Genomic DNA, 57,671 nt, shown 5'->3' with positions numbered 1-57,671 from the left:
CAGCTAATATGAGAATGAATTCATTCCCTTTATCCTCCATATGTTTCACAAGCGTATCGATGGCTTCTTTTCCGAAATCCTTTTCCCCTCCTCTGCCAAGGGAATAAGCTTCGTCAATAAATAAAATACCTCCTAACGCTTTTTTGACAAGGTCCCGCGTTTTTTGAGCAGTATGCCCAATATATTCCCCGACCAAATCTGCACGCTCCGCCTCAATTAGATGTCCTTTCGAAAGAACATTCATATCATAAAATAATTTTCCGAGCAGCCTTGCCACGGTCGTTTTTCCAGTGCCAGGATTCCCTTTGAACATCATATGAAGTACTTGTTTTCCAGCTTTGAGTCCTTCTTCTTCTCTTTTTTTATTTACATACAGCCAGGCATAAATCTCCCGTACTGTCTTTTTCATTTCTTCAAGTCCGACAAGTACGCTTAGCTCTCGTTCAATTTCTTTTAAAGCCGCATGCCGGATTGGCTCTTCTTTTTTTGGCGGGGGTGACACAATAGTGGTGGATAGTTTTTTCTCTTTTTTCGTTTCATTGTTAAGAACGATGTTAATCTGTCCATTATTTTTCAACGTAATAGGCCGTTCCAAAAGCATTCACCTCTCATTCTCCCACTACCTTTTTATGCATCAGGTGAAAGTCGCCGCGGATGCTCTCTAACCGGCTCACTGCATGAAGTGAACAATCAATCAGAGATTATCCTTACATTGTATGACGAAGGTCATGATGGTTATGTATAGGAATGTGCAAAACAGAAGAGACCCCGTCATGAATGTGAACCAATTCCGTGACGGGGTCTGTATGTTTGTGGCCTATGTAAGATTGATAAGCCTGATTTTCATCTACTCTAATTCAACAGTAATGTTTTTTGTTGGCACAAATGTCGAAATCGCATGTTTATAAATTAACTGCTGCTTTCCTTCAGATTCTAACAGCACGGTAAAGTTATCAAATCCTTTAATTAATCCTCTTAACTGAAAACCGTTAAGTAAGAATACTGTTACGTATACATTATCTCTGCGCAGTTGATTTAAAAATTGATCTTGAATGTTAATTGATTGTTTCATTGTTCGGTCGGCCTCCTCTTTTTCTCTATCGTCTACTAATTCGCTCCAAAGCGAATCTTTCCTGCAATATATGTAAAAATTTCATCGAACTTCCCATCTGATAATCCATCGCTCATATCAAACCATTCGACAGGCATTTTGTTGCGAAACCACGTTAATTGACGTTTCGCATACCGCCTTGAGTTTTGCTTTAATTGTTCTACTGCTTCTTCTAATGTTAAACGATTCTCTAAATACTGATAAAGCTCTTTGTAACCAATTGCCTGGATAGATTGCGTATCACGAATTCCCTTTTCGTACAATCCCTTTACTTCTTTCACGAGTCCTTGTTCCATCATGATATCTACCCGCTCATTAATACGGGCATATAGTTGTTCCCGATCCATCGTTAAGCCTACAAGCGCCACATCATATAAAAGGGTATGTTCTTGTTCGGCAATATGCTCACTAAAAGGCTTACCAGTTGTTTCATATACCTCGAGTGCTCGAATCACACGACGCTTGTTATTCATATGAATTTTTTCGGCACCTGCAGGGTCGATTTGCTTTAAACGTTCATATAAAGCGTCTATTCCGCTTTCCTCAGCCTCTTGCTCCAAACGGTCACGAACGGACGAATCGCTTTCTTTCTCACCGAACTCATAGTCGTAAATGACAGACTGAATATAAAGCCCCGTTCCCCCTACAATCATCGGCAGACGCCCTCTCGCTGCAATTTCGTCTATTTTGGCGCGAACAAGCCGCTGAAACTCTGCTGTTGAGAAGGACTCGTCCGGATCTTTAATGTCAATTAAATGATGCGGCACACCCTCCATTTCTTCTTGCATAATTTTAGCTGTACCGATATCCATTTCTCGATAAATTTGCATTGAATCACCGGAAATAATTTCGGCATTCAACGCTTTTGCCAACTGAATGCTAAGCTTTGTTTTTCCGACGGCTGTTGGACCAATTAATACCACCAGCTTTTGTTTCTCTCCCAACATGCAACACTACTTTCTTTTTTTCTTTCCATCATCTCATCATGCCCAGATTTTATTAAACTATTCACTTCACCTCGTAAAAAGGTTCGAATATCACCCGCTATCATAGAAGAAACAACGATTTCTGCTTATGAAAAGCGCTTATATGAGCATCGTATGAGGATGCAATTTCTTCTTTATTATCGCATATTTTAAGACAGAAAAAAGATACCCTTTTCCTTTTTGTACAAAACATTTTTCTAAAGCGCCACTTTCCACAACTGATGTTGTGAAACCATCATCTAGATTTTAACTCACTGAATCAAAATGCTTGTCTTACATGAAGTACCTCTTCCATCATGCATTTTAAATGTATGGGCTGTTATCACAGAGAGAATTTACTAAATATTTTTATTTTCCGCTATATTATTTGTTTAATATAATGACTGTCAATTTCTTTTTATGCATCTATCACAAAAGTAGCTCTCCTCAATACATGCCCTTTACTGACAGCATTCAAAGATGAATGAACAAAAAGTGTTCAACAGAGGCTCTTTATCCCCTCTAAACTTCCCTTTTTTTCACACCGGATACAGCTGCTTCAGTCTAAAACACTGCAAAAGTGCGATGTACCAATTTTTATATTAATATTTTACTCAATTTTTTGAAATTATTTTATTTTTTCTTATTATATTTTCATTAAATGAACATTGTGATACTATCGTTTAGATTTTGACATTTTTCGAAATAAATGACATCATTTTAAATGAATTAATTGAGGTGAAAAATGAACGTAGAGTTTCAATCGTCACAAGAACACATTCGGCAATTAAGGCTACAAATTTTCAATTTACGAATAGATATAAGCAAAACATTTAGTGAAAAAGGACCAAACAGCCCAGAATATAGAGAGCTATCTAGTAAACTGGAATCCCTTTTAAGTGCATACTATGAAGAACAACTCCTAGCATGAATTCACTTCCTCAAAGAGGAATTGATTAAAGTTTGAATTAAAAAGGGCTTTCAAGCTACCGAAACCATCGAAACAAGCAAAAAACTTAATCAAATGATTACACAATACCAAAGACTGAAAAACATCAGCTAATCCAAATAATATCGTAAACCACAAACATCCTCCATGACCTGTATTGACTACCATCCATTACTTAACCATCCTAACAGACGATCTAGTTTATTTCAGCATTTTAATAACCAATGCAGAAAATGGGTTTAGGAGACTTGCGAAATATAACACTTTATTAAACAACATGCACACTTTTCGCTCCCTTTCTTTTATCTATTCACATCTTCATGCCCATCATGAGGAAAAATGAACAAACACCATCGATTAACGAGCGTACAATTCTGAATACATTAAAACAGAAAAAAGCTGGCGCTCAAGAGCACTAGCCTTTTCTGTTTACATGACCCGTTTGAACATCTTTTCCATTTCATACGTAGAATAGTGCACAATAATTGGTCTTCCATGCGGGCAGGTGAATGGGTCACTTGATTGGCGTAACGTTTCTAATAACGCGAAAATTTCATCCTCGCGTAAATGGTGGTTAGCCTTAATGGATCCTTTGCAGCTCATCATAATTGCTGCCTCTTCCCGCAATTTTAATATGTTTACCTTTTTCATCGTTAACACTTGCTGAATCATCTCTTCAATGATTTCCTGTTCTTCCCCCTTCGGAAACCATTGTGGATGAGAGCGAACAATGTAACTGCTTTGCCCGAACGTTTCTAAAAACACACCGACTTTTGCCAATTCCTCTTGATGTTCTTCAATAATCATTGCCTCATTCAATGAGTACTCCAATGTAATCGGCATCAGCAGTTCCTGAACTTCTGTCGCAACGTGAGCTAGTTTATCACGGAAATATTCATATTTAATGCGTTCTTGAGCCGCATGCTGGTCAATAATGTAAAGGCCGTTTTCATTTTGGGCCAATATATACGTACCATGCATTTGGCCAATCGGATATAAAGGAGGAACGCGACTTTCCTGCTTTTGGTCGTCCGCTACAGGCACCGTTCGTTCTTCCTGCTTTTGATCAAAAGAAAACGACTCTTCTTCTCCAACATTGATGTCTTCATCTTTCTCTAGTTCTTCTACTGGTTCTTTTACATACGAAGGAGAAGTAGCTGCAAACGGGCTTCTTGGAGAAAGGGGCTCTTCTTCCTTCTCGTTTACTGGACGTTGGAAAAAACTCATCGCAGGGAAAGATTCATTCACTCGCTCTTCTTTCTTTTCTGCCTGATGATTGAACGTAAACCGCTGCTGTTCTTCTTGGATTGGTACTGTTTTTTTCTTTGGAGTCACTTCTGGAATTAACTGTTGCTGCTTGAAGACATCACGGATGCTTTCTTCAATTAAAGAAAACAGTTCCGCTTCCTTGCTCAAACGAACTTCAAGCTTGGATGGATGCACATTCACATCGACTAACAGCGGGTCCATCTTAATCGTCAAAAAGACAATTGGATAGCGACCAATCGGGAGAAGTGTATGATAGCCTTGCTGAACAGCTTTCAGCAACGGGTAGTTTTTAACATAGCGGCCGTTAATGACTGTAGACATATAGTTTCTCGATGCTCGCGTAATCTCAGGAAGTGCCACATAGCCTTCAATTTCGTAATCGAGAGAATCAATAACAAGCGGCTTCATTTTTTTAGCGATAGACATACCATAAATAGCGGCAATTACTTGACGCACATCCCCGCTTCCATTTGTGTAAAGCAGTTGTCTGCCTTGATGGGTCAATTTAATGGATACTTCCGGATGTGCCATGGCAATGCGATTGACAACATCGGTAACATTCCCAAGCTCTGTATTGACGGTTTTCATGTATTTCAGCCGTGCTGGTGTGTTGAAAAACAAGTCACTCACTGTAATATCTGTTCCTTTTCGGCTCGATGTCGGCTCATGAACAACCACTTCTCCGCCTTTTAGCTTCAAATATGTTCCTGCTCCCTCGCCAGTACTTGTTTTCAATTCCAATACGGAAACCGAGGCGATACTCGGAAGCGCCTCGCCTCGGAAACCGAGGGTTCGAATGCGGAACAGATCATTTTCGGTTTTAATTTTACTTGTTGCATGACGCTGAAAAGCGGTTAAGCAATCCTCATTCTCAATTCCATCACCGTTATCGACAATGCGAATTTTTGAAAGACCTGCTTCTTCTAATTCAATCTCTACAACAGTGCTGTTTGCATCAATGGCATTTTCCAACAACTCTTTCACCACCGAAGCAGGACGCTCGACCACCTCACCCGCCGCAATCTTATTTGATAAATCGTCCGACAGCTGTATAATCTTCCCCATCATTCCACCTCCGTCACTTCGTTTAGTCATCCGGAATGGATCGCTGCCACATTTAACAGATGCTACTAGGTCCATTCCGCCAGAGGAGCGGAAAAGGGGTCCCCTTCCCGCTCCTCTGTTTATTTTTTCTTAAGCAATTTTTGCAACTCATACATTTTATTTAACGCATCAAGCGGCGTCATTTCTAAAATGTCACACTCTTTCAACTGCTGAAGTACTTGTTTGTCTTTTTTCGATAAAGGTTGTTCAGCCGTTTGCACTTGCTTGTCCACAGCTTGCTCAAAGAAAGAAAGCTGGTTTTCTTCCACAATTTGCGGCTCCACCTGAACCGGTTCTGCTTCTTTTTCAACTTTCGGTGCTTCCGATTCTACTTGAGAAAGCGGCATATTCTCGTCCTGTTTCTCAAGCTTGTCCAAGATGACACGGGCCCGTTTAATGAGCGGTGCCGGCAATTCGGCTAATTCTGCCACATGAATACCGTAACTCTTATCGGCCGCTCCTTCTTTAATTTTATGAAGGAACACAACTTTTCCGTTTTTCTCTACTGCGCTGACGTGAACATTTTTTACACCAGCCAGTTCTTCTTCCATTACCGTTAACTCATGGTAGTGCGTAGAAAACAATGTTTTACATCCAATATGTTCATGAACATATTCGATGATGGCTTGCGCAAGTGCCATTCCATCATACGTAGAGGTTCCGCGTCCAATTTCATCAAGCAAAATTAAACTTGACTGAGTTGCGTTTGTTACCGCATTTTTCGTCTCAATCATCTCGACCATGAACGTACTTTGACCAGACACTAAATCATCGGCCGCTCCAATGCGAGTAAAAATTTGATCAAAAATCGGCAATACCGCTTCATCAGCCGGTACGAAACAGCCAATTTGAGCTAACACGGCGGTTAATGCTACTTGACGCATATATGTGCTTTTCCCAGACATATTCGGTCCAGTAATAAGTAAAATGGAGCGTTCCTCATCCATTTCACAATCATTGGGAACATACTCTTGGGAGTTCATCACTTTTTCTACAACAGGGTGGCGCCCATTTCGAATGACAATGTCTCCATCTGTTGAAAATGATGGCTTTCGATAATGGCGTTCTTCACTAATTTTCGCGAAACATTGCAGAACATCCAATTCGCTCACGATTTTCGCCAATGCTTGCAAACGCGGAATATAAGCTTTTACCTCTTCTCGAATAAGGGAAAATAAATCGTACTCAAGCTGAACAATTTTCTCTTCCGCTTCCAATATTAGAGCTTCCTTTTCCTTTAGCTCTGGAGTAATAAAGCGTTCAGCATTCGCCAATGTTTGCTTCCGCTCATACATACCTTCGGGCAGTAAGGAAAGATTAGACTTTGTGACTTCAATGTAATACCCAAATACGCGATTATAGCCGATTTTTAAAGATTTGATACCCGTCTTTTCTCGTTCGCGCTGTTCAAGGGAAGCAATCCATGACTTTCCATTTTTACTTGCATCACGGTATTGATCAAGCTGCTCATGATATCCGTCTTTAATGATGTCCCCTTCTTTTACAGAAAGCGGCGGATTATCTTTCAGCCCTTTTTCTAGCAAATCAGCTAGTTCCTCACAGCGATCGATGCTTTCAGCTAGCTCTAAAGCATATGGATGTTCAAGACGAGAGACTGTTTCTTGAATGGCCGGAATGGTTTGAAGCGATTTTTTCAATTGAATTAAATCACGGGCATTCACATTTCCAAACGCAACACGGCCTGCTAGTCGCTCTAAATCGTATACTTCTTTTAGTAATTCCCGTAGCTCTTCTCGTTCAAAAAATTGATTCATTAAGGTTTCCACCATATTTAAACGGTTTTGAATATGCTGTTGATTTAATAATGGACGATCAATCCATTGCTTCAGCAATCGTCCACCCATCGCTGTGACGGTTTGATCAAGCAGCCATAATAACGACCCTTTTTTTCCTTTTGTACGAATGGTTTCGGTCAACTCTAAATTTCGCTTTGAAAATAAATCAATTTTCATGAACTCATTAATTTGATAAATCTGGACAGGCTGCAAATGGTCAAGCGAGCGCTTTTGCGTCCGGATTAAATAATGAACAAGGCGGGAAAAGGTTTGAATAAGTTTTTCCTGCTGAAGGTTCTCAATTAATGATTGAAAGTTTTCGAGATTGGAAGTTTGTTGCTCAAATGAAACTGTAATCGTTTGCCGCTCACGTAGTTTCTGAAGCTTTTCTTCAGAGAAATCTGCCGCAACGACAATTTCCTTTGCTTCTTTTGCATAAATTTCAGCAATTGCTTCTTCCCAGTTTCCACCAATCAACGTCACGCTATTTTCTCCTGTAGATAAATCAGAAAACGCGAGACCATATGTGTCATCTTCAAACTGCGTGACGGAACAAAGGTAATTGTTTTCTTTTTCTTCCAATCCTCTTTGGTCCATGAGCGTTCCAGGGGAAATGACTTGGACGACTTCACGCTTTACTACACCTTTAGCACTTTTCGGGTCTTCCACTTGTTCGCAAATGGCCACTTTATAACCTTTTTCAACTAAACGGTCGATATAGGTCGGGGCGGAATGATAAGGTACTCCGCACATCGGGATGCGCCCGCTGTCACGGCTTGTTAATGTAATTTCCAGTTCATGTGCCGCTTTAACAGCATCCTCAAAAAACATCTCATAAAAATCGCCAAGGCGAAAAAATAAAAAGGCATCTTCATAGTCTGCCTTTATCGTCAAATATTGTTGTATCATCGGCGTATATTCTGCCATGTGAATCCTCCATACTATCTATGTTGTGTCTTATTACACAATGAAATAATAACCGTATTATAACATAATTTTGTCCACAAATTCATTGTAGCAACATTGCCATTTGGAGAAGTTCTTTGCTGTTTATGAAACGATATACAAAACAAAAAAAGCTGACAGGAAAGCACATTTCATGCTTGCCCGACAGCCTCTTTCTACCTATTCTTCATCACCGAGAATGAAATCAGGATTTAAATCTTCAAACTCATCATCGTCTACACCGTACTCTTCATATTCGTCATCATCGCAGCCTTCTGGATTCACCGCTACGCACACTTTCGTTTCCCCTATTACTTCTGCTAACAGCTCTCTTTCTACTTGTACCATCACTTTATTGCCGTTTGGCGAAATGGTACACTCTAAGCAATTCGGCTGTTGCAGTACGCGCACAATGACTTCGCAATCATCCCCAATGGCATCTTCATCTTTGTAGCGGAGCTTAATGACGTCTTTATAAGATACCGTCTCCGTACACACTTCTGTTTTCGTGTTATCTTTGTGGGAGTACCATATATTAATATCGTATGTCCCTTCGACTTCCACTGCATTTCCATGTTTTTTTGCATGATACCGATGGTTGATGACCCAGCAGCCAAGAATGCTTGTAGGCCGATTGGGCGGTGTGATGGTATGGGATGATTGCGTGAATTTCCGTCCTTTGCCAATGACCGCTTTCGTTATGATTTCTCTATAATGTGACATGCGAACATACCCTCCTCAAACAATCTTCATTTCATTGTATGCATGTTTTATAGCCAGTTTGCCGGTTGTTTAGTAAAACTTAAAAAAGCATAAAAACCGCTATACTTGATTGTATGCTCGCATGTGCCAAGAATGACCACTTTTCCAAAAGCGGTATGAGAAAGCATTCTCTTCTATATAGGTTCGCTTTAATGATTCGATGCATCTTCCTCTCATCGAGAAACATCACAATCGCTAACCGAGACAACCTGAGTTTCTCCTCAAAATTCTAGAACATTTGGCCTGACCGCTCTTTGTCGCATTACTTTTCTAAATCCATTTATATCAAAACAAATAAAGGTGCAACAACGGACCGTATCGTCCAGTGTTGCACCTTTATTTAATGAATAGATATTTTTTAGTGACATCCCATTCCGTTTGTTGAGCGTACTTTTGAACCCGTTTCACCGCGAAGAACATCTCCGCCTGTCGATTCAATAATATGATCTGTCACTTGCTTAGAAATTGTACTAGCAACAAGCTGAAGCAAGTCGTTTACAACCATTTGTGATTCCTGGAACTCTTGAATAATTGGAAGCTCATTTAATTCTCCCTGAATAGCATCAATTTTGGCTTCCACTTGCTTCAACGCTTCCACTTTCCCATAATGTTGGAAGTTTACCGCTTGTTTTTGCAAGCTTTTAATGCTCGCAATCATTTCACGCACTTTTTGATTTTCATTCAATTGTGCTTCTGCACGTTTAAAAAATTCTACTTCTTCTGTTTGTGCGATCATTTCAGCTAATTCTCTAGCACGTTGAACGATTTCATCTTTACTATATGCTGTCATCTTATCTCACCTCTGCGACTTCTTCTATCATTTCCCCATTTAAAGACCAAGTTTTCGCTTCAGTAATTTTCACTTGAACAAGTTTACCAATAGCTGATTTTGGTGCTCTAAAGTTGACAAGCTTGCTTTTGCGAGTGTAGCCGGCTAGTACATCCGGATTGTTTTTACTTTCACCCTCTACTAATACTTCGACAACTTGCCCTTCATATTCCTTCAATTTTTGAGCAGAAATTTCATTTACGACGGCATTTAAACGCTGCAGGCGTTCTTTTTTCACTTCCATCGGAACATTATCTTGCATTTTGGCTGCCGGTGTCCCTTCACGAGGTGAATAGATGAACGTGTAAGCACTGTCGAAACCAACTTCACGATAAAGAGATAAAGTTTCTTCAAACTGCTCTTCTGTCTCGTTCGGGTAGCCGACAATAATATCCGTTGTTAATGAAACGTTTGGAATTGCTTCTTTAATTTTACGTACAAGCTCTAAATATTGCTCACGTGTATATTTACGAGCCATGATTTTCAAAATTTCTGTACTTCCTGATTGAACTGGCAAGTGAATATGATCTACTAAGTTTCCACCTTTTGCCAACACCTCAATTAAGTGGTCATCAAAATCACGCGGATGGCTTGTTGTAAAACGAATACGAGCAACATCAATTTTACGGATTTCATCCATTAAATCTCCTAATCCGTATTCGATATCTTCAAGGTCTTTTCCATATGCGTTCACATTTTGTCCTAATAACGTAATCTCTTTATAGCCTTGTGCTGCTAAATGGCGTACTTCTTGTATGATGTCTTCCGGACGACGGCTACGCTCTTTACCGCGTGTATATGGAACGATACAGTACGTACAAAACTTGTCACAGCCGTACATAATGTTTACCCATGCTTTAATGTTTCCTTTACGCACTTTCGGCAAGTTTTCGATGATGTCCCCTTCTTTAGACCACACTTCTACAACCATTGCCTTAGATAAGTACGCTTCTTGTAAAATGTGTGGAAGGCGGTGAATGTTATGTGTACCGAAAATCATATCCACATGCTGATGCTTACTTAAAATTTTGTTAACAACAGACTCTTCTTGGGACATACAGCCGCACACACCAATTAGAAGGTCTGGTCTTTCTCTTTTTAATGCTTTTAAGTGACCAATTTCCCCAAACACTTTGTTTTCTGCATTCTCACGAATTGCACATGTGTTTAACAAAATCACATTCGCATCTTCCACGCTGTCTGTCGCCTCATAGCCAAGCGCCATAAAAATTCCGGACATGACTTCTGTATCATGCTCGTTCATTTGACAGCCGTATGTGCGAATATAAAACTTGCGGCCGTCTCCCATGCCTCTAAACTGCTCATCAATTTTAAAATCCTTATGATACGTTACTTCTTCTTTTCCACGCTTCTTTGCATCCTTCAAAGATGGCGGCATATAAACCGTTTCAAAATATTTGCTGTAATCCTTCTCGGATTTTTTGTCCGCAGAATTAACTTGTGTATTTTCCAAACGTTGTTTTTCGTTCATGTTTCTTCTCCTTTCAATTGCAAAAAAACTTATCACATCTATCTAGTATATATGTTCTGAGCGCAACAAACAATAATCGGATATCTCGCTGAAAATAATAATTCTAGCATATTATTGAAGTAGCCAACTCAAGAAAATAAGATCACTTTACACGGAAGAGAGTGTCTAATACATCCTAAAATTTTTCTTTTTATACAAAATGGACCGTTTATCCAAACCCTTAATATTAGTGGTTTTTCGTAACGGTCCATTTTAAAGGGTTGTCTGAAAACTAGTCATTATCATAGCATATTTCTAAACTCATTCCTAGTCGCTTCCCATTTCTGAATTAACAGTGACCTTGCCGATTTTATTTCAAAACAGACTTTCTGAAAGCAATTTAAAAACCCGGTTTACATCTTGACTAAACCGGGTTTTCGCTTTACATGAATTCAGCTACTAATTTGTTGAACTGTTCTTCAGGTAATTCTAAATCAGCATGTACAAGGGGGGTTTCACTATAGCCTGCAACAAGCTCTTGATATGACTTTTGTTCTTTATTTTGGTAAATAAGACCTGTTACCAAGCCTTTTTTCTCCATTAACGTCTGCATAGCCGTCATACGATTACCTGCATCATAGCCTTCAATTGTGCTTAAGCTCGTTAAATTCTCTTTAAACCAGTCATACGTATTTACCTTGTTATACGTTACACATGGGCTAAATACGTTAATTAAAGAAAATCCTTTATGTTGGATCCCTTGCTCAATTAAAGAAGTTAACTCTTTCAAGTCACTTGAGAAACTTTGGGCAACAAATGTTGCACCTGCTGTCAGTGCCAGCTCCATAATGGAAAGAGCTGATTCAACTGAACCTTGTGGTGTACTTTTCGTCTTGAAGCCAACATCACTTCGTGGCGATGTTTGCCCTTTTGTTAATCCGTAAATTTGGTTATCCATAACAATGTAAGTAATGTCGATATTACGGCGAATTGCATGCACTGTATGCCCCATACCAATTGCGAATCCATCTCCGTCACCGCCGGATGCAATAACCGTTAAATCACGATTCGCCATTTTAACACCTTGGGCGATTGGAAGTGAACGACCATGAATCCCATGGAATCCATATGAATTGATGTAACCAGAAATACGACCGGAACAACCAATCCCCGAAACAACCGCTAAATCTTTTGGCTGCAAGCCTACATTAGCAGCCGCACGCTGGATTGCTGCTTGTACAGAAAAGTCCCCGCAACCTGGACACCAGTTTGGTTTTACACTATTGCGAAAATCTTTAAATGTTGCCATGTTAGAACAACTCCTTGCATTTTGAATAAACTTCATGTGGTAAGAATGGATTTCCGTCGTATTTGACGACTTTTGAAATCTTTTCAGCGTGACCGACATTCATCTTCATAATATTTGCAAGCTGTCCAGTTGCATTATTTTCTACCACAGCCACTTTTTTAGCCGATTGAACAAGTGGTAACAGTTCATTTGTCGGGAACGGATGGATTAGACGAACATGGGCATGATTCACTTTCAGTCCATCGTTTTCCAAACGAATCATCGCTTCTTCAATGGCACCACGAGTAGAGTTGAAACCAACAATAAGCAAGTCTGCTTCTTCATGTTTGGCATCTTTATGTACAGGTGTTTTGAAGTTAATGTTATCCGTTTTTCGCAGTCGCTTGTCCATTTGCGCCTTACGGTTTGTCGTTGCTTCAGACGGTTTACCTGTTTCATCATGTTCTACACCTGTAACATGGTGAATACCGTTTGCCATACCAGGAACGACACGTGGTGATACACCATCCTCCGTCACTTCATAGCGCTTGAAATAACCTTTATTCTCAATTTCAGGAAGCTCTGCATTTAAATCCAGCTTTCCTCTGCGAATTTCGATTTTATCATATTCTAACGGCTCAACCGTTTGTTTCCCTAGAGAAAGCTGCAAATCGGTTAAAAGGATAACTGGACATTGATATTCTTCAGCAAGGTTAAATGCTTCTACTGTATCGTAAAAAGCTTCTTGTACGGTACTTGGCGCCATGACAATTTTCGGAATCTCACCGTGAGTGCCATAGATCATCGCCATCAAGTCCGATTGTTCTTGCTTAGTAGGAAGACCTGTACTTGGGCCGCCCCTTTGTGTATCAATAATGACGACAGGTGTTTCTGTAATCCCCGCTAAGCCAATTGCTTCCATCATTAATGAAAGACCCGGACCTGCAGAAGCCGTTAGCGCACGGACACCCGCATAGTTAGCACCAATTGCCATCGTACATGCAGCAATTTCGTCTTCTGTTTGAATGACGGTACCGCCAAGAGTCGGAAGCTTTTTAATTAAGTATTCCATAATTTCAGATGCCGGAGTAATCGGATATGCCGGCATAAAACGGGATCCTGCCGCTACCGCACCAAGGGCAATCGCATCATTACCAATTAGGAACATGCGCTTCTTTCCATCTGCCTTTTCAAGCTTCATCGTCTGAACGTTATCTCCAAGCTGCTGCTGGATAAATTCCGCACCACGGCGAATGGCTTCAAGGTTTTTGTCTACAACTTGCTGACCTTTACGGCCAAAAATCTCTTGAACCATTTCCTGGAATACTTCCACATCAAGGTCAAGAACCGCACTTGATGCTCCAACGGCTACCATGTTTTTCATTAAAGAAGTCCCAAGCTCTGTCGCAATTTCTGTAAATGGAACAGAGTAGAGCGTAATTGTATTGCTCTCAGGAATGGTTGGGTTAAATTTGGCGTCCGCAATGACAATCCCGCCATCTCGAAGCTCATGAAAATTCACATCAATTGTTTCTTGATCAAAAGCTACTAATATATCAAGATCGTCGGAAATAGAACGAACTTGTGTCGTGCTTACACGAATTTTATTGTTAGTATGACCACCTTTAATCCGAGATGAAAAGTGGCGATAACCGTATAAGTAGTACCCTAAACGATTTAAGGCGATGGAGAAAATCTCTCCAGTACTTTCAATACCTTCCCCTTGCTGTCCGCCAACTTTCCATGAAAGTTGTTTTACCATGTCTTACACCCCTTTAAATGCGATGATCGTTACAAGTATTAGTGTAGCACTTCTCCAAGCAAATCACTAGAACGAAAACATCTAGTCTATTAAATTCACCTTTTGTTTGGAGCGGTACTAATCGCTTACCATTCTAGACCTATCGATATGAAATTGCAACACTTTCCAATCATTTGTTAGAAAAAATTTGAATATTTATATTATTCAGGTATATTGCGGTAGAAATTTTGAAAAAGAAGGTTATCCACTTGCTCCGCAGAATAATACTGCAACAGTTTATTTACAAGCAAATCGTATCCTTTATATGTACGTAAACCGATTGGTGTCTCATCAATTCCATCAAAATCAGACCCCAATCCAACATGCCGTTCTCCTCCTAGTGCACATACATGCTCAATGTGGCGCACTACATCCTCCACGACCGCTTCGTCCCGCTCTGTTAAAAAGTGTGGTACAAAAGTGATGCCCATCACGCCGTTTCGATTTATTAGTGCTTTAATTTGCTCATCTTTTAAATTTCGCGGATGTGGGCATAAGGTATAGGCATTTGAATGTGATGCAATAGGGTATTGGGCTTTCTCCATCACATCCCAAAAACCTTTAACAGACAAATGAGATACATCTGTCCATACTTTTTTTTCATTGTTTAGCTCCACTAGTCGCTTTCCAAAAGAAGAAAGTCCTGCTCCCCTTTCTTCTAAAATCCCATCCGCTACCGCATTAGCATAATTCCATGTTAAACCGACAGAAGACACCCCAAGGTGAAATAATGTTTGCAATCGGGCCACATTCAGCCCAATAGCATCACACCCTTCCAGTGTCAGCATCGCACCGATTTCTCCTTCTTTAAGCTGGTCGATATCGCCTTTTGTTCGAACATGCTTCATGTCCGGAAGTGCGATGATGCGGCTGTAAAACAATTGAACCATCTCAAGTACAACATCAAAACGCTGCTCATACGGTACGCTTTCTGGAACGTAAAGAGCAAACAGCTGAACTTTTCCCTTCGTGTTCTTTAGCGCTTCTGCTGTCACATGTAAGCGGTCATCTTGTTCAAAACGAAGAGTGGGGTTCATCCATAATTTCATTAAGACATCGCAATGCGCATCAAAAATTTTCATGTACCTCTCTCCTTTCTCATAAGCGCTATCTAGTTGTTCCCTCACTTTCGTTCAAAGTTAAAAACCGAGGGAAACGTACATAAAACGGCATGAGGCTGTTTGAAAAAGGAACATTTCCCTTTTTCAAACAGCCTCAGCCAAATGGAACATTCCAAAAACAGGAATACTTTGTTTTTATAAAAGAACCATTTCATATGAAACAGACAAACAACCATTTTCGTAATGGATTCGACAGATACAGATACAATAGCAACTATAATACTTCACTAGATTACGGCCACAAAACATTTATCTCGGCCCGACTTACCACTTTTCGGTTATCGCGGTTCTACAATAAGCTTAATGGCTGTTCTTTCTTCCCCATCTATTTGAATATCCGTAAATGCCGGAATACAGATTAAATCAACACCGCTCGGCGCTACAAACCCTCTGGCGATGGCGACAGCTTTTACCGCTTGATTTAATGCCCCTGCTCCAATTGCTTGAATTTCTGCTGCCCCTCTTTCACGTAATACCCCTGCAAGTGCACCAGCCACAGAATTTGGGTTAGATTTTGCTGAAACTTTTAATATTTCCATTCTGAGCTCCTCCTTCATCTTTACAATGTATGCTGAGTGTTCATTAGAACAATGGGATAACTGATTTCACTGATACTATATTCACGATATTCTAAACGTATTCCTGCTTGACCTTCCTTTTTTTTCAAAAATTCAGCAAAATCACCTTTTTACAACGTATAATCTGATCAATTGGACAAAATAGTTCTATCCTTCTGAGAAATAACCTCTATTTCTCGCACTGATCATCCCGTCAACAGCTCTCCAACAAAAAAAGAAGTCTAGCAAAAGCAGAAAAATACTTTTACTAGACTTCTTTCATATTAAAAAGTTTCACACTCTATTGCTTATTCAAAAAAAGGAACATCGTCATTAATTAAAATGCGATCAATTTTTTTAGCTTTTCCGGTCTTTTTGTCAATATCTACAACGACCGCACTAAGCTGGGTACGCCCTTCCGTCACTTCAAATCGAACGGGAAGGCTTGTTAAAAAGCGTTTAATAACGGCATCACGATCTACTCCTAAAATTCCATCATACGGACCCGTCATTCCCACATCTGTAATATAAGCCGTTCCATTTGGCAAAATTCGATTATCAGCCGTTTGGACATGTGTGTGTGTTCCAACTACAGCTGTTACTCTTCCGTCTAAATACCATCCGAGCGCTTGCTTTTCGCTTGTAGCTTCTGCATGAAAATCGACAAAAATGATGGACGCACGCTTTTTCGCTTCCTTTATTAATTCGTCTGCTTTCGTAAACGGGCAATCAAGAGGTGGCATAAAGGTACGGCCTTGAAGATTAATGACAGCTACCTCTTGTTTATCACACGTAAAATAAACGATTCCAGTCCCAGGTGTTCCCTCCGGAAAATTGGCAGGACGAACGAGCTGTTTAGCATCATCAATAAATTCAAAAATATCTTTCTTATCCCATGCATGATTACCGAGCGTTACAACATTAGCGCCTAACTCAAGAAAACGGCGGTAAATCTTTTCCGTAATTCCTTTTCCGCTCGCCGCATTTTCACCATTTACAATCGTCATCGACGGTAAATATTTTTGTTTTAGCTTCGGTAAATATGTTTCAATCATTTCTCGACCTGGAGAACCTACTACATCTCCAACAAAAAGAATTCTCATTATAAAGCCCCTTTATGTAATCTAATTCACTGTGTGCTCTTAGTGTACCACATCGCACTCATCCACAGTCGAAAAGAAAGAGAGATTGGGGACACGTGATGACGGCGCTCCCAACCTCTCTTCGTTCTCATTTTGCCAAACAGGAATACTGAGAAAGCAAAACGGCATTATTTAGCATATTCAACGGCTCTCGTCTCCCGAATCACAGTGACTTTAATGTGACCAGGATAGTCAAGCTCTTCTTCAATGCGCTTGCGGATGTCCCGTGCTAATCGATGTGCTTGTAAGTCATCAATTGAATCCGGTTTTACCATAATGCGCACTTCTCGTCCTGCTTGAATCGCAAATGATTTCTCAACACCTTCGTATGATTCTGAAATTTCTTCCAGCTTTTCAAGACGACGAATGTAGTTTTCGAGCGTTTCACTGCGAGCACCAGGACGCGCTGCTGATAAAGCATCTGCAGCCGCTACAAGAACAGCAATAATCGATGTCGGCTCTGTATCGCCATGATGTGAAGCAATCGAATTAATGACTACTGGATGTTCCTTATACTTCGTAGCTAATTCTACACCAATCTCTACATGGCTTCCTTCTACTTCATGATCGATTGCTTTTCCGATATCATGCAGCAAACCTGCACGTCTTGCAAGCACTTCGTCTTCTCCTAGCTCGGCTGCCATTAGGCCTGCCAAGAAAGAAACTTCCATTGAGTGCTTCAATACATTTTGACCGTAGCTTGTTCTGAACTTCAAGCGGCCCAAAATTTTAATTAAATCCGGATGGAGACCGTGAACACCAACTTCAAATGTTGTTTGTTCACCCACTTCACGGATATACTCGTCCACTTCACGACGTGATTTCTCCACCATTTCCTCAATGCGGGCAGGGTGAATACGTCCATCTTGAACAAGTTTATCTAGAGCGATTCTTGCTGTCTCACGACGAATAGGATCAAATCCGGAAAGAATAACTGCTTCCGGTGTATCGTCAATAATTAAATCAATACCTGTCAATGTTTCAAGTGTACGGATATTTCGTCCTTCACGACCGATAATCCGGCCTTTCATTTCATCATTTGGTAAGTTAACAACCGATACTGTCGTTTCGGCAACATGATCTGCTGCACAGCGCTGAATAGCAAGAGAAAGAATCTCTTTCGCCTTCTTATCCGCTTCTTCTTTTGCACGGTTTTCTGTTTCTTTTACCATTAGAGCAAGCTCATGTGAAAGTTCATTTTCGACACGCTCAATAATTATTTGACGTGCATCCTCTCGTGTTAAACTTGAAATACGCTCCAACTCCGTTTGTTGGTTACGCACCATCTCTTCCACTTTGCTTTCCATCTCTTCAATCTGCTGTTGTCTACTAGCGAGAGAATCGTCTTTCTTCTCTAACATCGCTTCTCGCTTATCTAAAGATTCATCCTTACGGTCAAGATTCTCTTCTTTTTGCATTAATCGATTTTCTTGTTTTTGAAGTTCAATTCTGCGATCACGAATATCTTGTTCCGCCTCTGTACGAATAGTATGAATTTCATCTTTCGCTTCAAGCAGGGCTTCTTTCTTTAGGGCGTCTGCCTCACGGTTCGCTTCATCAATGATTTGCTCAGCAACGGACTTAGCACCCGCTATTTTCGCTTCAGCAATCGACTTGCGAACAAAAAAGCCAACAACTGCACCGACGATCATGGCAAGCAAAATGAAGATGATAGTTGTAGGTTCCATCATATCACCTCCTCTTGCTATGAACTAGTTAGTAACTTTCAAAATTGTCGGCATGTATATTGTTTCATGTTTCAACATACACACAAAGGCTTTTTACAGTGTTCAATACTTGAAAAATGGAAAATATACAATTTAATTGTAAAGGCGGCGAATTTTATTGTCAAGCCTGTCGTACCGTGTATGCCTTGAAAAATGCGGATTTCACCGACTTTATACTAAAATCCCCTATGAAATTAATGGGAATTTATACAAAAAAAGACACACGAACTGTGTGCCTTCTCCTTCTTTTTAAATATCAAATCCATCTTGATCATCCGCATCTGCTGACACAGGAACTTCTGATGCTTCATCAAGACCATAGTGTTCACGGATTTGCAGAGCAATTTCAAGGCGAACATCAGGGTTTTCCTTCAAGAATTGCTTTGCATTTTCACGCCCTTGGCCTAAACGTTCCTCATTATATGAGTACCAAGAACCGCTCTTTTGTACAATATCCAATTCAGACGCCATGTCCAAAATTTCGCCCTCTTTAGAAACACCTTCACCATACATAATATCAACTTCTGCTGTACGAAATGGAGGAGCTACTTTATTTTTCACGACTTTTACTTTCGTTTTGTTTCCGACAATGTCATTACCTTGCTTCAATTGCTCAGCACGACGCACTTCTAAACGGACCGTTGAATAGAACTTCAACGCACGTCCACCTGGAGTTGTTTCTGGCACTATCTATAGATTTACCATTTCTATAGCACGGACTATCTCTTCATCTCTAAAATAGAGAGCCTTGCACTTCCAGCAGCAGCCTATCTTCTGCCGTACCCTACTCAGTTAGCTTTCTAAGCTCTTTTCGGTAGTCTCTACACCTTCCCTATATTTATATAAGGCTTGGCACGGTATTACCCATTGATGGAGGGCTTCACCGTTAGCAGCTTTGCAGCCACACCCCTAGGCACTAGGGTTCACAAGGTTTTTTTAACTTACTATCACTAGCAAGGGAAACCCAGTGTAAACTCCTTAATCATCTTGATTAAGCAACTACGAGTTGATTTCCAAACATAACTCCTACTTTTTCACGAATTTGGTTGATGAATACAGCAATCGTTTTCGACTTGTTGATGGCACCTGATAGTTTACGAAGAGCCTGTGACATGAGACGCGCTTGTAAACCAACGTGAGCATCCCCCATCTCTCCTTCAATCTCCGCTTTCGGGACAAGAGCCGCAACAGAGTCAATAACAATAATATCAACGGCACCGCTTCGTACAAGAGCTTCGGCAATCTCTAATGCCTGCTCTCCCGTATCCGGCTGTGAAAGGAGCAATTCATCAATGTTGACACCAAGTTTTTGAGCATATACCGGGTCAAGAGCGTGCTCTGCATCAATGAATGCCGCTGTTCCACCATTTTGTTGTACTTCCGCAATCGCGTGAAGCGCAAATGTCGTTTTACCAGAGCTTTCCGGTCCGTAAATTTCAACGATACGCCCACGTGGGTATCCGCCTACTCCTAACGCAACATCAAGAGCTAATGATCCACTTGGAACAGTGGAAATTTTTCGTTCTGTTTGTTCCCCAAGCTTCATGACGGAACCTTTACCAAATTGTTTTTCGATTTGTTTCAATGCCATATCTAATGCGGCTTGACGATCGTTCACGTATTTTCCTCCTTTATATCCATAAACTTGCATTCAACAAGTTTCTTTCCCTAATTCTATATTATTAAATCGAAACAGACTAAATTTGTTTCGTAAAACTTACTAGCAGCTTTCTATTAATACTATACATTTTTTTTAGTCGTTTGCCAAGCAAAAAACGAATGAATGTTCGTTTTTCTTTATACAGAAAAAAATTCCTTCTAAAAAGAAATAACAATCAGAGAAAGCGTTGTTTTATAAAAAATCTACCTGATTACCTAGTTTCACCAAGAACTAAAAAAGCTTTCTTCCAATTAAAAACCCCCTTAAATTTGATTTAAGAGGGCTTTTAATGGTCGGTCTGTTCAATGTTAAATTATGCTTTCAACAATCGGAGTAAGTAGTAGCATCCGTATTTAACTGCACGTGTTCGAATGGATTGGCGCCCTCCGGAAAGCTGAAGGTGGTACACTTCTGTTGGGTTATTTTTAATTGCCACACCCATAAACACTGTTCCAACTTCCTTACCTTCCTGCACCTTTGGCCCCGCTACACCTGTAAAGCTTATCCCAATATCAGCTTGACAAAGTTTGCGAACATTTTCAGCCATTTCTTTTGCGCATTGTTGACTGACTGCTCCGTGCTTTTGAAGCGTATGAGCAGATACACCAAGAAGGTGCTGCTTTACTTCATCTTGATAGCAAACAATCCCACCTTGGACAACGTCCCCTGCACCAGACAAGGAGACTAGACGTTCGCTGAACAAGCCGCCCGTTAAACTTTCTGCACTCGCAATTGTCAGCTCTTTTTCTTTTAAACGAGCCATCACTTCTTCATAAAGAGATGTTTCGTCATACCCATAGAAAAATTCGCTCACTCGCTCCTGAATCTTCCGCTCAACGTCGTCAAGCATCAGAGTCGCTTCGTGTTCGGATGAATGCTTTGCTGTCAAACGTAACGTGACTTCTCCGTCTCCTGCAAGCGGTGCAATGGTCGGATTGGTTTGTTCGTCAAGTAAGTCTTCAATCTCCGTCTCCAGCTGGGATTCTCCAATGCCAAAAAAACGTAATACACGCGATTCAATTCGCTCCGCTTTCCCTAGCTGTTTCACTAGATAATCCCGTCCAAACGTCTGGAACATCGGCTGCATTTCTTTAGGTGGTCCAGGCAATAGTATATAATGGGTGTCCTCTATTTTAAGGGCCATACCGGGGGCCATGCCATGATGGTTGAATAAAACCGTCGCCCCCTCCAATACAAGTGCCTGCTTCCGATTATTCGGCGTCATCACTTTATTTACTTTCCGAAAGTACTCTTCAATGCTGTCAAGTGCTTCCTGGTGAATCACAAGCTGTTTCTCAAGCATCGAAGCAATGGTCTCTTTTGTTAAATCATCTTTTGTCGGTCCGAGTCCCCCAGTGAAAATAATAAGATCGGCCCGAGTTTGAGCTGTTTTAATACTTTGCTTTAATCGTTCGGCATTATCGCCTACTACCGTATGATAAAAAACATTAACCCCAATTTCAGCGAGCTGCTTTGAAAGAAACTGGGCATTTGTATTGGCGATTTGCCCAAGCAGCAATTCTGATCCAACCGCAATAATCTCCGCATTCATGTTTTTCATCTCGCTTTTTATTTAGAATTGACAAACACACTTTTGTTTTTCGCGAAATAATCCCAACCGGATACAACCGTAAAAATAACCGCAATCCATAAAGCAATTGTTGCAAACGGGAAGGATATGAGTTCAAATGGTAAATTATGTAGCAACAATGCTGAAATGGCCACAATTTGTGCCCATGTCTTAATTTTTCCAAGCATATTGGCAGCGACCACTTCTCCTCCGCCTGCCAATACTAACCGCAAACCAGTGACCGCAAACTCGCGGCTGATAATGACAATAGCAGCCCATGCAGGCGCTAATTCAAGCTCTACAAGCGCAATAAGAGCAGCAGATACGAGCAATTTATCCGCCAGCGGGTCTAAAAATTTCCCCAAATTTGTTACCATGTTATATTTTCGCGCATAGTACCCGTCAACCCAATCCGTTGTAGACGCAATGATAAAAATAAGTGCCCCTATTAAATCCGTAACCGGGATGGATACTTGACCGATTGTCCAATTTCCCCATGAAAAAGGAGCTAAAATAATAACTAAAAATAAGGGAATTAAACAAATTCTTGAAATCGTAATTTTATTAGGTAAATTCACTATGACTCCTCCAATGTCGCATTAGGCAGTATGAAATGTATGAAATAGAACGGCTCAATAAGACACACCCTTATTAAGCCGCCTAGGAATGGAATTCCTGTTTAAATTTGGTTAACAGCGGCAAGCTACTTTTATTCAGCCGGTTCCTCTGCATCCGACGATGAATATTGAATCGTCACAATTTGCTGGACTTGTTCACTCGGATCGGATGGGTACGGGATTACCTGTCCATTCACTTTTAACTCTGCATATCGTGTATCACCGATATTAAAGCGGATTTCTGTTTCCTTCGTAAAATCGAATGTCTTCGTTTCGCCCGAATTCATCATCCCTTGATAAAAGGAATTGCCTTTTCCATTATTCACACCAATCCATGTTTGACCTGTTGCCGTGAGCTCCACTTGAAATTCGTCTGCATTTTGCAGTTCAAGGACAGCGGATTTACCATTTTTTTGCACTTCCACTACTTCTTGGTCACTTGTTTCTTCTGTTGTATCTTCTGTTTCAGCTTCCTCTTCTGTCTCTGTTTCCTCTTCAGAATCTACAGGTTGTTCTTTATCCGTTTCTTCCTCTGCTGGCTCCTCTGTTGCCGGCGGTACATTCTCGGATTGTTCAACCTCCGTCGTCGTTTCTGGTGAAACGTTTTCGTTACTTGCCATTTCTCTGTTTTGGAGGAACACCCAAATCAGAACTGCAATTCCGATCGCTCCAATAGTCAATAAAATTTTCGGAAGAGCATCAAACACTTTAGAATCCTGTACAGGTGTTTCTTTCCGTGTACGAACACGTGATAATTGTTCCGGAAGCTCTTCTGATTGTGTCACGGGAATATCTGACTTGTATTCTTCAAAAATTTCTTCCGGATTTAATCCTACCGCTTCACAATATTGCTTAATAAATGCACGTACATAAAATTTTCCTGGCATTAAGTCATAGTTGCCTTCTTCAATGCCGACTAAATAACGTTTCTGGATTTTCGTTAGTTTTTGCAAATCCTCCAGCGACATATTTTGCTGTTCTCGAGCTTCCCTCAGTCTTTTCCCTAATTCTGTCAATGATAACACCTTCCAATTATGTTAAAAATCAAACATCGAGAAACCGCCGTCTGAAAACATGGATGGACCTTCAACCGCTTCATATGTAATTTCCTCGTCATCGTTGTTCCGCAGTTCAATAATATAGTCAAAGTCGTCGATAGAGTATTCAGAGTTTTGAACGAATATATCTGGATGCTCAATAATTTTAGTAGCGGGAACACGCATAATCTCCCGAACTAATTGCCAATGCTTTTCATTGGCTCTCCTTGTTGATACAATTCCGTCCATAATAAAAATGTTATTCTCGTTATACTCGTCCGCAATGAGCTGACTGCGAATGGTTTGCTTGAGCAAGGTCGAGGACACAAATAACCAGCGCTTATTAGCACAAACACTGGCTGCAACGATCGATTCAGTTTTGCCGACACGGGGCATCCCTCGAATTCCAATTAGCTTATGTCCTTCTTGTTTGAAGAGTTCTGCCATAAAATCGACTAGCAACCCTAGTTCATCCCGAACAAAGCGGAATGTTTTTTTGTCATCCGCGTCTCGTTGTATGTAACGCCCATGCCGTACTGCTAAACGATCACGCAACTTAGGTTCTCTCAATTTTGTGACAGTTATATTATCCATTGTCTTTAAGATAGATTCAAGTCTTTCGATTTGCTCATGCGAATCGCAACGAAGCAGTAAACCACGACGTTGATCATCTACCCCGTTAATCGTTACAATATTAATAGATAACATCCCCAATAAGGAAGAAACATCCCCCAGTAAACCAGGGCGGTTTTTTTGAATTTGATATTCCAAATACCACTCAATCTTTGACATGAAACTCTCTCCCCGGATTATAATTTATTTTGCCGCCATTTCCCCTGTTAGCTTTTTACTTACTATTAAATATAAATGATTTCGTATAATTTATAAAGTGAAACTTCAGTTGGCGCCGGTTTTCCTTTCTGTTTCTCCAAACCGTTCCCCACTTTACGAACATTCATTGAAATAAAGGGCGGATAACTGCTCCGCCCTTCTCTAAACAAACAGAAAAGAAAAAGAGAGGCAAATCCTCTCTTATTGTACGGTACCGTTATTTTGAACAAGTTTTACCATCATGTTGGCAATGGCATGCTGTTCTTCTTCAGAAGCAACGCTCCAAAGATCAGCGAGTACCTTTTCTTGCGGATTTTTCGCTTCAACTTGGTTAGCTAAATAGCCACCAATTTGATAGGCAAGGTTATTGACTACTTCATTGCCCATTCCTTCGTTTTGTGCATGATGCAAACGATCTGCTAAAAAGTCTTTCCAAGAATCCCAATTGTCTAGTACAGACATGAAAACCCCTCCTTTACGTTTGTTCATATTCTAGTATGTACAGGGATTCTCTTTTTATGTATACCAACCGCCATTGACTGAAAGAATTTGACCGGTGATGTACGAAGCTTGAGGAGACGCTAAAAATGCCACTGCATCGGCAATCTCCTCACTTGTTCCAAGCCGGCCCATTGGAATGTCCTCGGCAATAAGCGCTTTATCTTCGTCGGTAAATTCCTCCATCATCCTTGTGCTCACAGCTCCTGGAGCTACTCCGTTCACTCGGATGCCGCTTGGTGCCACTTCTTTAGCCAACGCTTTCACAAATATGTTCTGAGCTCCTTTTGCCATCGAATACAACACTTCACACGATGCACCCGTTAATCCCCAGATGGACGAAATCACGATGATACTTCCTCTTTTTTCCTGAATCATGGAAGGCAACATTTCCCTTGCAAGCTGAAACGGACTTGTCACATGAAGCTGAATCATGTCCTGCACTTGTTCATCCTGTATGTCTGTAATAAGTCCGATATGACTAGTACCACTTATGTAAACAACTAATTCCACTCGCACTGGAAGTTGCTCACATAGTCTTTTTACCCCATCTGGATGTGTTAAATCAGCTTGAACCGCTAGCGTATTCCACCCTTCAAGCTCTGTTTGTAGGTTTTTTACTGCTTCTTCTCCTTTATTGTAATGCAAAATAAGGGAATAGCCGTCACGAACGAGTCTTTTAGCTGTCGCGCTTCCAATTCCCCCGCTTGCTCCTACAATTAATGCATATTTTTCCAACTTGAACACTCCTTTAAAAATAGAAAAAGCTCCCTTTGCACAGAAAGGGACGCTCTCTCATGATAGACTTGTTATTTCGGAACAATTTGACAAACGGTCATATACGATTCGTCCGTTAATTCGCCCACTATGTTTTCAATATCTTGTGGCGTTAACGTTTCCAGTACATCGACAACATCAAATAAGTCCATATCATTAAAAGCATATCTTGTAAATTGATTAGCAATGAATTCTGGTGAGTTTAACGAACGAAGAAAACCACCAATTTTTTTCTTTCGTACACGGTCAAGTTCTTCCTTTGTCATCGGATGGTCTTTTGCTTGAAGAAGCGTCTGTTTAATTCGATCTGCTAGCTCATCTGGTTGATCTGTATCTCCACCGATAATAGCAAATCCGAACCCGCTTTCTTCCGTATAGTCGTAAGAGAACGTTTCATCAATTAAGCCGTCACGGTACAACGCTTCATAATGAGAAGAACTTTTGCCAAATAAGTGATCGAGCATCACATTCATCGACAATTCATGAACGAGCATCTCACGTCCTAAACGCTTCGGATTTTTCGCTTTCACACCGACAAGACATTTAGAAGACTGGACCGTCATTGGAATGACTTGCTTCGCTTTCGCTACTCCTTGCGGTTCTTCATCAAAATGACGCTTAATTTCAGGTTGCTCGTGATAGCCCTTCTTTTCTTGATTCGCACGTACTTGGTTCATCACTTGATCTGGATCGACCGGACCTACGACAAACAGCAGCATATTGCTCGGGTGATAAAACGTTTCGTAGCATGTATAAAGTAGTTCCTTTGTAATAGAAGCAATCGAGTCTATTGTGCCTGCAATGTCGATTTTCACAGGATGGTGGTGGTACATATTTTGAATGACACCAAAATATAAACGCCAGTCTGCATTATCATCATACATTGTAATTTCTTGCCCAATAATTCCTTTTTCTTTTTCGACCGTTTGATCAGAAAAATAAGGGTCTTGCACGAAATCAATTAACGTTTCAAAATTTTGTTCAAAATTTGATGTACAAGAAAATAAATACGCTGTTCGTGTAAAAGACGTAAAGGCATTCGCCGACGCTCCCTGTTTACTGAATTGCTGGAACACATCTCCATCTTCTTTCTCAAACAGCTTATGCTCTAAGAAATGAGCAATACCATCCGGTACTTTTGTCATGTCCGTTTGCTTTAGCGGCACAAATTGATTGTCAATGGAACCGTATTTCGTTGTAAAAGTAGCATACGTTTTATTAAATTCTGCTTTCGGAAGCACATATACTTCAAGGCCATTCGCCATTTTTTCATGATACAAATCTTCTTTCAATTGGGAAAACGGAATTTTCTCCATTACTCTTCACCGCCCATTCCACGTAAAAAATAAATCGTATCTTGCTCTATTTTCTTCGCAGCATTCATCACTTCTTCTTTTGTCACGGCTTTAATGTTCGCCAAATACTCCTCAACAGAAATGGATGCATTCGCTAGTTCGTTATGGTATAACACTTCAACAAGTCCTCTTGCTGTATCTACGGTTTCTAAAATTTGATTATGGATGACGGCTTTCGTTTGAGCTAGTTCCTCTTCGGTGAAATCACCTTGTTTCATCGCCTCCATTTGTTCATTAATAATTTTGATTGCCTGTTCATAATTTTTTGCATCAATTCCTGACATAACCATTAATAAACCTTTATGACTCTCAACACGCGATGCTGCATAATAAGCTAGGCTCGCCTTTTCACGAACATTAATAAACAGCTTTGAATGAGAAAAGTCCTCAAAGACCCCGTTGAATACTTGCAGAGCAAAATATTCAGGATCTCCGTACAAGATATGAGTTCGGTAGCCAATATTTAATTTCCCTTGTTTAATATCTTGTTTTTCGATGATTTCGTTAATGTTTCCAATCCGTTTTGTATGACGTTCACCACTATGCTGGCGAGTTGTTTTTACAGGAAGAGAAAAGATGTTTTTCGCGCTTTGTAATACTTCTTCCTCTTTTATATCGCCAATGACATACAGATGGATCGCATCTTCCTCAAGCACTTTTTTGTAGTATTCATACAAGGAAGAAGGTGTAATGGCTTCGATATCTTCCACCCGTCCATTTACATGAAGGTGATAAGGCTCTTCTTTGCACATCTCTTCGACAAGACGCAAGTTGGAATACCTCATTTTATCATCAAATACGGCTTGAATACGTTGGCGTAAAGCACGTTTTTCCTGCTCGACAATGCTTTGAACAAACACTCCGTTTTCAAGCGCAGGATTTAATAAAAGGTCGCCTAATAATTGCAGGGCATCCTTTAATAAAGGAGCCGGATCTTTTAAATATGTTTCATTCGCTACATCAATGCGAAATGTCATATCATGCCATTCGCCCTTTTTCATTAAATCCACCTGCAAAGTAGCTCCGTATAGCTCATCTAAATACGTTCGAAGCTTTGTCGTTGACGGATAAGAAGCAGTCGCACTTTGAAGCACATACGGCAATAACGCCCTTAACGTGACTGTTTCCTCTTCAAGCGGGGCATTCAGTTTTAAAATTAACGTATTTGTTTTATATTTCGCTGTTTGAATTGTGTGAACGGTTAAACCGTTCACCTCATGCTTTTGTTCCGTAAGCAATTTCATCTGGAAACCTCCTTTTCCAAAAAACCTTTCATAATGAGAAGCTGACAAGCATAGGTCTAGTTTTCATCAGTTGGAACTGTTTTAATCTTTCTTACACTATACCGAACATGTGGAAACATTTTCAACTTTCAAATGAGCATAAGGAAAAAGAAGCAAAGAAAACTGAGGACGTTTTAATCAGGTTGAAAGAAAAAATTCCGCCAATAAAGGCGGAATTTTTTTAACGTTTTCCTTTTTCGTATGGTGTTCCTAATGCTTTTGGAGCCTCGGCACGACCGACAAATCCAGCAAGCGCTAAAATGGTCAGCACATATGGAGCTACCGTTAAAATGATTGTTGGAATATCTTTTAGAAACGGAATCTGTCCACCAATCAAACTTAATGATTGCGCCAAGCCAAAGAATAATGCTGCTCCAAGCGCTCCAAGCGGATGCCATTTTCCAAAAATCATAGCCGCAAGAGCGAGGAAACCTTGTCCAGAAATCGTACCGCCAGCAAAGTTACCGGAAATGGATGTCGCATATACCGCTCCACCGATTCCCGCAAAAAGACCTGACAGCATAACACCCGTGTAACGCATTCTCGTCACATTAATTCCCATCGTATCCGCTGCCATTGGATGCTCGCCTACCGAACGAAGTCGCAAACCAAATGGTGTTTTATAAATGATGTACCATACGACAATTGCCACTAAAATGGCGAGGTATGATGTAATGGGAACAGATGAGAAAAAGATTTTTCCGATAACAGGAATGTCTGATAAAATCGGAATATCTCCTTTATTAATACGGAAATCAATAAAGTCTGTCTGACCTTTCCCAAAGATTTTCTTAATTAAAAACACCGATAAACCGGCTGCCAAAAAGTTTAAGGCCACACCGCTGACCGTTTGATCTGCTTTTAAGGTAATACTGGCAACCGCATGGATGAGCGAGAAAATAGCGCAGGCCAATGCAGCGGCAAGAATGGACAACCAAGGAGAAACAGCACCTAATGTGTCTTGTAAAAACAAAGTGGTTAAAATGCTTGTAAACGCTCCAAACAGCATTAACCCTTCTAATCCAATATTGACAACACCGGAGCGTTCACTGAATACACCGCCAAGCGCCGTAAAAATGAGCGGTGCCGCCGAATACAATGCAGCTTGAACAACGATGGCCAAAATATCCAATAAAGTCATCTATTTCCCCTCCTTGCCTAAACGATTGAAGAACCAGCGAATCACATAGCTTGATGCGACGAAAAAGATAATTAAAGCAATGACGATATCAATCAGCTCAGACGGAACATCTGCCATAAAGTTCATTTCTGGCGCTGCTGTTTTCAAGCCCCCGAACAGTCCCGCTGCCAAGATAATGCCCACCGCACTGTTTCCACCTAATAAAGCAACAGCGATGCCGTCAAAGCCGGTACCAGTGAAAGCAGAAAGGCTGTTCATGTTTTGGAACGTTCCAAGCCCTTCCATTGCCCCTGCCAATCCAGCAAAAGCACCGGAAATGGCCATTGATAAGACAATATTTTTCGGTACATTCATTCCCGCATATTTAGATGCATGCTGATTAAAACCAACCGCACGGAGTTCATAGCCCTTAGCGGTTTTCGATAAGATAAACCACATAACCATGGCTGCGAGAAGGGCCACAATGATTCCATAATGCAAACGAGAGTTTTCCGTAATTGATGCTAAAAACGGCGAAGCTAAAGAAGCTGATTCTTTAATGTTGTACGATTTTTCATTACCTGCATATAAAAACGTTTTAATGATGGCACTTGTTATATATAACGCAATATAGTTCATCATAATGGTGACGATTACTTCATGAACCTTTAAATAAGCCTTTAATAAACCTGGAATCATTCCCCAAACTGCACCGGCAACAGCTGCCGCTAAAAGAGAAAGAGGAAGATGAATAATCGCAGGCAAATCAAGCGCATAGCCGACCCAAACCGAAGCAAGCCATCCAACAAGAAGTTGTCCTTCTACCCCGATATTAAACAAACCTGTTTTAAATGCAAATCCTACTGCAATCCCTGCTAAAATAAGCGGCGACATGGCACGAATGACTTCGCCGATTGCTCTTGGACTTCCAAACATCCCATCAAGTAAAGAACCGTATCCCCCAACAGGGTCATAACCGCCTAAAAGCATAATGATAGCGCCTGCAATTAGTCCTAATACTGCCGCTAAAACGGGAATGACAATGTTCACAATCCGTTCGTTTTGCAAAAACTTACTCATGACATATCACCAACTTTCTCACGCTTTCCCCCGGCCATTAACAGCCCTAACTCTTGCTCGTTTGTTTCTTTCGGATTGACGATATCAACAATTTTCCCTTCATAAATAACGGCAATGCGATCACTCAAATTCATCACTTCATCCAACTCTAACGAAACGAGCAGTACCGCCTTTCCTTTATCCCGCTCCTCAACAAGCTTAGAGTGGATAAATTCAATGGCCCCTACATCAAGTCCCCGCGTCGGCTGAGCGGCAATTAAAAGATCTGGACTTCGGTCCACTTCTCGGGCAATGATGGCCTTTTGCTGATTGCCACCGGATAAAGCACGTGCTGGTGTATACTCACTTGGAGTTCGAACATCAAACTCTTGAATTAACGCCTTTGCTTTTTCGTATATTTTTCTATAATTTAAAATACCAGACCTTGAATACGGCGGCTGATAATACGTTTGCAGCCCAATATTTTCGCCAATTGTATAATCAAGAACGAGTCCATGCTTATGCCGGTCTTGTGGAATATGACCAACCCCTGACTCGGTTATCTTTCTTGTCGGCATCGTCGTTAACTCTTCTCCCTTTAATTGCACAGAGCCGGATTTTACTTTTCTCAATCCTGTAATGGCTTCAATTAATTCTGTTTGACCGTTTCCGTCTACTCCTGCAATACCGACGATTTCTCCCGCTCGAACAGTTAAATTCAATTCATTAACAGCTTTGACACCTCTCGCATCCTCGACAACTAAGTTTTGAACGACAAGAACCTCTTCAGTTGGTCTGGCGTCTGACTTCTCGGTTTTAAAATGAACTTCCCTTCCGACCATTAAAGCAGCTAGTTCATCTGGATTCGTTTCTGCAACATTAACTGTGCCGATACCAACCCCTTTTCGAATAACCGTACACCGATCACAAACCGCCATAATTTCTTTTAATTTATGCGTAATCAGAATAATGGACTTTCCTTCTTCGATTAACCGCTTTAAAATCCCCATCAGTTCGCTAATTTCTTGGGGAGTTAAGGCCGCGGTCGGTTCATCAAAAATTAAAATGTCCGCTCCTCGATATAACGTTTTCAAAATTTCGACCCTCTGCTGCATCCCAACAGAAATGTCTTCAATCTTAGCGTACGGATCTACAGACAGTCCGTAGCGCTTGGACAGTTCTTCAATCGTTTTAGCCGCTTCTGCCGTACTAATTTTTCCGCCTTTTGTCGGTTCATTTCCTAAAATAATATTTTCCGTCACGGTAAAGTTTTGCACTAACATAAAATGTTGGTGCACCATCCCAATCCCTAAACGGTTGGCCGCATTTGGGTCTGTAATGTTCACTTCTTTTCCTTTTACTTTAATTTGTCCTTTTTCAGGCTGGTAAAGGCCGAACAATACGTTCATCAAGGTCGACTTTCCAGCACCGTTCTCTCCGAGCAATGCATGGACTTCACCTTTTTTTACTTGTAGCGTAATATTATCGTTCGCCACAATTCCTGGAAATTCCTTACGAATGTTCAACATTTCAATTACATATTCCAACCTACTCACTCCTCATAGGTTACTTGGCTAAAATAGGAAAAAAGCCTGTAATAGTAGAAAAACCCAGCACCCGCTGAGTCTTAAACTGCCTTTTATACAATTATCATAAGCTCAGGTCAAACGGACTATTCTTCTTTTCCTTACGAAATAAACAAGTCCCATTCCAGTAAATATGTTCAGAAAAAATGGACCTTCCGCTACTCGCTGCTATTTCAACGACGAAAGGTCCATTTCCTTTCATTATTTATTACTTAACGGAAAAGCTTTCAAACTCTTCGTCTGTTTTTGGAACTTCAACTTCACCACTTAAGATTTTTTGTTTCCACTCTTCTACAAGACTTACTGCTTCTTCACTAACATTTTCTGTTGTCGGAGCGATACCGACACCGTCTTCTTCAAGACCGAATACCACTTCTTGGCCGCCTGGGAAATCGCCTTCCATTGTGCGTTTCGTTACATCATGTACAGCAACATCTACACGTTTTACCATGGATGTTAATGTTACGTTTTCTGGCATACCTTCTTCATGTTGGTCACGGTCTACTCCGATTACCCATGCTTCTTTACCAGACTTTTTACGGTTTTTCGCTTCTGTGAATACACCGTTTCCTGTACCGCCGGCAGCATGATAAATAATGTCTGCGCCTTTGTCATACATAGCAGATGCAATGGTTGCACCTTTTTCAGGAGCATTGAAATCTTCTGCATATTGAACGAATACTTCAGCTTCTGGATTCACTGATTTAACGCCTGCTTTAAAACCGTTTTCGAACTTTTTAATGAGCGGAGAATCAACCCCACCGATAAAACCGATTTTATTGGATTTTGTATGCTTTGCCGCTACAACCCCTACAAGGAACGATCCTTGTTCTTCACGGAACGTAATGTTCGCTACGTTATCTAAAAAGACCGGTTGGAAATTATCATCCATTAATAAGCTGTCTACTAATGCAAAGTGAGAATCTGGCGTTTGCTCAGCTACTTTTTGAACGGCATCTTCTAATAAGAAACCAATTCCGTACGTTAAATCATAACCTGCTCCTGCAAACTTTGTTAAGTTTGGCTCATATTCAGCCGCATCATTTGACTGAAGGTATTTATAGCCTTTACCTTCTTCTAAATTATGGTCTTGTCCGAATTTTGTTAACCCTTCCCATGCAGATTGGTTAAATGATTTATCATCTACACCGCCAGTATCTGTAACCATTCCAACTTTAAAGTCAACGGTTTCTTGCTCTCCAGCTCCAGACTTTGCGTCCTCTTCGCTCGATCCACATGCACTTAAAAATGTTCCTGCTGCTAATACCATCGACAACGCCAAACCAGCTTTACGTTTTACCATTTTGCAAAACCCCCTGAATAGAATTGGATTTATTGTTACAATCATAAAAAAATGAAACCATTTATTTACTTATGTAACATTCACCTCCTTAAAAGCACTTTCAATTCCAATTGTCAATTTTCTGATAGTTTCTTTTAAAAAAAGAGTTATACCCGTTTTCTTAACACATGGAAACTAAATTGGTCTGCTTTAAAGTAGTTTAAAGAATAAAGGATGGGCTCATCATTTTGATCATAGTGCATCTGCTTTAATACAAGCAGTGCCGTTTCAGGTTCGCATTCTAAAATCGGAGAAATTCGTTCATGATAGCCGAGCGGTTCAATTTGAGCGATTGCATAAGAGATATATTTCCCTGATTGCTCATTTAAAATGTCTAACAATGATTCTCTTTCATGAGAGAACGAGCTTGGTAAATATTTTTTGAGCACTTTATCGACACAATAGACAACAGGCTCCCCATCTGCCGTTCTTACCCGCTCCACATACAAAATTTCCTCCGTTGGCAAGCAGTGAAAGCGACGCATATCATCCTCTGTAGGGTTTTGGATGTGCGAGGAATGAAATACGGTCCCCGGCATTTTTCCACCTTGTTCAATCATATGTGTGACACTGTTCAATTGCTCAATCCCTGTTGTAAAGGCCGGGCGAGTGTTAACAAACGTTCCGACACCATGCCTGCGAATCACGACATTTTCCTCTTCTAAAATCCGGAGTGCTTCCCTTAACGTGGCACGACTTACTCCTAATTGCTTAGATAAGTCAAATTCCGAAGGGAGTTTTTCTTTCTCTTTGTAAACGCCTTCTTCAATTAATTGCTTAATTTTGTCAATCACTTGCAAATACAAATGTCGACTATCTGCTTTAATTGACATGTGCTTCCCTCACTATTATGAACATTGTCATCAGACCTCTGATGTTTGACTAGTTCGTTTAATCGAAAATAATATATCATTTTTCGACACATAAATAAATAGGTTATATTAATTTTGTTAAAAAAACCTTTACAATGTTACATCTTTGTAAAAAAAGTATTTCTTTTTATCCCAAAAACTTTTATAATATATCATTTTTACCCCATTAGAGATAAAAAGAGGTACGTACATCTAAAAAATGGAATTTAACTCACAAATAGTATAACATATTTATGAAGCAAAATTGATTTCTCCCTCACATCTTTCAATCTCCCACTTTGAGTATTTTTATACAAAAAAAAGATATGGAAACCTCCATATCCTTTCTTCTACGAACCGACATCTTCGCTGGCTCCATTCACTAAAACAGACCGCGGCTTGCTTCCTTCGTACGGACCAACAACTCCCCGCATCTCCATAGCGTCAATAAGTCTTGCTGCCCGGTTATAGCCAATTCGGAAACGACGCTGTAGCATTGACACGGATGCCGTTTGCATTTCTACGACAAGTTCAACTGCCTCATTATATAAATCATCCTCAAAATCATCTTCTGATTCTGGCAGATCTTTCGGAATCATATCTTCTTGGTATTGTGCTTTTTGCTGAGAAATCACGAAATCCACGATTTCTTCAACCTCTTCATCCGATAAAAAGGCTCCTTGAACGCGAACCGGTTTCGATGCTCCTACCGGCAAGAAGAGCATATCTCCCCGTCCAAGCAATTTTTCCGCTCCCCCCATATCTAAAATGGTGCGGGAATCCGTTTGTGAGGACACGCTAAAAGCAATTCGTGACGGAATATTTGCTTTAATAACTCCTGTAATAACATCGACAGACGGACGCTGTGTCGCGATAATTAAATGAATACCTGCTGCACGCGCCATTTGCGCTAACCGAGTAATGGAATCTTCGACATCGGATGAGGCCACCATCATTAAATCAGCAAGCTCGTCTACAATGACCACAATATATGGCAAAGTCGGCTGTTTGGCTTCTTCTTCCTCATTATGCCGCTTCACATAGTCATTGTATCCTTCAATATTTCGTGTACCCGTATGAGAAAATAACTCATATCGTCTTTCCATCTCGCTGACTACCCGTTTTAACGCCTGTGATGCTTTTTTCGGATCGGTCACCACTGGAGCGAGCAAATGTGGAATGCCATTGTACATATTCAATTCTACCATTTTTGGGTCAATCATCATCAATTTTACTTCATGCGGTTTTGTCCGCATAAGCAAGCTGACAATGATACCATTAATGCACACACTTTTTCCGCTTCCTGTCGCTCCTGCAACAAGCAAATGTGGCATTTTGTTTAATTCTGCCAATACCGCTTCACCTGAAATATCCCGGCCCAGTCCGATATGGAGCTTAGCATCGGGGCGATTATTTTCTTTCGCCTCTAGTACTTCACGGAGCGATACCATCGCCACTTCTTCGTTTGGAACTTCAATTCCGACTGCTGATTTTCCAGGGATAGGGGCTTCAATTCGAATATCTTTTGCCGCGAGAGCTAGAGCTAAATCATCGCTTAAGTTAACAATTTTACTCACCTTTACCCCAACATCTGGATACACTTCGTATTTGGTCACAGCTGGGCCTAGATGAACTTTTGCCACTTTCGCTTTGACCCCAAAGCTTTGGAACGTTTTCTCCAGTTTTTGTGCATTCGCATAAATGTTTTTATGCTCTTTAGACTGGTTCGCTTTTTTCGGCATTTTCAATAAGCTAACAGGCGGAAGCTCATACTTCATATTTTCCTCTTCCACAAATGTCATCGCCGGAGGTTTTTCTTCTACTATTTCCTCTTTCTTTTCTATCACAGGTGCAGGTTCTTTCGGCTTCTCAATAATAAAAGAAGGAGCCGATTCTTCCATCGTTTCTTCTGTCTCACTTTTATCAAAATGCTCAATAATCGGAGGCTGCGATACGTCAGGGATGACTTCAATTTCCTCATCTTCCTTTTCTTCCTCTACTTTAGTAGAAGGAGGAGATGCTTTCTTCTTTCGCTTCGGCTTTGCTTTTTTTGTTCGATGCTTCAAACGATACAGCCAGTCTTTTATATCAAGCAACCCTTCTTTCGTTTCGTTCACCAAAAAAGAAAGAGCCGGAGCTAAAAGCTTATAAAGTGTATCTCGAAGAGACCTTCCTGTTAACAATATGAGACCAATAATCATTAAAATAAAGGCAAAAAACTCGGTCCCCAGAGAATCAAAAAGATAATAAAACGCAGCGAACAACACCGCTCCAACCATACCGCCTCCAAGGTCATGGGACAGCGACTGGCTTTTTGCCTCCAGTAAAAATAAATCCCACGTATTTAAAATAACGGATGGATGAGCAAAAGCTCCGTCTCTTGATAGATTTTCAAATAATTTCACATGACTTAACAGCAAAATCGCTGTAAAGACGATGTATACACCTATCAGCTGCCTTGTGACAAGCTTTGGCCAGCGCAGCTTAAAAATAACAAAGATTGATACAATAAGCAAAGCTACTAGGCTCACCATGTACCACTCGCCTGTGAACAAGCGGAAAAACAAAGCGAGAGAACGGCCTACGACTCCAAGGTTTGCCATGGCGATACATGATATCGCAAACAATAGCAGTCCCGTCATTTCAAATTGCATAATTCGTTTCCATTCTTCCTTTTTAGCTTCACTTCTCTTTTTTTGCTTAGCCATTCTTTCACTCCAATCACTTCGTCACTTTTTCTGCACGAAGATAACGCTTTTTACATATGTATGTTCTCCCTATCTGTTGCTGACCGTGCCTTTCATTGAAAGATGTCCGTCTAATCGACCCATTCCCATCCATTAAAAAAACAGCCAATCAAGGCTGTACAGCTACTTTCTGTATAGATTATTATAGCATAATTTTTCTTTGTAACCTATTGCGACAATGAGAAAGGATTCGGAAGCGTTTGACCAGGACAATATTGTTCGTTTAAGAAATGCTGCGGATCGGTGCTTAAAAGGCGAACGACTTCATACTGTTTCTCGGTATTTTCAGAAACCATGACCGATATGCCATTTAGTTGAATAATCCGCTGTGTTCCATAAGTATTCATATCGGTTGGAAATACAAGTTCTTCTGGCATCATCGTATATAAAATCATTGTAACAATTGGTTCCCTTCTAATGTTTGTCCTTTTTGCTCAATTAGTTCATTTAATTTCCGAATCGCTCCCCCTACGCCTCCAACCTCATCAATTAAGCCGTATTCCACCGCATCCGCACCGACGACATTTGTTCCGATATCTCTCGTTAAGTTCCCTTTAGAAAACATCAGTTCTTTAAATTTTTCTTCCGTAATGTTCGAATGCTCCACCACAAATTTGACGACACGCTCTTGCATTTTATCGAGATATTCAAATGTTTGCGGTACTCCAATAACAAGACCTGTTAAGCGAACAGGATGAATCGTCATCGTAGCAGTTCCAGCAATGAATGAATAGTCGGTCGATACTGCAATTGGCACCCCGATGGAATGGCCGCCTCCAAGAACAATGGACACGGTCGGCTTGGATAAAGAAGCAAGCATTTCAGAAATGGCTAGTCCTGCCTCTACATCTCCCCCAACGGTATTCAAAATAACAAGAAGTCCTTCAATATTAGGATTTTGTTCAATCGCGACGATTTGCGGAATAACATGTTCATATTTAGTCGTTTTATTTTGGGGTGGCAACTGCATATGCCCTTCAATTTGCCCGACAATCGTCAAGCAATGAATTTTGGAATCATTGGACATTTGCGGCACATTGGTTTGTCCTAGCTGCTGCAACTTTTCTACGATTTCGCTTTTATCGGTATCTTTCTTCTCTTGATTTTCTTGTTCGTTCTCAGCATTCTGTTGTGTAAACATTTTGGTTCCCCTTTCCTATAACGATATCGTTAGTATGAACTCCTCTTTCATTTTCATACCTTCCGAGTCCGTTAAGAATTAAGGGGAAATGGACACCTTTGTTAAACAAACAACGTCCTCTTATACTGAGCACAAAAGAACATCAGCCGCAAGAGAAGTCGTCAAAAATAGGGCATGGATGTTGCCTCCACGCCCTATCACTTTTTATATTTCCATGATGATTGGTAAAATCATCGGTTTTCTTCTTGTTTTCTCAAATAAAAATTGATTCAAGCTGTCGCGCATGCTTGATTTTAAGGATGACCATTCAATCACTTGCTCTTGCAAGCATTTTATTAATATTTGCTCCACAATACTTGACGCTTCTTCCAGTAATTTTTCTGATTCCCGAACATACACAAACCCACGCGAAATAATTTCTGGGCCAGCAGTCATCAGCTTTCGCTTTTTATCAATGGTCACAACGACAATTAAAATTCCATCTTGGGAAAGAAGACGGCGATCTCTTAAGACAATATTTCCAACATCACCAATGCCAAGACCATCAATCATCGTATTTCCAGCCGGTATTCTTCCACCAGGGCGTGCCTGCCCATGCTTGAATTCAATGACATCACCCTTTTCTACAACAAACACATTGGACGGGTCTATGCCGATAGATTGAGCGAGCTTCGCATGAGCTATTTGCATCCGGTATTCCCCATGCACAGGGAGGAAATACTTCGGCTTCATTAAGTTGAGCATGAATTTCAGCTCTTCTTGATGGGCATGATCGGAGTGCTGAACTACTTTTTTGCTATAAACAACATTCGCCCCTGCTCGGAATAATAAATCAATCGTCTTTGAAAAGGTTGTTTCATTACCTGGTACAGGTGTAGCTGCAATGAGAACGGTATCATCCTTTTCAATGTTCACAAGCTTATGTGTCCGCTTTGCCATTTTCGCCAATGCAACAATGGGTTCACCTTGACTTCCAGTAGTCAAAATGACGACTTCATGCTTTCCGTATTTTTTCACTTCTTGAATCGGAATAAAAACATCCTTTGCTGCCGTTAAATGGCCAAGCTCTGTAGCAATTTCAATGACTCGCCATATGTTTCGCCCAACAACAGCTATTTTTCGACCTGTCTTTTCCGCCGCCTCCATTACTTGCTGGATGCGATTCACATGGGAAGCATGGGTCGCAACAATTAGACGGCCTTCGGCATTATGGAAAACATCTGATATTTCCTGACCGACAATCGCCTCTGAGCTGGAGTGTCCTGGACGCTCCGCGTTCGTGCTGTCTGACAGCAAACAAAGAACTCCTTCTTGTCCAATTTGCGCCATTTTACCAATATCAGCTAACTGAGAGCCGACTGGTGTTTGATCAAATTTAAAATCACCTGTATGAACGATTGCTCCTGCCGTCGTACGAATACAAATTCCTACAGAGTCAGGGATGCTATGATTCGTACGGAAAAATGATACTTCCGCGCCTCCAAATCGAATCGTATCCGCCGGATCAATAACATGAAACAATGATTTTTTCATTCCATGCTGAGCCAATTGCTCTTTTGCTAAAGCAACTGTTAATTTCGTTCCGTAAACAGGCGCTTCTAAACGCTTAATAATAAAAGGAAGTCCCCCAATATGATCTTCGTGCCCATGCGTCAGAAAAATGGCTTTTACCCGATCTTTCCGTTCAAGCAAGTAACTGATATCTGGTATTACGACATCAATGCCGAGCATTTCATCTTCTGGAAACATTAACCCTGCATCTACAATAAATATATCTTCATCTACTTCAATCCCGCACATGTTTTTGCCGATTTCCCCGACTCCACCCAGCACGTATACTTTAATATTCTCTATCTTTTTCATAAATCTTTTCCTCCTAGACTGACATCACCCGTTCAACATTACTTGTTTTTATTATAACTGATGAAATATTCGGAATACAAGCGAATAATCACCTGCTGTATCTAGTTGAACCATATAGAAAAAGGTGATGCGAACGACTTTATAAATCGTTCGCATCACCTTTTTCACGAGACAGACAAAAAGTCTGCCAGTCTATGAGTACTATGTGTGTCGTTCGTTTTGAAAACCTTACACTGATTGCAATACGTTTCCTAACACTTGACGCTCTTGTTCTGAAAGCGGGACAAGCGGTAAACGGACTGGTCCTACATCAAGTCCCTTCATTTGTAAAGCCGTCTTAACAGGAGTCGGACTTGGTGCTGAGAACATGGCATTCATCAATGGTAACAAGCGTTGATGCGCTTTCGCTGCTTTAGCTACATCTCCCATTTCAAAACTCGCAATCATATCTTGCATTTCATTTCCGATGATGTGAGACGCTACTGATACAACCCCTACGCCACCAATCGCTAATATTGGCAATGTAAGAGAGTCATCTCCACTGTATAAAGCGAAATCTTCAGCGGTACCAGCAATAATTTCTGTCATAGAATCAAGATCGCCGCTTGCTTCTTTCACAGCTACAACATTCGGTAATTGAGACAATTTAATAATCGTCTCTGCAGAAATTTTGGTAACGGCACGACCTGGTACGTTATACAGCATAACCGGAAGAGTAGTGCTTTCAGCGACTGCTTTAAAATGCTGATACAGTCCCTCTTGGTTCGGTTTATTGTAATACGGAGCGACAAGCATAATAGCATCAACACCTGTTTCTTCCGCTTTTTTTGTTAAATCAATGGAGGAATGAGTGTTGTTGCTGCCAGTGCCTGCAACTACTGGTATACGACCAGCAGCTACTTCCACAACATGTCGAAACAAGGCTAGCTTTTCCTCTGTCGATAACGTTGGAGATTCTCCTGTCGTACCCGCAACTACAAGCGAGTCTGTACCGTTTTCAATCAAATGGTTGACAAGCTTTGTTGTTTTGGCAAAATCAATGTTCCCTTTATGGTCAAAAGGCGTCACCATCGCGGTTGACACTTTTCCAAAATTAATCATACTTCCACTCCTTCAATAATCGTTTCCTGCCTTTGAAAGTTCAAAAGCATCGTGAAGGGCATTTACTGCTTTTTTCAAATCATCTTCTTTTACCAAGACCCAAATCGTTGTATGGCTGTCAGCAGATTGTAAAATTGGGATCCCTTGTTCAGATAAGGCTCCTACAATTTTTGCAGCTACTCCCGGCATGCCGGTCATTCCCGCTCCTACCGTCGATACTTTTGCACACTCTCTCGTCACAAATGGCTCGTATCCAAGCTTTTGCAATACTTCGATTGCTTTGTCTGTTACATCATTCGTGACCGTATAAACAACACCTTTTGGTGAGATATTGATGAAATCTACGCTAATCTGTTCGTTCGCCATCGCTTTAAACACTTCAGCCTGCAAATCGTAATGCCCTTCTTTTGCAAACACTTTTATTTGCGTAACACCAGATACATGGGCAATCCCTGTAATGAGCCGCTCTTGTACGTCGCTACCTCTTTGCTTTGCATTTGCTTGAGAAGTGACAAGCGTTCCCTCCGATTTGGAATAAGTAGACCGCACGCGAATTGGCACCTTCGCCTGCATCGCAATCTCTACCGCACGAGGGTGGATGACTTTCGCTCCTTGATAAGCCATGTTACAAATTTCATTATAAGTAACAACAGAGAGCGGTCGAGCATCTTCCACAATGCGTGGGTCTGCTGTCATCACACCTTCTACATCTGTAAAAATATCAATGAAATCCGCATTCAAAGCCGCTCCAAGTGCTGAAGCAGATGTATCACTACCGCCGCGACCTAATGTTGTCGTATCGCCTTGCTCCGTTGCTCCTTGAAAGCCCGTCACAACGACTACGTCATGCTGCTCTAATTCTTCCAATAAACGACCGCACTTCATTTCAATAATTTTGGCATTGTTGAAATCACTGTTAGTTAAAAAGCCGGCCTGGGCTCCGTTCAATGCTGTTGCTTTAACACCGCGACGATTTAAAAGGTTTGTGAACACGACGGAAGAAATCAGCTCTCCGCATGCCATAAGCATGTCGAGCTCCCGCTTACTTAAAGACGCTTCGCTTCCGCCGACAAGAGAAAGAAGCGTATCAGTTGCATACGGCTCTCCTTTTCTTCCCATAGCGGATACGACTACAACTACTTTATATCCTTCCGCCAGCGCCTTTTCAATATGCTCATAGGCTAACTCACGCCCATTTTCGTCGCGAACTGATGTACCTCCAAATTTTTGAACGATGATTTTCATACTTCCTTACACCTCGTTAGCCCACTTCTTGATTCATGAGAGGATGTTCAAAAAGTGCGAAAAGTTCTCGGCGAACGTTCTCACTCTTTTAGCCCTTCCTTTTGAACACACGCTCTTACACAAGCTCGAGCTTAATTAATGATTCGGCAATCTGCACAGAATTCCACGCAGCACCCTTTAATAAGTTATCAGAAACAATCCACATATGGAAGCCATTATCTTTATTTAAGTCTTTTCTAATACGTCCGACAAATACATCGCGCTTGCCTACGCAATCTGCCGGCATTGGGTATACTTGATTTGCTGGATCATCCTGCAACACTACTCCTGGTGCTTCTGCAAGCAGTTGTTTAACTTGATCTACCGTTACTCCATCTTGATCTAACTCAATATATACAGACTCAGAGTGCCCTGTTACAACTGGTAAACGTACACATGTTGCCGCAACTTCAAGCTCAGGCATCTCCATAATCTTTTTCGTTTCATTAATCATTTTCATTTCTTCATACGTAAAACCGTTCTCTTGGAATTTATCAATTTGCGGAATCGCATTAAACGCAATTTGATAATGCTTTTCTTCACTCTTCACCGGTAATACTTCTGGTGTAAACGGCTCATCATTTAAGATGGCTTTTGCCTGTTCTTTTAATTCGTCAATGGCAACTGCACCAGCACCAGATACGGCTTGATAGGTCGAAACGATTACTCGCTTTAACCCGAACGCTTGACGAAGCGGCTCAAGTGCTGCCACCATTTGAATCGTTGAACAGTTCGGATTAGCAATAATTCCGTTGTGTCCTTTCAGAGCCTCTTCATTTACTTCAGGTACAACAAGTGGTGTATTTTCATCCATACGGAACGCACTTGTGTTATCTACAACAATAGCACCTCGTTTTACTGCTTCTGGCGCTAATGCCTGCGAAATGCTGCCACCTGCACTGAATAACGCAATTTGAACACCTTCAAAACTTTCGGGTGTGGCCTCTTGCACGGTAATTTCTTCACCTTTGAACAGCACTTTTTTCCCTGCTGAACGAGCTGAAGATAATAGTGTCAATTTCGTAATCGGAAGATTCCGATCCTCTAATGTTGCAATCATCTGCTGTCCAACCGCTCCTGTTGCTCCTACCACAGCTACATGTAATCCAGATTGTTTTGTCATTTAAAGTCCCCTCCAACCATTTTCAATCAACAACAGCTTCATTTTTTTGTCACTTTGCTTTTAAAAAATAATATGAATTATTTTATCATAATATCGTGTTAAAGAAAGGAAGAATTCATAGAATTTTCTTTAATAATGATAGCTTCACTACAATAAGTCAACTATTTATTTTTCTTCAAATTCCTTCCTCTCAACACATGGGAAGCCTCCCTCGTTACAAAAAACGTATCATGGGAGGCGTTGTTCGTACTTACTACATTCTATTCTAACAATCTTATTTAGCTTTCGCTATCGCGAAATTTTTCAATGACGACTGGTTGAAGCTGTTTCCCTTCTAAAGCCGCCATGACAGTATCGGTCAGCAAGTTCATCCGCGCGACCATCGAATTTGGTTTTTGTTCCGGCGCATCTTGCCCAAAAGGAATAAAATAAATATTTTTCGCTGCCATTAGCCGCATAATGTTTACGCCGTTTAATCCAAGGGCATCATTGGTCGAAATGCCTAAGACCGCTGGTTTATGGTTTCTAATCGTTGCTTTTACCGCCATTAATACAGGAGACTCATTCATCGCATTAGCGAGTTTACTCAACGAATTTCCTGTCATTGGCGCAACAACCATACAGTCAAGAGGAATTTTCGGTCCAAGCGGTTCTGCTCCCACAATGCTGTCGATGACTTTATTTCCTGTAATCTCTTCTACCCGTTTAATCCAGTCTTGCCCATTGCCAAAACGCGTATCTGTCGTTTGCACTGTGTAAGATACAACCGGCAATACTTCTGCTCCTAATTCAACAAGCTTTTCAATTTCAGGCATCACCTCAGCATACGTACAATGAGATCCTGTCAATCCAAATCCAATTCGTTTTCCTTTTAACGTCACGGTTGATTCCCCTTTCTTGTTTCCAAATCAGCTGCCAACAGCTGGCATAGAACATTCGCTACAATTTGTCCTGCCGTTTTCGGCGCTACAATCCCAGGCAATCCTGGTGCAAGGATTGCTTTAATTCCCCTTTTCTCCGCATAGCGGAAATCTGTCCCGCCCGGTTTGGAGGCTAAATCAATAATTAAGCTGTGTGACGGTAATTTGGAGATAACACCAGCGGTAAGAATCGGATATGGAATTGTGTTAATGCAAATGTCCACATCTGACACTTCCTCCTCCAAATGACTCAAATGAAACGGCGTTAACGCCATTTCAGAAATACGTGCAAGATGCTCAGACCTTCTTGCCCCAACAATTACATCGGCACCTAAAGCCGCAAACGTCCGAGCAACACTCATCCCTACTCTCCCTAATCCAAGTACAGCAACCTTAGATCCATGTATAGTGAAATCTGTATGTTGGATGGTCATCATAATGGTGCCTTCTACTGTCGGAATGGAATTGTAGATGGCTACATCATCTCGCTCAAATAACTGAACAAGCTTTCGGTTCGTATTTTGAACAAGTTGATTTAAGTAGTCATTGGTAATCCCTGAGTAAATGGTGCAATGAACCGGTGTAGCCTTCAGCATCTCTTCTTTTAAATACACCTTTTCATTCGAGAAAATCGTATCGATTTGCCCTTCATGGTTAGTACCAGGGACTGGCAAAATAACCGCGTCAATTTGTGAAAAGTCTACTTCTTGAATTTGATATTTAGTAGCTCCAGCGAAACCATGATCTAGTTGGTCAAATCCGACAAGTGAAACTTTCGCATCAAGTTCTATCAATTTTCGAATAACCTCTAGCTGTCTGGCATCACCGCCAATCACCGCGATGTGCATATCCGTCAACATTTCGTTATCCACCTTCTTTATATGTGAATGTTTGTAAGTGCCCAATAGCCTATTGTTACTTCCACATTGTATGTATGAACGAAAAAATCGGTGAAACGTTGACTAGCCATTCTTTAAAATAAGACGATGTGTAAATTAGACAGAAATTTTGTTCGACAGTGTTGCTTATTTAAAATAAAAAAACGCGGCAACATCACAATTGTTGTGATGTTGCCGCGTCGGCCGATGCTCGCTTGCCCTTATTGCTCAATATACTCTTCAATATCAATAATAATCATATCAGAGCCAATTTTTTGAATCTGACTCCACGGGACACGAATGTCACTTCCTTGTCGCTTAAGCCCGAACCACTTAACGGTTGGGATAATTAAAGTAGTAATTTGCCCTGTTTGTTCATTAATTTCTAAATCAGTCTGCCCAAGCACGCCCAGCCTCTCTGCTTTTTTCACATCCACAATTTCTTTTCCGCTGAGTTCACTTAAACGCATACCATCCCTCCTCTTTTCTCACTTTCATCCATCATTGCCGCTCTCTAAATAAAAGCCATCGTTCTCGGCCTCTTATTCTTTATTTTATAGACGGCCTGCCTCAATGATTCCTCTTTTCAACACTTTTTGGCAACGTTGGATAAGACCTTTGACGAATAAGAGCGGACACATAAAAAAGCCTCATTGCCAACATTCAATGAATGCTGGTGCTGAGGCTTTTCAAGCTGAAAAATAGTATATAAGACACACTTATTTTTGCAAGCTTTTTGGCATATCGCCGCTAGGGCTAATAAGGGATACTGCAAAGCTGTCTGTGAAGATTTCCTTTGCCAGATGGTCCACACTTTCTTTTGTGACTCCGTTCACTAAATCAATAATTTCATCAAGTGAACGGTGCTGGCTAAGCAACAATTCATTTTTCCCGTTTCGGCTCATTCGGCTATTTGTACTTTCAAGGCTAAGCATTAAATTTCCTTTTAGCTGCTCTTTACTGTTGTGAAGCTCTTTTTCTGTAATTCCTTTGTCTTTCAATTGGTAAAGTGTCTCTTGAATTGTGTCATACAACATATCAAGCTGATTGCTTCCTGTGCCGCCGTAGATAGTCAGCATTCCACTATCGCGATAAGCGGAATGATACGAGAAGACAGAGTACGCAAGTCCGCGCTGTTCACGTACGTCTTGGAATAAACGGCTGCTCATGCTTCCGCCCAGCACGTTATTCAACACAATCAAGCTGTACACATCTTTATGCCCAATTTGCATCCCTTTAAATCCAAGACATAAATGTGCTTGCTCGGTTTCCTTTTTACGTGTCAGATGATTTGCGTGAAACTCAGGCATTACCAACGAAGACGGTTGATGGCCAGTTTCGTAAGAACCGAAATATTGTTCTGCTTTTTGAATAAAGCTTTCATCAACATTTCCAGCAATCGAGATGACCACATTTTCTGGTATGTACATTTCGTTCATATATTGTCGGAGTGTATCTCCGTTAAACTTATCTAGCGTTTCTTCTGTACCTAAAATCGGGTATCCAAGCGGATGATTTTCATATACAGCTTTGCTCAACAAATCGTGAACAATATCATCTGGTGTATCTTCATACATCTTAATTTCTTCGTATACAACGTTTTTTTCTTTTTTCAATTCCTCTTCATCGAATGTCGAGTTGAAAAACATGTCCGCAAGTACGTCGAGCGCTTGGTCGGCATGGTCATCCAATACTTTCGCATAATAACATGTGTATTCTTTCGACGTAAACGCGTTAACTTGACCACCGATGCGGTCAAAGCTTTCTGCAATTTCTCTTGCCGATCTTGTTTTCGTCCCTTTAAAAAACATATGCTCTAGAAAATGTGAAACTCCATTGAGTTCTGGAACTTCATTGCGGGAACCCGTCCCAATCCAAACCCCAATTGCCACTGAGCGAACAGTTGGAATGTTCTCTAATACAATTCGTACACCATTTTGGCAAGTATATCGTTTGATCAAGTGATTGCCTCCTATCTTTTTTAACGGCTTGTTTTTTTAATGATTCGCTCTTCACTTAACAAATTGGATACATCCCCTATGCTATATCCTTTTTGTTGAATTTGTTGAATTAACGAATCTAACGCCTTTGCCGTAGATTCTGTCGGGTGCATTAACACCATAGCGCCTGGGTGAATTTTGTCCATAACACGTTGGATGAGCACATTGGGCGCAGGTTTTTGCCAATCAATTGTATCGACACTCCACATAATGGTTCCAAGCTTCATCTTAGCGGCTTGTTCCACTACTTCTTGTCGATAGCTACCACTTGGCGGTGCAAACCATTGGGTTGTCTGCCCTGTAACAGAGTGAATCACGGCATTAGTTTTTTCTAATTCTTGCTTTATTTGATTTTCACTCAAGGTTTTCATATTCGGATGGGTAAAAGAATGATTACCAACTTCATGTCCGGCATCGACAATCATTTTGGCAACATCCGGATTGTTTTTGACCCACCTTCCTTCAAGAAAAAACGTCGCCTTCACATGATGTTTTTTCAACGTTTCCAGCATTAAAGGAATGTGTTCATTGCCCCATGCCACATTTACAAGCAGTGAAACCATCGGCTTATCCGGGTGTCCTCTGTAAATAGGAGTCGGCGGCAAATCGCTCATATGAATAGAAGGAGGAATTTGTTCATAGATTAATTTTGTTTCATCAAATGTTCCCGTTTGCTTCATGTTCTCATACGAAGCCTTTATGTCCACCTTTAAACCATTGTATCCCGGAATAAGCTTCCATACTTTATCCACTTTAGCATTTTCAGGTGCTGCTTCATAGTTTTTTGCTTTCATTTTTACTTCTTCATACAAGTCATTTGTTTCACTTGCAACAGGAAGCGCTTCTTCTTTTAACGACTCAATATAAAAAGACGTATACGGATTTTGCACTGTCCCGTATGTCACTACTAACACGCCACAAAACGCCATTAATTGAATAATCATCCTCTTCACTTATGCTTCCCCCCTATATAAAAAAATATGTATGGAGGGGACAAGGTAGAACATGAATAGCTCCGTGCAAGCAAAGACAACTACCGCTTATAATTGGCGAAAACTCCTATCGAACTTCGTTAAATAGCCGAAAAAAAGCCGGGATTCACCCAGCTTTTCCATTGCTTATTGTTGAGCTTCTTTTTGCTCGCGCTCTTCTTTTAAAACTACTTTTCGAGACAAATTCACACGGCCTTGCTTATCAATTTCTACAACTTTTACAAGAATTTGATCGCCAATAGCTACAACGTCCTCTACTTTTCCTACACGCTCTTCAGCTAGTTCGGAAATATGAACAAGACCATCTTTGCCGCTAAACAACTCGACGAATGCGCCGAATTTCTCGATTCGTTTTACTTTTCCTAAATACATTTGACCAACTTCTACTTCACGCACAATATCTTCGATGATTTTCTTCGCTTTTTCGTTCATCTCTTGATTAATGGATGAAATGAAGATTGTTCCGTCTTGCTCAATGTCAATTTTAACTCCTGTTTCCTCGATGATCTTGTTGATTTGCTTTCCGCTCGGTCCAATCACATCGCGAATTTTGTCAGGATTGATAGACATTGTTAAAATTTTCGGTGCATACGCAGAAAGTTCTGTTCTCGGCTCACTCATAATTGTCAACATATGCTCTAGAATATGCATGCGACCTGCCTTTGCCTGTTGCAACGCTTCTTCTAAAATTTGGCGGGATAACCCTTCGATTTTAATGTCCATTTGTAGCGCTGTAACACCTTTTGCTGTACCCGCTACTTTAAAGTCCATATCACCTAAATGGTCTTCCATTCCTTGAATGTCTGTCAAAATAGTATAGTGTTCGCCAGATTTAACAAGGCCCATTGCAATTCCTGCCACTGGTGCTTTAATTGGTACACCTGCATCCATCATTGCTAATGTGCTCGCACAAATACTTGCCTGAGAAGTAGAACCATTTGATTCTAACACTTCTGACACAAGGCGAATGGTATAAGGGAAATCCTTTTCGGATGGAATAACAGGCTCAAGTGCACGCTCCCCTAATGCTCCGTGTCCAATTTCACGGCGTCCTGGTCCTCTAATTGGTCCAGTTTCTCCGACACTGAAAGATGGAAAGTTGTAATGATGCATGAAGCGCTTCGACTCTTCAATGCCAAGGCCGTCCAAAATTTGAACGTCCCCTAACGCACCTAACGTACAAATGCTAAGAGCTTGAGTTTGTCCACGTTTAAATAGTCCAGATCCGTGTGTACGAGGCAATAAGCCTACTTCAGATGCAAGCGGACGGATTTGATCGATTTGACGGCCGTCTGGACGGATTTTTTCTACCGTAATTAAACGACGAACTTCTTCTTTTACTAATTTGCTTAAAATTTCTTTTACTTGCTTTAATGTTGCTTCGTCTGCTTCTTGTGCCTCATATTTTTCAACGACGGCTTTTTTCACAGCTGTAATGGCTTCTTCGCGTGCATGTTTTTCAACAACTTGCACTGCTACATTCAAATCAGCTTCTGCCATTTCACGGATTTGCGCTTCGATGTCTTTATCCAATTCATACAATTGAATAGCCATTTTTTCTTTGCCAACTGCTGCAACAATCGTTTCTTGGAAAGCAATTAATTTTTTGATTTCTTCATGACCTAACATAATTGCTTCAAGCATCACTTCTTCTGGTACTTCATCTGCGCCTGCTTCAACCATGTTAATAGCGTCTTTTGTCCCTGCTACTACAAGGTGGATATCGCTTTTTTCCATTTCTTCAACAGAAGGGTTAATAACAAATTTGTTATCGATGCGTCCTACGATAACTCCTGCAATTGGTCCTTCAAACGGAATATCAGAAACTGAAAGAGCCAGTGATGATCCAAACATCGCTGCAATTTCAGAAGAGCAGTTTTGATCTACGCTCATGACAATGCTAATAACTTGTACTTCATTACGGAAGCCATCAGCGAATAAAGGACGGATTGGACGGTCGATTAATCGGCTTGCCAAAATGGCTTTTTCACTCGGACGCCCCTCACGTTTAATAAATCCGCCTGGAATCTTTCCGACTGCATATAATCTTTCTTCATAGTTCACTGTCAACGGGAAAAAGTCTAAATTTTTTGGTTCTTTTGATGCTGTTGCTGTACTTAATACAGCTGTATCTCCATAACGGACTAATGCAGCGCCATTTGCTTGCTGCGCAAGTTGACCAATTTCAACAGTCAATTGACGGCCTGCCAATTCCATGGAAAAAACTTGTTTTTCGTGTTCCATATTCACGAGTGCCCCTCTCTACTGTGTATCTACTCTAAATCACTATTTGTTATTATGGACAAAATCGAAAATCTATTTCATGTTATGTAAAATCTACATACTAAAAAAGCGGGAAAAATCCCGCTTTTTTACAATTATCGACGTAATCCAAGTTTGTTGATCAATTCACGGTAACGTGTTACGTCTTTATTACGTAAATAAGTAAGTAAGTTACGACGTTTACCTACCATTTTCAAAAGACCACGACGAGAGTGATGATCCTTCTTGTGAGTACGTAAATGCTCGTTTAGGTTGTTAATCTCTTCTGTTAGGACAGCGATTTGAACCTCTGGTGAACCAGTGTCGCTCTCATGAGTTTTGTACTGGCTGATAAGCTCGTTTTTACGCTCTTTTGTGATAGCCATCCTATTCACCTCCTTCATTTTAACCCCAGTAACCTAGCAAGACGTTGGTGAATCGCCATGCCAAGAAACGGTTGTCTAACATACATATGTTATCTTACTATGTTTATTAGCGAAATGCAAGTGTTTTAATGATTTCGTACACTTTTTAATAAAAACGAGTCCGTCTTAGATGCAAAGTATGCAAGAGCCTCTTTTTTATCAGCTGTAATTTGTGCCACCAATTCATCTATCCCGTTGAATTTTTTTTCAGAACGAAGCATTTTATGCCATTTCACTGTGACAGTCTCTCCGTAAATTTGTTGGTCAAACGAGAAAAGATGGACCTCAATGGTAGGTTTATCAAGCTGTTGGTGGAAAGTCGGCTTATATCCGACATTACAAACCCCTTGGTGCCATATTCCGTCAACAAGCATTTCCACCGCATACACGCCCACTCTCGGGATTAAGTACGCATCGCTCAGTTCGATATTAGCGGTTGGGAACCCAATTGTTCGTCCGCGCTTGTCACCATCCACTACTTTTCCTTTTATCGCATACGCTCTGCCAAGGAAAGATGGAATCTTCTCCACGTCTCCATCTTTTAAACATTGACGGATAATAGTTGAACTGACCTTCTCCGCATGGACTTCAAGTTTATTGACCGTTGTTTGTGTGAACATATTTCGGGAATGAAATGGCAAAGTTTCCATCGTGCCTTTGCCTAACTTCCCATACGAATAATCAAATCCAGCCACGACATGTTGAACATTTAAATTGATAATATATTGATCAACGAATTGTTGAGGAAGCAATCCGGCAAAATCTTTATCAAAATGAACCAAATATAATATGTCAATCCCCAACTCTTCGATTTGCTTTATTTTATCTTGCAGCGGTGTAATCATTTCTACATGCTGCACATCTCTTCCAAGAACGATAGAAGGATGCGGGAAAAATGTCATGACAGCACTTGAAATACCTTGCTTATCTGCCAATTTTTTCGCTGTCAAGATTACCTCTTGGTGTCCTAGGTGAACACCGTCAAAATAGCCTAATGCCATCACAGAAGGCGCCATTGTTTCCCGGCTGAAATGATGCGGGTGCTGAATCTCAATCGTCACCAAAATTTCCGTCACCTTTCCTCTTCCAACAATACAAGCTAAATGGCTAACACTTTTGTTGGTTTTATTAAGCCTTCTTTTTGAGAATGCTTTTCATAAATAGCTAAACAAGTGCCGCTCGAATCCATCATTAAAAACGGGCCTTCCCCCACTTTTAAATCAGATGGTTCAGGCAGTACCGCCCCATTTTTTACTTTCTCTGCTAATTTATCATTTATTTGCAGTTTCGGCAAATGATTAAGCGCTTGTTCAATTGGCAAGAGCTTCTCTTGAATTTCGTCCTGCTCGACATATGCCTCCAATTCTTCAAATGTCATGCAATTCTCCAGGGTAAAAGAACCGGAAGCTGTTCGCACTAAGTCAGACATATGTGCAGGATAGCCCAATTGCTCTCCTATCATCACTGCCAATGTTCGAACGTAAGTCCCTTTACTTCCCGTCACACGAAAACGAAAGGAAATCGTCTCTCCTTCAAATACTTCGCGCTCATCCAGCAACTCCAATTCATGAATCGTAATCGTTCTTGTCGGACGCTCCACTTCAATTCCGGCTCTCGCATATTCGTACAATTTTTTCCCATTAACCTTCACTGCCGAATACATAGGTGGTGTTTGCTCAATCGTACCTGTGAGTGACTTTAACGCCTTCAAAATATCGTCTCTTTTAATCGGACTAGATACAGATTTTGTTTCAACTGTTTCACCTGATGCATCTTCCGTTGTCGTCGAAAAGCCAATGGTGACTTCTCCCTCATATGTTTTAGTAGCAGCCGTTAAATATTCAACGATCTTCGTGGCACGTCCAATGCAAATCGGCAGTACGCCGGTGACATCTGGATCCAGTGTTCCCGTATGTCCAACTTTTTTCGTTCTTAATAATTTACGCACTTTAAATACACAATCATGTGATGTTAATCCTTTTGGTTTGTTCAACACTAATACGCCTTCCATATTGCTGCACTCCTTTTTATCTACTAGTATGTATAACGATCTTTTTCATCATGTAACGCAAGATGATTTCTCCAAACGTTCCTTGAACAGAAATGAACCGCCACAGAAACCTTGAGATACATGGATTTCTGATGACGGTTCATCATAGTAAAGAGAACTGCTTTAACCTTTTTTTGTTAAAGCCTCTATTAATGGTTACTGTTTATCTTCATCCTGCTTTTCATCTTTTTGAATTTCATAAAGCAACGATTCAATACGATTTCCGTAATCAATCGACTCGTCAAATTCAAAAATGATTTCAGGCGTTTTGCGCAGGCGGATACGCTGACCGATTTCAGATCGAATGAATCCTTTTGCCTTGGCTAAACCTTTTAACGTATTTTGGCGTTGTTCTTCATCACCTAAAACAGAGATGAACACTTTTGCCTGCTGTAAATCCCCTGTCACCTGCACGTCCGTTACCGTAACGAAGCCGATGCGTGGGTCTTTAATTTTGCGGCTGATGATTTCACCAAGTTCTTTTTTCATCTGCTCGCCGACTCTATTTGGTCTTATTTTCATCTGTATCACCTCATTTATAACCACTCGAACGATGTTTGGGCACGCTCAATTTCGGGAAAAGAGTCAATCATGTTTAACGCCTGCTGCAGCTCTTTTTCAGCCGCCTGCCTCGTTGAAGCGATAGCCGCCATCCCAATTTTTGTTCGTTGCCACGTATCTTGGTAATCTAATTCTGAAACAGATATGTTATAACGCTGTTTTAACCGCATCATAATGCGTTGAAGAACAGCGCGTTTTTCTTTCAGTGATGCTGCATCGTAAATGAGGCATTCACATTCAACATACCCAATCATTTACGCTCGATTTCTTGCATAACGTACGCTTCAATAATATCTCCTTCTTTAATATCATTGAAGTTTTTAAGAGTAATCCCGCACTCATATCCTTGCGACACTTCTTTTGCATCATCTTTAAAGCGTTTCAGTGCATCTACTTCACCTTCAAAGATAACGATACCGTCACGGATTAAGCGAATGCTGCTGTCACGCGTAATTTTACCGTCTGTTACATAGCTTCCCGCAATCGTTCCAATTTTGGATACTTTAAACGTTGTACGCACTTCAACTTGACCGATGACTTTTTCTTCAAATTCAGGATCAAGCATCCCTTTCATTGCAGATTCAATTTCATCGATAACATTATAGATGATACGGTGTAGACGAACGTCTACTTTTTCTGCGTCAGCTGTGCGTTTCGCATTCACGTCTGGACGAACATTGAATCCAATAACAATCGCGTTCGAAGCTGTTGCCAAAATAATATCTGACTCTGTAATAGCCCCTACGCCTGTATGAATGATTTTAACATTAACGCCTTCTACTTCAATTTTTCTTAACGAAGCAGCTAACGCTTCAACAGAACCTTGTACGTCTGCTTTAACAATGACATTCAAATCTTTCATTTCGCCTTGTTTAATTTGTTCAAATAAATCTTCAAGGCTAACGCGTGATTTCTCGCCGCGTTGTTCTTGCAATTGTTTTTGAGCACGTGCTTCCCCAATGTGGCGCGCTTTTTTCTCATCTTCAAATACCATGAAGCGGTCACCAGCAAGCGGCACTTCATTTAATCCGGTAATTTCAACAGGTGTAGAAGGGCCCGCTTCTTTAACACGGCGACCAACATCATTCACCATTGCACGTACACGGCCAAATGTGTTCCCCACAACAATTGGGTCCCCAACGCGTAATGTTCCGTTTTGAACTAATAACGTTGCGACAGATCCGCGTCCTTTATCCAATTGCGCTTCAATAACGGTACCTAACGCACGACGGTTTGGATTTGCTTTAAACTCTTCTACTTCACTTACAAGAAGAATCATTTCAAGCAAGTTGTCAATTCCTTCTCCTGTTAACGCTGATAGCGGACAGAAAATGGTATCTCCACCCCATGCTTCGGCTACAATACCGTGCTCCGTTAACTCTTGCATAACACGATCAGGGTTGGCTGTTTCTTTATCGATTTTGTTAACTGCGACAATTAACGGCACTTCTGCTGCTTTCGCATGGTTAATCGCCTCAACTGTTTGCGGCATAACTCCGTCATCTGCAGCAACAACAAGAATTGTAATGTCTGTTACTTGCGCACCACGTGCACGCATGGTTGTGAAAGCGGCGTGACCTGGTGTATCCAAGAATGTAATTTTCTTATCATTTACTTCTACTTGATATGCACCGATATGCTGAGTGATTCCGCCTGCTTCACCTGCTGTTACTTTCGTGTTACGGATAGAATCAAGAAGCGTTGTTTTACCGTGGTCAACGTGTCCCATGATTGTTACAACTGCTGGGCGTTCGCTAAGGTCTTTCTCATCGTCAATGATTTCGATTGTCTCGAACTCTTGTTCATTGATGATGATTTCCTCTTCTACTTCCACTCCGTACTCGCCGGCAATTAATTCAATTGCATCTTTATCTAGCTCTTGATTAATTGTTGCCATAATGCCTAAAAGGAACAGCTTTTTAATGATTTCAGAAGGCTCTTTCCCTAATTTTTTCGCCAATTCTGAAACAGTTAAGCTTTCTGAGAATGTGATTTTCTCTGGAAGCGGTCTTTCTTTTCTTGGCTGAGGCTGATATTGGGTTTGCTGCTGAGGACGTTTTCCCTTTTTATTGTTGCGGTTATTGCCTCCACGGTTAAATGGCTTTGCCGCACCGGCAGGAGTTACTTTTGCCTGCGGTTTCTTTTTCCCAAACTTCTCTTCTCCCGCAGCTGGAGCATCTTCTTCTTCATAACTCTTTAATGTTTGCTTAATAACAGCACCAGCAGGAGCAGTTGCATCCCCTTTTTGGTTTTTCAAGAAGAACATATCCAGTTTTTTCACCGAATCATCCTCAATTGTTGCCATATGGTTAGACACTTCTACACCATGTTCTTTTAATTTATTAATTACATCTTTACTTGAAAGATTATGTTGTTTTGCATATTCGTATACACGAACCTTACTCATACTTTCACCCCCAAAAAAATTAATCGAGCAATGTCATTAGCTTCTTTGCAAATCCCTCGTCAGTAATAGCCACGACTACCCGTGCATCTTTTCCGATCGCCTGTCCAAGCATATAGCGATCAGGCACATGCTTGAGGGGTACTTTGTAAAACGAACATTTGTCGGATACTTTTTTCATCGTATTGGCTGAGGCATCTGATGATAGTAATACTACTTTCGCTTTTTGTTTTCGTACCTCATTAATGACCAGTTCTTCACCTGAAATGACTTTTCGCGCTCGATTTGCTAGTCCTAAAAAAGATTGCCATTGTCCTTGTTTCATGAGTTTGCCTTATTCTCCTTTTCAACAATCGCCAGCAGCTCTTCATAAATGTCTTCACTAATGGCTGTCCCTAGGTGATTGGCTAACGTATTTCGCTTTTTCGCAAGCAAAATGGCCTCTTTTTCTTTGCTTAAATAAGCTCCGCGACCAGACTTTTTACCTGTTAAGTCAACTGACACTTCGCCTTCTTTCGAGCGAACGATTCGCACAAGTTCCTTCTTCGGCTTCATTTCCTGCGTTGCCACACACTTGCGCATTGGGATTTTTTTACGGTTGTTCACCCGTCTTCACCTCTTATTCGACTTCATTTTCCATTGCATCGAATGCTTCATTCTCTGCCGCATCTTCTTCGCTATGCGTTTCGCTTGCTGTAAACATTCTTGGATAAATGCCGTCTTGCTCGGCTTCTGATTCACTCTTGATGTCAATTTTCCAGCCAGTCAATTTCGCTGCTAGGCGGGCATTTTGTCCCTTTTTACCGATAGCTAACGATAATTGATAATCTGGAACAATAACAGTTGTAGCTTTTTCATCTTCGTCAACAATAACATCTAAGACTTTTGAAGGACTTAAAGCATTTGCTACGAATTCTACCGGATCTTTTGACCAGCGTACGATGTCAATTTTTTCTCCTTTTAATTCATTGACAACCGCCTGTACACGCTGTCCTTTTGGACCTACGCATGCTCCTACTGGATCAACATCTGCTAACTCGGAGTGAACGGAAATTTTCGAGCGATCTCCAGCTTCACGAGAAACAGATTTGATTTCAACTGTTCCATCATAAATTTCAGGAACTTCTTTTTCAAATAACCGCTTCAGTAATCCAGGATGTGTACGAGATACGTAAATTTGTGGACCTTTTGTTGTTCTTTCCACTTTTGTAATGTACACTTTAATTCGATCATGCGGCTTATATTGTTCATTTGGCATTTGTTCATTTAATGGAAGAAGTGCCTCAATTTTCCCTAAGCTCACGTAAATGAAGCGGGAATCTTGACGCTGTACAATTCCTGTCATGATATCTTCTTCGCGATCAATGAACTCCGAATAGATCACTCCGCGCTCTGCTTCCCGTACACGTTGTGTAACAACCTGTTTTGCTGTTTGAGCAGCAATTCGGCCAAAGTCCTTCGGCGTTACTTCAATTTCTACCACATCGTCTACTTGGT

The 57,671-nt window shown here is 40.9% G+C and carries 50 protein-coding genes and 2 pseudogenes (2 of these 52 cut by a window edge); 1 reads left to right on the top strand and 51 read right to left on the bottom strand.

What is annotated here, in order from left to right:
* From spoVK to miaA, 3 genes are all read right to left on the bottom strand, one after another.
* On the bottom strand, nucleotides 1-595 hold the 5' portion of the coding sequence (gene spoVK, locus ACXAEO_RS05530; RefSeq protein WP_474883990.1) for a stage V sporulation protein K. 368 nt of this gene lie to the left of the window's left edge; 595 of the gene's 963 nt are visible here — the first part of the coding sequence; its start codon is at nucleotides 593-595; its stop codon lies off the left edge, out of view.
* A gap of 252 nt (nucleotides 596-847) precedes the next feature.
* Nucleotides 848-1,072, bottom strand: a complete 225-nt coding sequence (gene hfq / locus ACXAEO_RS05525; protein ID WP_474878910.1) for an RNA chaperone Hfq — start codon at nucleotides 1,070-1,072, stop codon at nucleotides 848-850.
* Nucleotides 1,073-1,107: 35 nt separating this feature from the next.
* Nucleotides 1,108-2,055: a tRNA (adenosine(37)-N6)-dimethylallyltransferase MiaA gene (gene miaA / locus ACXAEO_RS05520; protein WP_474883989.1), complete on the bottom strand. Its 948-nt coding sequence runs from the start codon at nucleotides 2,053-2,055 to the stop codon at nucleotides 1,108-1,110.
* Between the two features lie 988 nt (nucleotides 2,056-3,043).
* On the opposite strand from miaA, the gene ACXAEO_RS05515 reads away from it, so the two are divergent.
* The gene (locus ACXAEO_RS05515) at nucleotides 3,044-3,139 is read left to right on the top strand and encodes a Spo0E family sporulation regulatory protein-aspartic acid phosphatase (protein WP_474883988.1); all 96 of its coding nucleotides are present in this window, start codon (nucleotides 3,044-3,046) and stop codon (nucleotides 3,137-3,139) included.
* Nucleotides 3,140-3,454: 315 nt separating this feature from the next.
* Here the strand turns inward: ACXAEO_RS05515 and mutL are convergent, their stop codons facing one another.
* The 48 genes and pseudogenes from mutL to nusA form a co-directional block, all read right to left on the bottom strand.
* Nucleotides 3,455-5,359: a DNA mismatch repair endonuclease MutL gene (gene mutL, locus ACXAEO_RS05510; protein ID WP_474878908.1), complete on the bottom strand. Its 1,905-nt coding sequence runs from the start codon at nucleotides 5,357-5,359 to the stop codon at nucleotides 3,455-3,457.
* Between the two features lie 119 nt (nucleotides 5,360-5,478).
* On the bottom strand, nucleotides 5,479-8,121 hold the full coding sequence (mutS, locus tag ACXAEO_RS05505) for a DNA mismatch repair protein MutS (protein ID WP_474878906.1): 2,643 nt from the start codon (nucleotides 8,119-8,121) through the stop codon (nucleotides 5,479-5,481).
* A gap of 198 nt (nucleotides 8,122-8,319) precedes the next feature.
* Nucleotides 8,320-8,862: an outer spore coat protein CotE gene (locus ACXAEO_RS05500; protein WP_474878903.1), complete on the bottom strand. Its 543-nt coding sequence runs from the start codon at nucleotides 8,860-8,862 to the stop codon at nucleotides 8,320-8,322.
* A 397-nt stretch (nucleotides 8,863-9,259) separates the two neighbouring features.
* The gene (gene ricA, locus ACXAEO_RS05495) at nucleotides 9,260-9,691 is read right to left on the bottom strand and encodes a regulatory iron-sulfur-containing complex subunit RicA (protein ID WP_474878900.1); all 432 of its coding nucleotides are present in this window, start codon (nucleotides 9,689-9,691) and stop codon (nucleotides 9,260-9,262) included.
* A gap of 1 nt (nucleotide 9,692) precedes the next feature.
* Nucleotides 9,693-11,222 (bottom strand): tRNA (N6-isopentenyl adenosine(37)-C2)-methylthiotransferase MiaB, encoded by a 1,530-nt coding sequence (gene miaB, locus ACXAEO_RS05490; RefSeq protein ID WP_474878898.1) that lies wholly within the window; start codon nucleotides 11,220-11,222, stop codon nucleotides 9,693-9,695.
* A 421-nt stretch (nucleotides 11,223-11,643) separates the two neighbouring features.
* The gene (locus tag ACXAEO_RS05485; protein WP_474878895.1) at nucleotides 11,644-12,510 is read right to left on the bottom strand and encodes a 2-oxoacid:ferredoxin oxidoreductase subunit beta; all 867 of its coding nucleotides are present in this window, start codon (nucleotides 12,508-12,510) and stop codon (nucleotides 11,644-11,646) included.
* Nucleotide 12,511: 1 nt separating this feature from the next.
* The gene (locus tag ACXAEO_RS05480; RefSeq protein ID WP_474878892.1) at nucleotides 12,512-14,251 is read right to left on the bottom strand and encodes a 2-oxoacid:acceptor oxidoreductase subunit alpha; all 1,740 of its coding nucleotides are present in this window, start codon (nucleotides 14,249-14,251) and stop codon (nucleotides 12,512-12,514) included.
* Between the two features lie 200 nt (nucleotides 14,252-14,451).
* Nucleotides 14,452-15,372, bottom strand: coding sequence for a dipeptidase (locus tag ACXAEO_RS05475; RefSeq protein ID WP_474878890.1), 921 nt, complete (start codon nucleotides 15,370-15,372; stop codon nucleotides 14,452-14,454).
* Nucleotides 15,373-15,689: 317 nt separating this feature from the next.
* Nucleotides 15,690-15,950, bottom strand: coding sequence for a stage V sporulation protein SpoVS (gene spoVS, locus ACXAEO_RS05470; protein ID WP_003181955.1), 261 nt, complete (start codon nucleotides 15,948-15,950; stop codon nucleotides 15,690-15,692).
* Nucleotides 15,951-16,276: 326 nt separating this feature from the next.
* Nucleotides 16,277-17,071 carry a TIGR00282 family metallophosphoesterase gene (locus tag ACXAEO_RS05465; RefSeq protein ID WP_474878888.1) on the bottom strand — a complete coding sequence of 265 codons (795 nt, stop codon included), beginning with the start codon at nucleotides 17,069-17,071 and terminating at the stop codon, nucleotides 16,277-16,279.
* Between the two features lie 167 nt (nucleotides 17,072-17,238).
* A complete protein-coding gene (gene rny, locus ACXAEO_RS05460; protein ID WP_474883986.1) occupies nucleotides 17,239-18,798 on the bottom strand; it encodes a ribonuclease Y in 1,560 nt (519 codons plus the stop codon).
* A 288-nt stretch (nucleotides 18,799-19,086) separates the two neighbouring features.
* Nucleotides 19,087-19,521: pseudogene (locus ACXAEO_RS05455) on the bottom strand (recombinase RecA family protein); the annotation flags it as partial.
* Nucleotides 19,522-19,846: 325 nt separating this feature from the next.
* Nucleotides 19,847-20,455, bottom strand: a pseudogene (recA, locus tag ACXAEO_RS05450) (recombinase RecA); the annotation flags it as partial.
* Between the two features lie 355 nt (nucleotides 20,456-20,810).
* Nucleotides 20,811-22,049 carry a competence/damage-inducible protein A gene (locus tag ACXAEO_RS05445; protein WP_474878886.1) on the bottom strand — a complete coding sequence of 413 codons (1,239 nt, stop codon included), beginning with the start codon at nucleotides 22,047-22,049 and terminating at the stop codon, nucleotides 20,811-20,813.
* A gap of 17 nt (nucleotides 22,050-22,066) precedes the next feature.
* Entirely contained in the window at nucleotides 22,067-22,648 is a 582-nt protein-coding gene (gene pgsA, locus ACXAEO_RS05440) for a CDP-diacylglycerol--glycerol-3-phosphate 3-phosphatidyltransferase (RefSeq protein WP_474883985.1), read from the bottom strand.
* Nucleotides 22,649-22,776: 128 nt separating this feature from the next.
* Nucleotides 22,777-23,709 carry a helix-turn-helix domain-containing protein gene (locus ACXAEO_RS05435; protein WP_474878884.1) on the bottom strand — a complete coding sequence of 311 codons (933 nt, stop codon included), beginning with the start codon at nucleotides 23,707-23,709 and terminating at the stop codon, nucleotides 22,777-22,779.
* A gap of 12 nt (nucleotides 23,710-23,721) precedes the next feature.
* Entirely contained in the window at nucleotides 23,722-24,513 is a 792-nt protein-coding gene (locus tag ACXAEO_RS05430; RefSeq protein ID WP_474878881.1) for a DUF3388 domain-containing protein, read from the bottom strand.
* Between the two features lie 240 nt (nucleotides 24,514-24,753).
* Nucleotides 24,754-25,014 carry a DUF3243 family protein gene (locus tag ACXAEO_RS05425; protein WP_474878879.1) on the bottom strand — a complete coding sequence of 87 codons (261 nt, stop codon included), beginning with the start codon at nucleotides 25,012-25,014 and terminating at the stop codon, nucleotides 24,754-24,756.
* Nucleotides 25,015-25,068: 54 nt separating this feature from the next.
* Nucleotides 25,069-25,788, bottom strand: a complete 720-nt coding sequence (ymfI, locus tag ACXAEO_RS05420) for an elongation factor P 5-aminopentanone reductase (protein WP_474878878.1) — start codon at nucleotides 25,786-25,788, stop codon at nucleotides 25,069-25,071.
* Between the two features lie 71 nt (nucleotides 25,789-25,859).
* Nucleotides 25,860-27,143 (bottom strand): EF-P 5-aminopentanol modification-associated protein YfmH, encoded by a 1,284-nt coding sequence (gene yfmH / locus ACXAEO_RS05415; protein WP_474878875.1) that lies wholly within the window; start codon nucleotides 27,141-27,143, stop codon nucleotides 25,860-25,862.
* On the bottom strand, nucleotides 27,143-28,420 hold the full coding sequence (gene yfmF, locus ACXAEO_RS05410) for an EF-P 5-aminopentanol modification-associated protein YfmF (RefSeq protein ID WP_474883983.1): 1,278 nt from the start codon (nucleotides 28,418-28,420) through the stop codon (nucleotides 27,143-27,145). Before yfmF ends, yfmH begins: the two co-directional genes overlap by 1 nt.
* A 226-nt stretch (nucleotides 28,421-28,646) precedes the next feature.
* On the bottom strand, nucleotides 28,647-29,606 hold the full coding sequence (locus ACXAEO_RS05405; RefSeq protein WP_474878873.1) for an ABC transporter permease: 960 nt from the start codon (nucleotides 29,604-29,606) through the stop codon (nucleotides 28,647-28,649).
* Nucleotides 29,607-30,665, bottom strand: a complete 1,059-nt coding sequence (locus tag ACXAEO_RS05400) for an ABC transporter permease (RefSeq protein ID WP_474878870.1) — start codon at nucleotides 30,663-30,665, stop codon at nucleotides 29,607-29,609.
* Nucleotides 30,662-32,191, bottom strand: a complete 1,530-nt coding sequence (locus ACXAEO_RS05395) for an ABC transporter ATP-binding protein (RefSeq protein WP_474878868.1) — start codon at nucleotides 32,189-32,191, stop codon at nucleotides 30,662-30,664. The genes ACXAEO_RS05400 and ACXAEO_RS05395 overlap by 4 nt, the downstream gene beginning before the upstream one ends.
* Nucleotides 32,192-32,438: 247 nt before the next feature.
* Nucleotides 32,439-33,533, bottom strand: coding sequence for a BMP family lipoprotein (locus ACXAEO_RS05390; protein WP_474878866.1), 1,095 nt, complete (start codon nucleotides 33,531-33,533; stop codon nucleotides 32,439-32,441).
* A 146-nt stretch (nucleotides 33,534-33,679) separates the two neighbouring features.
* Entirely contained in the window at nucleotides 33,680-34,405 is a 726-nt protein-coding gene (locus ACXAEO_RS05385; RefSeq protein ID WP_474878864.1) for a GntR family transcriptional regulator, read from the bottom strand.
* Between the two features lie 368 nt (nucleotides 34,406-34,773).
* On the bottom strand, nucleotides 34,774-37,131 hold the full coding sequence (locus ACXAEO_RS05380) for a DNA translocase FtsK (RefSeq protein WP_474878862.1): 2,358 nt from the start codon (nucleotides 37,129-37,131) through the stop codon (nucleotides 34,774-34,776).
* Nucleotides 37,132-37,337: 206 nt separating this feature from the next.
* Nucleotides 37,338-37,565, bottom strand: a complete 228-nt coding sequence (locus ACXAEO_RS05375) for a YlzJ-like family protein (protein ID WP_474878860.1) — start codon at nucleotides 37,563-37,565, stop codon at nucleotides 37,338-37,340.
* Nucleotides 37,562-38,311 (bottom strand): ClpP family protease, encoded by a 750-nt coding sequence (locus ACXAEO_RS05370; RefSeq protein WP_474878858.1) that lies wholly within the window; start codon nucleotides 38,309-38,311, stop codon nucleotides 37,562-37,564. Before ACXAEO_RS05370 ends, ACXAEO_RS05375 begins: the two co-directional genes overlap by 4 nt.
* Nucleotides 38,312-38,515: 204 nt before the next feature.
* Nucleotides 38,516-40,174 carry a ribonuclease J gene (locus ACXAEO_RS05365; protein ID WP_474878856.1) on the bottom strand — a complete coding sequence of 553 codons (1,659 nt, stop codon included), beginning with the start codon at nucleotides 40,172-40,174 and terminating at the stop codon, nucleotides 38,516-38,518.
* A 228-nt stretch (nucleotides 40,175-40,402) separates the two neighbouring features.
* Nucleotides 40,403-41,275: a 4-hydroxy-tetrahydrodipicolinate synthase gene (dapA, locus tag ACXAEO_RS05360; protein ID WP_474878853.1), complete on the bottom strand. Its 873-nt coding sequence runs from the start codon at nucleotides 41,273-41,275 to the stop codon at nucleotides 40,403-40,405.
* A gap of 12 nt (nucleotides 41,276-41,287) precedes the next feature.
* A complete protein-coding gene (dapG, locus tag ACXAEO_RS05355; protein WP_474878850.1) occupies nucleotides 41,288-42,520 on the bottom strand; it encodes an aspartate kinase in 1,233 nt (410 codons plus the stop codon).
* 115 nt (nucleotides 42,521-42,635) lie between these two features.
* The gene (gene asd / locus ACXAEO_RS05350) at nucleotides 42,636-43,682 is read right to left on the bottom strand and encodes an aspartate-semialdehyde dehydrogenase (protein WP_474878848.1); all 1,047 of its coding nucleotides are present in this window, start codon (nucleotides 43,680-43,682) and stop codon (nucleotides 42,636-42,638) included.
* 278 nt (nucleotides 43,683-43,960) lie between these two features.
* Nucleotides 43,961-44,563, bottom strand: a complete 603-nt coding sequence (locus ACXAEO_RS05345) for a dipicolinate synthase subunit B (protein ID WP_474878846.1) — start codon at nucleotides 44,561-44,563, stop codon at nucleotides 43,961-43,963.
* Complete coding sequence (gene dpaA, locus ACXAEO_RS05340) at nucleotides 44,560-45,462, bottom strand: dipicolinic acid synthetase subunit A (RefSeq protein ID WP_474878844.1); 903 nt, start codon at nucleotides 45,460-45,462, stop codon at nucleotides 44,560-44,562. Before dpaA ends, ACXAEO_RS05345 begins: the two co-directional genes overlap by 4 nt.
* A gap of 239 nt (nucleotides 45,463-45,701) precedes the next feature.
* Entirely contained in the window at nucleotides 45,702-45,950 is a 249-nt protein-coding gene (locus ACXAEO_RS05335; protein WP_474878841.1) for a YlmC/YmxH family sporulation protein, read from the bottom strand.
* A gap of 249 nt (nucleotides 45,951-46,199) precedes the next feature.
* Entirely contained in the window at nucleotides 46,200-47,441 is a 1,242-nt protein-coding gene (locus tag ACXAEO_RS05330) for a M16 family metallopeptidase (protein ID WP_474878839.1), read from the bottom strand.
* A gap of 20 nt (nucleotides 47,442-47,461) precedes the next feature.
* Nucleotides 47,462-48,433 (bottom strand): polysaccharide deacetylase family protein, encoded by a 972-nt coding sequence (locus ACXAEO_RS05325; protein ID WP_474878835.1) that lies wholly within the window; start codon nucleotides 48,431-48,433, stop codon nucleotides 47,462-47,464.
* Between the two features lie 165 nt (nucleotides 48,434-48,598).
* The gene (gene pnp, locus ACXAEO_RS05320; protein ID WP_474883980.1) at nucleotides 48,599-50,716 is read right to left on the bottom strand and encodes a polyribonucleotide nucleotidyltransferase; all 2,118 of its coding nucleotides are present in this window, start codon (nucleotides 50,714-50,716) and stop codon (nucleotides 48,599-48,601) included.
* A 134-nt stretch (nucleotides 50,717-50,850) separates the two neighbouring features.
* Nucleotides 50,851-51,120 carry a 30S ribosomal protein S15 gene (rpsO, locus tag ACXAEO_RS05315; protein WP_028394509.1) on the bottom strand — a complete coding sequence of 90 codons (270 nt, stop codon included), beginning with the start codon at nucleotides 51,118-51,120 and terminating at the stop codon, nucleotides 50,851-50,853.
* A 125-nt stretch (nucleotides 51,121-51,245) separates the two neighbouring features.
* Entirely contained in the window at nucleotides 51,246-52,223 is a 978-nt protein-coding gene (gene ribF, locus ACXAEO_RS05310) for a bifunctional riboflavin kinase/FAD synthetase (protein ID WP_474883979.1), read from the bottom strand.
* 35 nt (nucleotides 52,224-52,258) lie between these two features.
* Entirely contained in the window at nucleotides 52,259-53,170 is a 912-nt protein-coding gene (gene truB, locus ACXAEO_RS05305; RefSeq protein WP_474878829.1) for a tRNA pseudouridine(55) synthase TruB, read from the bottom strand.
* A 195-nt stretch (nucleotides 53,171-53,365) separates the two neighbouring features.
* On the bottom strand, nucleotides 53,366-53,731 hold the full coding sequence (rbfA, locus tag ACXAEO_RS05300; RefSeq protein ID WP_474878827.1) for a 30S ribosome-binding factor RbfA: 366 nt from the start codon (nucleotides 53,729-53,731) through the stop codon (nucleotides 53,366-53,368).
* A gap of 14 nt (nucleotides 53,732-53,745) precedes the next feature.
* Complete coding sequence (locus ACXAEO_RS05295) at nucleotides 53,746-54,024, bottom strand: DUF503 domain-containing protein (RefSeq protein WP_474878825.1); 279 nt, start codon at nucleotides 54,022-54,024, stop codon at nucleotides 53,746-53,748.
* Nucleotides 54,021-56,177: a translation initiation factor IF-2 gene (gene infB, locus ACXAEO_RS05290; RefSeq protein ID WP_474878823.1), complete on the bottom strand. Its 2,157-nt coding sequence runs from the start codon at nucleotides 56,175-56,177 to the stop codon at nucleotides 54,021-54,023. The genes ACXAEO_RS05295 and infB overlap by 4 nt, the downstream gene beginning before the upstream one ends.
* Before the next feature lie 19 nt (nucleotides 56,178-56,196).
* Nucleotides 56,197-56,499, bottom strand: a complete 303-nt coding sequence (locus ACXAEO_RS05285; protein WP_474878820.1) for a YlxQ family RNA-binding protein — start codon at nucleotides 56,497-56,499, stop codon at nucleotides 56,197-56,199.
* Nucleotides 56,496-56,780, bottom strand: coding sequence for an RNase P modulator RnpM (gene rnpM / locus ACXAEO_RS05280; RefSeq protein ID WP_474878818.1), 285 nt, complete (start codon nucleotides 56,778-56,780; stop codon nucleotides 56,496-56,498). The genes ACXAEO_RS05285 and rnpM overlap by 4 nt, the downstream gene beginning before the upstream one ends.
* Before the next feature lie 13 nt (nucleotides 56,781-56,793).
* A protein-coding gene (gene nusA, locus ACXAEO_RS05275; protein ID WP_474878816.1) for a transcription termination factor NusA crosses the window boundary here: on the bottom strand, nucleotides 56,794-57,671 show its 3' portion. Its footprint extends 259 nt past the window's final position; only the last 878 of its 1,137 coding nucleotides appear in the window; its start codon lies beyond the right edge, outside the window — the gene reads right to left on this strand; it ends in the stop codon at nucleotides 56,794-56,796.

Source organism: Bacillus sp. ABA4_010 (assembly GCF_056159105.1).
Note: the sequence above shows the minus strand (reverse complement) of the source record. Positions and strands in the feature narration are given on the sequence as shown.

Excerpts from the sequence above, each read along its gene's own strand:
- hfq (WP_474878910.1), bottom strand. The coding sequence starts at position 1,072 with ATGAAACAATCAATTAACATTCAAGATCAATTTTTAAATCAACTGCGC.
- ACXAEO_RS05425 (WP_474878879.1), bottom strand. The coding sequence starts at position 25,014 with ATGTCTGTACTAGACAATTGGGATTCTTGGAAAGACTTTTTAGCAGAT.
- ACXAEO_RS05295 (WP_474878825.1), bottom strand. The coding sequence starts at position 54,024 with ATGATTGGGTATGTTGAATGTGAATGCCTCATTTACGATGCAGCATCA.
- ACXAEO_RS05335 (WP_474878841.1), bottom strand. The coding sequence starts at position 45,950 with ATGCGTTTAAGTGAACTCAGCGGAAAAGAAATTGTGGATGTGAAAAAA.
- pnp (WP_474883980.1), bottom strand. The coding sequence starts at position 50,716 with ATGGAACACGAAAAACAAGTTTTTTCCATGGAATTGGCAGGCCGTCAA.
- ACXAEO_RS05475 (WP_474878890.1), bottom strand. The coding sequence starts at position 15,372 with ATGAAAATTTTTGATGCGCATTGCGATGTCTTAATGAAATTATGGATG.
- ACXAEO_RS05375 (WP_474878860.1), bottom strand. The coding sequence starts at position 37,565 with ATGATTTTATATACGATGATGCCAGAAGAACTTGTATTTCCAACCGAT.
- ACXAEO_RS05465 (WP_474878888.1), bottom strand. The coding sequence starts at position 17,071 with ATGAGAATTCTTTTTGTTGGAGATGTAGTAGGTTCTCCAGGTCGAGAA.
- ACXAEO_RS05380 (WP_474878862.1), bottom strand. The coding sequence starts at position 37,131 with ATGGCTAAGCAAAAAAAGAGAAGTGAAGCTAAAAAGGAAGAATGGAAA.
- yfmH (WP_474878875.1), bottom strand. The coding sequence starts at position 27,143 with ATGGAGAAAATTCCGTTTTCCCAATTGAAAGAAGATTTGTATCATGAA.
- ACXAEO_RS05480 (WP_474878892.1), bottom strand. The coding sequence starts at position 14,251 with ATGGTAAAACAACTTTCATGGAAAGTTGGCGGACAGCAAGGGGAAGGT.
- rny (WP_474883986.1), bottom strand. The coding sequence starts at position 18,798 with ATGGAACCTACAACTATCATCTTCATTTTGCTTGCCATGATCGTCGGT.
- truB (WP_474878829.1), bottom strand. The coding sequence starts at position 53,170 with ATGGAAGGCGTATTAGTGTTGAACAAACCAAAAGGATTAACATCACAT.
- rpsO (WP_028394509.1), bottom strand. The coding sequence starts at position 51,120 with ATGGCTATCACAAAAGAGCGTAAAAACGAGCTTATCAGCCAGTACAAA.
- ACXAEO_RS05385 (WP_474878864.1), bottom strand. The coding sequence starts at position 34,405 with ATGTCAATTAAAGCAGATAGTCGACATTTGTATTTGCAAGTGATTGAC.
- ricA (WP_474878900.1), bottom strand. The coding sequence starts at position 9,691 with ATGACAGCATATAGTAAAGATGAAATCGTTCAACGTGCTAGAGAATTA.
- dapA (WP_474878853.1), bottom strand. The coding sequence starts at position 41,275 with ATGATTAATTTTGGAAAAGTGTCAACCGCGATGGTGACGCCTTTTGAC.
- miaB (WP_474878898.1), bottom strand. The coding sequence starts at position 11,222 with ATGAACGAAAAACAACGTTTGGAAAATACACAAGTTAATTCTGCGGAC.
- mutL (WP_474878908.1), bottom strand. The coding sequence starts at position 5,359 with ATGGGGAAGATTATACAGCTGTCGGACGATTTATCAAATAAGATTGCG.
- spoVS (WP_003181955.1), bottom strand. The coding sequence starts at position 15,950 with ATGGAAATATTAAAAGTTTCAGCAAAATCTAACCCAAATTCTGTGGCT.
- ACXAEO_RS05365 (WP_474878856.1), bottom strand. The coding sequence starts at position 40,174 with ATGAAAAAGATAGAGAATATTAAAGTATACGTGCTGGGTGGAGTCGGG.
- dapG (WP_474878850.1), bottom strand. The coding sequence starts at position 42,520 with ATGAAAATCATCGTTCAAAAATTTGGAGGTACATCAGTTCGCGACGAA.
- ACXAEO_RS05485 (WP_474878895.1), bottom strand. The coding sequence starts at position 12,510 with ATGGCAACATTTAAAGATTTTCGCAATAGTGTAAAACCAAACTGGTGT.
- ACXAEO_RS05430 (WP_474878881.1), bottom strand. The coding sequence starts at position 24,513 with ATGTCAAAGATTGAGTGGTATTTGGAATATCAAATTCAAAAAAACCGC.
- ACXAEO_RS05400 (WP_474878870.1), bottom strand. The coding sequence starts at position 30,665 with ATGAGTAAGTTTTTGCAAAACGAACGGATTGTGAACATTGTCATTCCC.
- infB (WP_474878823.1), bottom strand. The coding sequence starts at position 56,177 with ATGAGTAAGGTTCGTGTATACGAATATGCAAAACAACATAATCTTTCA.
- mutS (WP_474878906.1), bottom strand. The coding sequence starts at position 8,121 with ATGGCAGAATATACGCCGATGATACAACAATATTTGACGATAAAGGCA.
- ACXAEO_RS05370 (WP_474878858.1), bottom strand. The coding sequence starts at position 38,311 with ATGTTTACACAACAGAATGCTGAGAACGAACAAGAAAATCAAGAGAAG.
- dpaA (WP_474878844.1), bottom strand. The coding sequence starts at position 45,462 with ATGTTGACGGATATGCACATCGCGGTGATTGGCGGTGATGCCAGACAG.
- ACXAEO_RS05445 (WP_474878886.1), bottom strand. The coding sequence starts at position 22,049 with ATGAATGCGGAGATTATTGCGGTTGGATCAGAATTGCTGCTTGGGCAA.
- ACXAEO_RS05500 (WP_474878903.1), bottom strand. The coding sequence starts at position 8,862 with ATGTCACATTATAGAGAAATCATAACGAAAGCGGTCATTGGCAAAGGA.
- asd (WP_474878848.1), bottom strand. The coding sequence starts at position 43,682 with ATGACAAAACAATCTGGATTACATGTAGCTGTGGTAGGAGCAACAGGA.
- ACXAEO_RS05285 (WP_474878820.1), bottom strand. The coding sequence starts at position 56,499 with ATGAAACAAGGACAATGGCAATCTTTTTTAGGACTAGCAAATCGAGCG.
- rbfA (WP_474878827.1), bottom strand. The coding sequence starts at position 53,731 with ATGAAAATAAGACCAAATAGAGTCGGCGAGCAGATGAAAAAAGAACTT.
- ACXAEO_RS05405 (WP_474878873.1), bottom strand. The coding sequence starts at position 29,606 with ATGACTTTATTGGATATTTTGGCCATCGTTGTTCAAGCTGCATTGTAT.
- ACXAEO_RS05390 (WP_474878866.1), bottom strand. The coding sequence starts at position 33,533 with ATGGTAAAACGTAAAGCTGGTTTGGCGTTGTCGATGGTATTAGCAGCA.